This is a genomic window from Shewanella sp. AS1 (genome assembly GCF_021412565.1).
Lineage (GTDB): Bacteria > Pseudomonadota > Gammaproteobacteria > Enterobacterales > Shewanellaceae > Shewanella.
The window spans coordinates 56739-112811 of the sequence record NZ_JAKCLJ010000011.1 but is presented as its reverse complement, the minus strand read 5'-3'; the positions used below and the strand labels follow the sequence as shown (position 1 = coordinate 112811).

Genomic DNA, 56073 nt, shown 5'->3' with positions numbered 1-56073 from the left:
GAAACCATAGCATTGTGGCCCCACCTGATCCCATCCCGAACTCAGAAGTGAAACGCAATCGCGCCGATGGTAGTGTGGGGTCTCCCCATGTGAGAGTAGGTCATTTCCAGGCGCCTAATAAAGCAAATAGCCCTAGCCTAAAACGCTAGGGCTATTTGCTTTATACGCTCCGCGAAAGTGCTACTTCACATGCAGCCCACAGCCACTTCGTGGGTGGGCCCCTCAGCTTGCAGCACAGCTGCTGCGCGCTTCAAAGCCCTTGAATGCGTTGCATCCATAGCAGGACTTCTTCGCCCCCATGTGTTCGCTGCGCGAACCGAGTAGGTCATCGCCAAGCGCCACTTTGGTTTTCACTTTTTCGAAAAGTGAAGACAAAAAGTTAACTCGTAAGAGAGTCGATAATCCCCAGCACACTGTGTTGGGGATTTTTTCGTTTGGGCGTTTAAAACTAAATGACAAGCAATAGGGTGTTCAAATTCATTGTTAACATGGCCATTTTGCAAATTTAAACTCAGTCTAGGTTTATGCAGTCTAATGAAGATAAGATACAATGTTGTTTGTTTACTCGATTTATTTTCATGGACTTGATTATCAAACATTCACTTCTTCAATTTAATACTCTGGGTTTAAATGTCTATTGTGATCAATTGATCCAAGTTGGTGACGATGAAACTCTGATCCACGCCTGTTTAGAGGCATTTAAATCAAAGCAGCCTCTATTGTTGATAGGCGGTGGCAGCAACCTTGTGCTTACAGCTGATTTCGTTGGCAGAGCTGTGGTGATTGAGACTAAAGGCATAGAGGTGACCCATGATGAATCTCATTATCTTCTTTCTGTTGCGGCAGGTGAAAACTGGCATGGATTGGTCGAATATTGCCTTAAGCACAATATGCATGGTCTTGAGAATTTAGCATTAATTCCGGGCTGTGTCGGGGCGGCGCCTATTCAGAATATAGGTGCTTATGGCGCAGAACTGGCTCAGTTTTGTGAGTGGGTTGAATATCTTGACCTTGAGTCTGGTGAGATAAAGACGCTGAACAATGACGAGTGTGCCTTTGGTTATCGTGAGTCCATATTTAAAGGCGAGCTCAAGGATAAGGCAGTTATTCTTAGGGTTGGCTTAAGGCTGGCTAAGGCATGGCAGCCGAATCTAACTTATGGTCCTTTACAGCAGTTATCAGAGGATAACACATCAAAGGATAACAAAGAGGTGACCCCGCAAGCCGTGTTTGATTGTATCTGTGCTACTCGTGCAGAGAAGTTACCCGATCCTCAGATATTGGGCAATGTAGGCAGTTTCTTTAAGAATCCTGTGATCAGTGAAAAGGCATTTAAAGGGCTGCAAGCGACCTATGAGGATATTGTGGGTTATCGGTTGGCTGACTCTCAGGTGAAACTGGCTGCGGCCTGGCTTATCGATAAGGCGGGGCTAAAAGGCACGCATGTTGGCGCGGCATCGGTTCATCTTAAGCAGGCCTTGGTAATAGTGAACAATGGTGGCTGTAGTGGCGATGATGTTTGTCGTTTGGCCAGGTTAGTGATCGATAAGGTGTATCGGCAATTTGGTGTCAGCCTTGAGGTTGAGCCGAGAATTATCGGCGCGGATGCACAGAAGGATATACAAGATGCATGAACAGTGGACTCGCCGTCGGGCGATTATTGATTTGTTGGGCAAGGGTGGTTTTGTTTCTGGCGAGGATTTGGCTGGTGAGCTTGGAATTTCGCGCTCGGCGGTGAGTAAGCAAGTCGCGAATTTAGAAGAGTTTGGCGTTGATATCTACAGCGTGAAGGGCAAAGGTTATAAGTTAGCGACACCTGTCTCTTTAATCGATGAGAAGCGCCTGAAGGCCAATATTAAAAACCGCTGCTTCTATTTCGACGAAATTGCCAGTACTAACGGATTCTTGCTTAACCATATCGACGAACTCTCCAGTGGCGATATCTGTATCGCCGAATACCAGTCGGCAGGGCGCGGACGACGGGGGCGTACCTGGGTGTCGCCCTATGGTTGCCATCTCTATACATCTCTGTTTTGGCGTTTTTCTCAGGGCATGGCGCAGGCAATGGGGCTGAGCTTAGTTGTCGGCTGCTCGCTGGTGACTGTTTTAAGGCAGATGGGAGTCGATGGGATTGGGGTTAAATGGCCCAACGATATTTACCTCAATCATAAGAAGCTGGCAGGCATTTTGGTTGAGATGAGTGGCCAGGCTGACAGTGAGTGTAATCTGGTGATAGGGATAGGGATGAACCTGTCTATGTCAGCGTATCAGGCGCAGAAGATAGATCAACCCTGGAGCGATCTGTCTCAGTTGGATATTAATATCGATAAAACGCAATTGATGATTCATTTGCAGCTGCAGTTGGTGAAAGATTTAGAGTGTTTTCAACGAGATGGATTAAAAGCTTTTGCCGAACGCTGGCGAGACGCGGATCTGTTTTATGGCAAAGAGATCAAGCTGTTAATGGCCGATAATGTGATTGAAGGCGTCTGCTGCGGTGTCGATGAACAGGGCGCAATTTTACTCAAGCAAGGCGATAAGATTAATGCCTACGTGGGTGGTGAAATTTCGATGCGAGCCCTATAGGCGCGCATCGGAATCATATTATTTACGCATCAATACCTGATGCATCATATGATCTTGCCCTTTGCGCAAGATCAGGTGTGCCCGGTCGCGGGTGGGTAAAATATTCAAGTTCAGGTTCGGGCCGTTAATTGAATCCCAAATATTGCCGGCTATTTTGTTCGCCTCAGCATCATTCAGCGCTGAATAATGATGGAAGTAGGAGTTAGGATCGCTAAAGGCGCCACTTCGGAATTTTAAGAACCTCGAGATGTACCACTCCTTTAATAGCGATTCTTCGGCATCGACATAGATAGAGAAGTCGACAAAGTCGGAGACGAAAGGCTGCTGAATCGCCACATGGGTATCCTGTCCTGTTTGTAGCACATTCAATCCTTCGATGATCAGGATATCGGGCTGCTCTATGGCATGCTGAGTATCTGTCACCCGATCGTAGGTAATATGAGAGTAGATAGGTGCATGTACCAGACTCTCGCCAGCCTTTATCTTAGAGATAAACTCGACCAGCATCTTCATATCATAACTTTCAGGGAAGCCTTTACGTTGCAGCAAGCCGCGGCGCTTGAGTTCGGCTAATGGGTAAAGAAAACCATCTGTGGTGACTAAGTCGACTTTCGGGTGTTCCCGCCACTGCCTGAGCAATGCCTGCAGGATACGTGCTGTGGTACTTTTGCCTACCGCGACACTACCCGCAATGCTGATAATATAGGGGCGCTTTGGGGGCACGCGGCCGAGAAACTGATTGAGTACCAATCCGCGCTGCTGTTTTGCCTCGACAATCAGGTTTAGCAGGCGGCTGAGGGGCAGATAGATATCGGTAACTTCATCTAGGGAGATAGACTCGTTGATACCTCTGAGATCAGCAAGGTCTGACTCGCTCAAGGTCAAAGGGACAGATTTTCTGAGTTCAGCCCATTGTTGTCTTGCAAAAGCCAGATATAAAGCATTATGAATTTGATTAGTGACTTGCATGTTAATCTCCATTAGCAGACGCACAGTACACCATAGGCTCGGGGGGGACAACTGCTAAAGGTGTTTTACATACGGCAGAGAAGTCGTAAGGGAGTTTCTGCTGTAATAGTGAACGCTTAATCAATTTGGTGCCTGAAAAATCATCGCTCAAACAATTTTTTTGCAGATTTTTAAAATTAGCTATTGCACTTGTGCTCACGATTACCTAATATCCGCTACCGAAATGATGCGCCGGCATAGCTCAGTTGGTAGAGCAACTGACTTGTAATCAGTAGGTCCCGAGTTCGACTCTTGGTGCCGGCACCATTTTCTGGAGGGGTTCCCGAGTGGCCAAAGGGATCAGACTGTAAATCTGACGGCTCCGCCTTCGAAGGTTCGAATCCTTCTCCCTCCACCATTTTTCAAGGTAGTTAGGTAACCTTAGTTAGGTTGCGCGGATGTCGTATAATGGTATTACTCCAGCCTTCCAAGCTGATAACGCGGGTTCGATTCCCGCCATCCGCTCCAATTTTCGCTGATTGTGCCCGTATCCATGAGCATGCCCATACGGGCGCCGTTCTTGATAAACTGCCCTCAGCCCGCCTCACTGAATTCTCCTAATTATCTTAAATGAATCGATTCGATGACATATAGGCATCGGATTTTTTGTTGTATGTAGATTTCATCACCAAGTATCTCTTAATTGGGGCAATACCATGGCTAAAGAAAAATTTGAACGTAGCAAACCTCACGTAAACGTGGGCACCATCGGTCACGTTGACCATGGTAAAACAACTCTGACTGCAGCTATCTCTTCAGTATTATCGAAGACTTACGGCGGTGAAGCGAGAAACTTCGCACAGATCGATAACGCTCCAGAAGAGCGTGAGCGCGGTATTACCATTAATACTTCTCACATCGAATACGACACTCCATCACGTCACTACGCACACGTAGACTGCCCAGGCCACGCTGACTATGTTAAAAACATGATCACTGGTGCTGCACAGATGGACGGCGCTATCCTAGTAGTTGCTTCTACTGACGGTCCAATGCCACAGACTCGTGAGCACATCCTGCTTTCACGTCAGGTAGGTGTACCTTTCATCATCGTATTCATGAACAAGTGTGACATGGTAGATGACGAAGAGCTGTTAGAGCTAGTTGAGATGGAAGTTCGTGAACTTCTTTCTGAATACGACTTCCCAGGTGATGACCTACCAGTTATCCAAGGTTCTGCACTGAAAGCCCTAGAAGGCGACGCTCAGTGGGAAGCTAAGATCCTAGAACTAGCTGAAGCTCTAGATACTTACATTCCAGAGCCAGAGCGTGCTATCGACGGTGCATTCATTCTGCCAATCGAAGACGTATTCTCAATTTCAGGCCGTGGTACAGTAGTTACCGGTCGTGTTGAGCGCGGTATCGTACGTGTAGGTGACGAAGTAGAAATCGTTGGTATCAAAGACACTACTAAGACAACTTGTACTGGTGTTGAAATGTTCCGTAAGCTGCTTGACGAAGGTCGTGCAGGTGAGAACTGTGGTGTACTACTACGTGGTACTAAGCGTGATGAAGTTGAGCGTGGTCAAGTATTGGCTAAGCCTGGTTCAATCACTCCACACACTCAGTTTGAATCAGAAGTTTACGTACTGTCAAAAGAAGAAGGTGGTCGTCACACTCCATTCTTCAAAGGCTACCGTCCACAGTTCTACTTCCGTACAACTGACGTAACCGGTACTATCGAACTGCCAGAAGGCGTAGAGATGGTAATGCCAGGCGACAACATCAAGATGATCGTAACTCTGATCTGCCCAATCGCGATGGACGAAGGTTTACGCTTCGCTATCCGTGAAGGTGGCCGCACAGTAGGTGCAGGTGTTGTAGCTAAGATCATCGCTTAATCGCGAAGATATTAACGACACAGAAAAAGGCAGCTTAGGCTGCCTTTTTTGTTTGAGTGAAAAATTTGTGGCGATAATACCTTTATCGTGACCAATATTTACCGTGAACCTGGGTAGTTACCTTGCCAATTGTAGTGAATAAGAATACAATCTATGGCCGATTTTTGACCCTCTGAGCTGACTTTTGTTTGAGAAGTGGGTAAGCTCGGGCAATAAAGTGGAATGATCAAAGTCGTCTTTGTTTAGAAAAGAATTGAAAGTTGATCAGACTTAAGCTCAGGTCGTAGTGAGTAACGGAATTAACCGATGACAACAAATACTGAAAACCAGGGGAATTCTCTGGATATCGTTAAGTGGGGCCTAGTAGTTATTCTATTAGCCGCTGCTATTATTGCTAATCAAATGTATAGCGAAGCAAGCGTATTGGTTCGTGCTATAGGTGTCGTAGTGGCATTTGCAATAGCCGGCTTTATCGCGCTGCAAACGAATAAAGGCAAGCAAGCATTAACTTTTGCTCGTGAGTCGCATATCGAAGTCCGCAAAGTTGTTTGGCCTACACGCCAAGAAGCCTTGAATACTACTTTCATCGTTTTAGCGGCAACCGGTATTTTGGCATTAATCCTATGGGGGATGGATGCTGTATTACTGAGAATTGTTAACTTTATTACGGGCGTATAGGCATTTCCTATGACTGAAGCTAAAAAAAGATGGTATGTGGTTCAGGCCTTTTCGGGTTATGAAGGTCGTGTGTGCAAATCATTGCTTGAACACATCAAGATGCACGAGATGGAGCACTACTTTGGTGAAGTGCTAGTTCCTACCGAAGAAGTGGTAGAGATGCGTGCAGGTCAACGTCGGAAAAGCGAACGTAAGTTCTTCCCTGGCTATGTATTAGTCCAGATGGAGATGAACGATGAAAGCTGGCACTTAGTGAAGAGCATTCCACGTGTTATGGGCTTCATCGGTGGTACTTCAGATCGCCCAGCACCTATTTCTGATCGTGAAGCGGATGCGATTCTGCAGCGCCTGCAGGAAACTACAGCGTCTCCGACACATCGTGTGATGTTCGAGCCAGGTGAAGTTGTGCGTGTCACCGACGGTCCTTTTGCCGACTTCAACGGTACGGTTGAAGAGGTCGACTACGAGAAGAACCGCGTTAAAGTGTCTGTGATGATCTTCGGACGTTCGACTCCGGTAGAGCTCGACTTCAGTCAGATTGAAAAAACCTGATTAAATTAAGCACAAAAAAATTGGCAATGGGTGTGGATTATTTGTATAATCCGCACCCATTATTTTCGGGGAGCTAATCGGCATGTCGTCGCTAGCGTTTGTACCCAAACTTGAGGAAAATGTCTCATGGCAAAGAAAGTTGATGGTTACATCAAACTACAAGTAGCAGCCGGTGCTGCAAACCCGTCGCCACCAGTTGGTCCAGCATTGGGTCAAAAAGGTGTTAACATCATGGAATTCTGTAAAGCATTCAACGCTCGTACTGAAAAGTTCGAGAAAGGTATGCCAATTCCTGTTGTTATTACTGTTTATAGCGACCGTTCTTTCACTTTTGAAACTAAGACTCCACCTGCTTCATTCCTACTGCTTAAGGCAGCAGGTCTTAAGTCTGGTTCTGGCCGTCCTAACACTCAAAAAGTGGGAACCATCAAGCGTAGCGCTGTCCAGGAAATCGCTGAGACTAAAGCCGCTGATATGACTGGTGCTGACATTGAAGCGATGACTCGCTCAATCGAAGGTACTGCGCGTTCAATGGGTTTGGTAGTAGAGGATTAATATCATGGCAAAGCTAACTAAACGCGCGCGTCTGATCCGCGAAAAAGTAGAAGTAACTAAAAGCTACGACATCAACGAAGCTGTTGCACTACTAAAAGAACTCGCTACTGCTAAGTTCGTTGAGAGTGTTGATGTGGCGGTTAACCTAGGTGTTGACCCACGTAAATCTGACCAAAACGTTCGTGGTGCAACTGTGTTGCCACATGGTACAGGTCGTGAAGTACGTGTTGCTGTATTCACTCAAGGTGCCAACGCTGAAGCCGCTACTGAAGCTGGTGCTGAGCTTGTTGGTATGGACGATCTGGCTGCACAAATTAAAGCTGGTGAAATGAACTTTGACGTTGTTATCGCATCTCCAGATGCAATGCGCGTTGTTGGTCAGTTAGGTCAAATCTTAGGCCCACGTGGTCTGATGCCTAACCCTAAGACAGGTACTGTAACGCCAAACGTTGCTGAAGCTGTTAAGAACGCGAAAGCGGGTCAAGTTCGTTACCGCAACGACAAGAACGGTATTATCCACACTACTATCGGTAAAGTGGATTTCGAAACTGTTCAACTTAAAGAAAACCTCGATGCACTGTTAGGCGCGCTTATCAAAGCTAAGCCAGCTGCAGCGAAAGGCGTTTTCGTTAAGAAAGTAAGCATCTCTACCACTATGGGTGCAGGTGTTGCAGTAGATCAGAGCACTCTGAATCCTTCTGCTTAATTACGAGCAAGTTTTACAAGGTGGTCGGTTTAATTTATAATCCGTCCACCTTGTGGGTTGAGGACAGTTTTACGCAAGTTTAACTGTTCACGTCCAAGACCGTAGGTGCTAACCAACAGGTTAACTTAATTCCCTACGTAGACGGTGTCGGACCCCAGATAGATTTATTTCTGCCTGGATATTCGCGCCGTAAGTAACTAAATCAATTGATTTAGTATGGTAATTGCTAGGGATGTTCCCTAGATAGAATCCAGGAGTAAAGCCAATGGCATTAAGACTCGAAGACAAAAAAGCGATTGTTGCTGAAGTCAACGAAGCTGCCAAAGGTGCTTTATCTGCAGTTGTAGCCGATTCTCGCGGTGTGACTGTAGGTGATATGACCGGTCTTCGTAAAGCCGCTCGTGAAGCTGGTGTATACGTTAAAGTTGTACGTAACACTCTAGTTAAACGCGCTGTTGAAGGTACTGCTTTTGAGTGCCTAAGCGATACGTTTACAGGTCCTACTTTGATTGCATTTTCTAATGAGCACCCAGGTGCCGCTGCGCGTCTTCTTAAAGATTTCGCAAAAGCGCAACAGAATTTTGAAATCAAAGCAGCAGCCTTTGAAGGGGAATTTATCCCTGCAGACAACATTGATCGTTTAGCAAAACTACCAACATACGAAGAAGCACTGGCTCAGTTCATGATGACTCTGAAAGAAGCATCTGCTGGCAAGTTCGTTCGTACATTGGCCGCTCTACGCGATCAGAAAGAAGCTGCTTAATTTTACAAGCCGCTTAATTAAATTGAATTCAGTACAATTAGGAATTTTTTGTTATGTCTATCACTAAAGACCAAATCTTAGAAGCCCTTGCAGCTATGTCTGTAATGGAAGTTGTTGAACTAATCGAAGCAATGGAAGAGAAGTTCGGCGTTTCTGCCGCTGCTGCTGTTGTTTCTGGTGGCGGTGACGCTGGCGCTGCTGCTGAAGAGAAAACAGAATTCGACGTAATTCTTACTTCTCACGGCGACAACAAAGTTGCAGTAATTAAAGCTCTTCGTGGCGCTACAGGCCTAGGCCTGAAAGAAGCTAAAGGTATGGCTGAATCTGCTCCAGTAGCAGTTAAAGAAGCTATCTCTAAAGAAGAAGCTGAAGCACTGAAGAAAGAGCTTGAAGAAGCTGGTGCTCAAGTAGAGATCAAGTAAGTTATAATCTAACTTACAACTCTCCCGAGTCATCGGGTGGAGGGCTGGCGGTTTTTTAACCGTCGGCCTTTTTTGCGCTGTAAGCGTAGGCGATTTTTTATTCACCGTTTGTCGCCAGATTTCGCAGTTCCTAGCAGAGATTACTGGTTAGGTTCTTGCTTTCAACGGTGATGGGCAAACGTGCTGTTTCAACAGATTCGTTGATTCAGTCTTGGTCACATCTCGCAATCAGAGGAAACCCATGGTTTACTCCTATTCTGAAAAGAAGCGTATTCGCAAAGACTTTGGTAAGCGCCCACAAGTGTTGGACATCCCTTACCTGCTGTCAATCCAGTTGGACTCATTTAAGAAGTTCACCGATCAAGATCCTACAGGCGAGCGTGGTTTAGAAGCCGCTTTCCGTAGCGTTTTTCCCATCAAGAGCTTTTCTGGTAATTCAGAGCTGCAATATGTCAGCTATAAGCTAGGCGAGCCAGTTTTTGATGTGAAAGAGTGTCAAATTCGCGGTGTTACATACTCTGCGCCACTACGTGTTAAATTACGTATGGTTCTGTATGACCGTGAAGCTGCACCTGGCACAGTAAAAGATATTAAAGAACAAGAAGTCTACATGGGGGATATCCCTCTAATGACTGAGAACGGTACCTTTGTGATCAACGGTACTGAGCGTGTTATCGTTTCTCAGTTACATCGTAGCCCTGGTGTCTTCTTCGATCACGACCGTGGTAAAACCCACTCTTCTGGTAAGGTGCTGTATAACGCACGTATTATTCCTTACCGTGGTTCATGGTTAGATTTCGAATTCGATCCAAAAGATGCACTGTTTGTTCGTATTGACCGTCGTCGTAAATTAGCGGCGTCTATCATTCTACGTGCACTTGATTATTCGACCCAAGATATCCTTGATCTCTTTTTTGAGCGTGTTAAGTACAAGATCAAGAAAGATACTTTAGTGATGGAGCTTGTTGCAGACCGCCTGCGCGGTGAGACTGCAAGCTATGACATTAAAGATGCCGAAGGTACAGTGATAGTTGAGAAAGGTCGTCGCATTACTGCGCGTCACATTCGTCAACTTGAAAAGACCAATACCACTGAGCTTGAAGTACCAGTTGAGTACATTTCTGGCAAGATTGCTGCGCAAGATTATATCGACCCAGATACGGGCGAAGTCTTGTTATCTGCAAACGCAGAAATCAGCTTAGAAGATCTTGCCAAGCTATCTATGGCCGACATCAAAGAGATCGACACCCTGTTTATCAACGAGCTTGATCACGGTGCTTATATCTCTGACACACTGCGTATCGATTCAACCACTAACCGCTTAGAAGCGTTAGTTGAGATCTACCGCATGATGCGTCCTGGCGAGCCACCAACCAAAGATGCTGCAGAAGCCCTGTTCCAGAACCTGTTCTTCAGCGAAGAGCGTTATGACCTGTCTAAAGTGGGTCGTATGAAGTTCAACCGTCGTCTTGGTATCGATGATGACGAAGGCACTGGTATTCTGACCAAAGAAGATATCGTTGCAGTAATGCAAAACATCATCAAGATCCGTAACGGTAATGATGAGGTGGATGATATCGATCACTTGGGTAACCGTCGTATCCGTAGCGTCGGCGAGATGGCTGAGAACCAGTTCCGTGTCGGTCTAGTTCGTGTAGAACGTGCCGTACGTGAGCGTTTAAGCCTTGGCGATCTTAACGAGCTGATGCCACAAGACTTAATCAACGCTAAGCCAATTTCAGCTGCAGTGAAAGAGTTCTTCGGTTCGTCACAGCTGTCTCAGTTTATGGATCAGAATAACCCGCTGTCAGAAGTGACACACAAGCGTCGTATTTCGGCTCTTGGCCCAGGTGGTTTGACCCGTGAGCGTGCTGGCTTCGAAGTCCGTGACGTTCACCCAACTCACTATGGTCGTCTGTGTCCAATTGAGACCCCTGAAGGTCCAAACATTGGTCTGATCAACTCGCTATCGAGCTTTGCGCGCACTAACTCTTATGGTTTCCTCGAAACACCATACCGTAAGGTTGTTGATGGTGTGATCACTGACCAAGTCGATTACTTGTCAGCGATCGAAGAAGGCCGTTATGTGATCGCTCAGGCGAACATCGAAGTCGATGCCAATGGCCGTATGGTTGAAGAGCAGATCGCTTGTCGTCATAAGGGTGAATCTACCTTTATGCGCGCCGCTGACGTTCAATATATGGACGTATCTCCACAACAGATTATTTCTGTGGCAGCATCGCTGATTCCATTCCTTGAACACGATGACGCGAACCGTGCATTGATGGGTGCGAACATGCAACGTCAAGCGGTACCAACACTGCGCGCCGACAAGCCGCTAGTCGGTACAGGTATTGAGCGTACTCTGGCTGTTGATTCTGGCGTGGTTGTGGCTGCTAAGCGTGGCGGTTATGTTGACTATGTCGATGCCAGCCGCATCGTAGTTAAAGTAAATGAAGATGAGCTGACACCAGGCGAAGCCGGTATCGACATCTACAACCTGACTAAGTACACACGTTCTAACCAGAACACCTGTATCAACCAGCGTCCATGTTGCGCTGTGGGTGAGCCAGTGGTTCGTGGTGACGTATTGGCTGACGGCCCATCTACCGATTTAGGTGATTTGGCGCTTGGTCAAAACATGCGTATCGCCTTCATGCCTTGGAACGGTTACAACTTCGAAGACTCGATCTTAATCTCTGAGCGTGTTGCCCAGGAAGATCGTTTCACCACTATCCACATTCAGGAGCTGTCTTGTATCGCTCGTGATACTAAGCTGGGTAGCGAAGAGATCACCGCCGATATTCCAAACGTAGGTGAGTCTGCTCTGTCTAAGTTGGACGAGTCAGGTATCGTTTACATCGGCGCCGAAGTGAAGGGTGGCGACATCCTGGTTGGTAAAGTGACACCTAAGGGTGAAACACAGCTGACCCCTGAAGAGAAGCTGCTACGCGCTATCTTCGGTGAAAAAGCGTCTGATGTGAAAGACAGTTCTCTGCGTGTACCTAACTCAGTTAAAGGTACCATCATCGACGTTCAGGTATTTACCCGTGACGGCGTTGAGAAAGATAAGCGTGCAGTAGAAATTGAAGAGATGCACATCGCTCAGGCTAAGAAAGACCTGACCGAAGAGTTCAAGATCCTTGAAGAAGGTGTCTTTGGCCGTGCATTCAACCTACTGCTTGGTGCTGGTTTCAGCGAAGCTGAGCTTAATGCGCTGCCTCGTCCGCAACTGCTTGTACAAAGCATTGATGATGAAGCTAAGCAGACTGAGCTTGAGCAGTTAGCTGAACAGCATGAAGAGTTAAAAGCTGACTTTGATAAGAAGTTCGAGATCAAACGCCGTAAGATCACCCAGGGTGATGACTTAGCACCTGGTGTACTGAAGATTGTTAAGGTTTACCTGGCAGTTAAACGTACTATCCAGCCTGGTGATAAGATGGCGGGTCGTCATGGTAACAAGGGTGTGATCTCTAAGATCAACCCAATTGAAGATATGCCATACGACGAAAATGGTGACCCAGTGGATATCGTACTGAACCCTCTCGGCGTACCTTCTCGTATGAACATAGGTCAGGTTCTTGAAGTGCATTTAGGCGCTGCAGCGAAGGGCATTGGTGATCGTATCACAGCTATGCTTGAAGAACAGCGCGAACTTGCAGAACTTCGTAACTACATCAAGCAAGTTTATGAACTCGGTGAAGGCGTGCAGCAGCGTGTCGATATCGATTCATTTACCGATGAAGAAATTATTCGTCTTGCGAAGAACCTCAAAGGCGGTATTCCGACTGCGACCCCAGCGTTCGACGGTGCGAAAGAGAAAGAAATTAAGGAAATGCTAGAACTAGCAGGTCTGCCAACTTCTGGACAACGCACTCTGTTTGACGGTCGTACCGGTAACCAATTTGAACGTCCAGTAACCGTAGGTTACATGTACATGCTTAAACTTAACCACTTGGTTGACGATAAGATGCACGCGCGTTCAACAGGTTCTTACAGTCTTGTTACTCAGCAGCCATTGGGCGGTAAAGCTCAGTTTGGTGGTCAGCGTTTCGGTGAGATGGAAGTATGGGCACTTGAAGCTTATGGTGCCGCTTACACTCTACAAGAGATGCTAACTGTGAAGTCTGATGACGTTAACGGTCGTACCCAGATGTATAAGAACATCGTCGACGGTAACCATCAGATGCAGCCAGGTATGCCTGAGTCCTTCAACGTATTGTTGAAGGAGATCCGCTCACTCGGTATCAATATCGAGTTGGATCAAGAGTAAGACTAAGGCAGCCAAATTTGGCAATAAACGGTGCTCTGCGCGAGCGGGGCACCCGGTTTAACTCCTTCAGGAGAGAAACGTGAAAGACTTATTAAAGTTTCTGAAACAGCAAAGCAAGACTGAAGAATTTGAAGGTATCAAGATTGGCCTAGCGTCGCCAGATCTGATCCGTTCTTGGTCATTTGGTGAAGTTAAGAAGCCAGAAACCATCAACTACCGTACATTTAAGCCTGAGCGTGAAGGTTTGTTCTGTGCGCGTATTTTTGGTCCGGTAAAAGATTACGAATGTTTATGTGGCAAGTATAAGCGCCTTAAGCATCGTGGCGTGATCTGTGAAAAGTGTGGTGTAGAAGTTACCCAGACTAAAGTACGTCGTGAGCGTATGGGTCACATAGATCTAGCCAGCCCAGTTGCACACATTTGGTTCTTGAAATCATTGCCGTCCCGTATCGGTTTGATGCTGGATATGACTCTGCGTGATATCGAGCGCGTGCTTTACTTCGAATCATTCGTTGTGATCGAGCCTGGCATGACCAGTCTTGAGCGCGGCCAGATGCTGACCGAGGAAAACTACCTCGACGCACTGGAAGAATATGGTGATGAGTTTGAAGCTAAGATGGGTGCCGAAGCGGTACTTGAGTTACTTCGTGCTATCGATCTTGAGAAAGAGATCGAGATGATGCGTGAAGAGTTGCCATCTATCAACTCTGAAACTCGTCGCAAGAAGATCACTAAGCGTCTTAAGCTAATTGAGGCATTCTACACTTCAGGCAACAAGCCAGAGTGGATGATCCTCAAAGTGTTACCGGTTCTGCCACCCGATCTGCGTCCTCTAGTACCACTCGATGGCGGCCGCTTTGCGACTTCAGATCTGAACGACCTGTATCGCCGCGTGATCAACCGTAACAACCGTTTGAAGCGTCTATTAGACTTGGCTGCACCAGACATCATCGTGCGCAACGAAAAGCGTATGCTGCAAGAGTCTGTCGATGCACTATTAGATAACGGTCGTCGTGGTCGTGCTATTACCGGTTCTAACAAGCGCCCGCTGAAATCTTTGGCCGATATGATCAAAGGTAAGCAAGGTCGTTTCCGTCAGAACCTACTGGGTAAACGTGTTGACTACTCAGGCCGTTCGGTAATTACCGTAGGTCCGACTCTGCGTCTGCACCAGTGTGGTCTGCCTAAGAAGATGGCACTCGAACTGTTCAAGCCATTCATCTATGGCAAGCTGGAAGGTCGTGGTCTTGCTACCACAATCAAAGCAGCTAAGAAGATGGTTGAGCGTGAAGTTCCAGAAGTATGGGACGTTCTAGATGACGTGATCCGCGAACACCCTGTAATGCTTAACCGTGCACCAACGCTGCACAGATTGGGTATCCAGGCGTTCGAACCTGTACTGATTGAAGGTAAAGCGATCCAACTGCACCCATTGGTGTGTGCGGCCTATAACGCTGACTTCGACGGTGACCAGATGGCGGTACACGTGCCACTGACTTTAGAAGCTCAGTTAGAAGCACGTTCATTGATGATGTCTACCAACAACATCCTGTCACCTGCAAACGGTGAGCCGGTGATCACACCTTCTCAGGACGTTGTATTGGGCCTTTACTACACCAGCCGTGAGCGCGTAAATGGCCGCGGTGAAGGTATGGCATTTGAGTCTGTTGCAGAAGTTGAAAAAGCTTACCGCACAGGCGTTGCCGAGCTGCATGCGCGAGTTAAGGTGCGTATTACTGAGACCACTATCGGTGAAGATGGTGAGCAGACTCAATCACGTCGTATCGTAGATACAACCGTGGGTCGTGCCCTGTTATCTCAGGTTCTGCCAAAAGGCTTATCTTATGATTTGGTTAACCAAAACATGGGTAAGAAGCAGATCTCTAAGTTGCTGAACACCTGTTACCGTCAGTTGGGTCTGAAAGATACTGTTATCTTTGCTGACCAGTTGATGTACACAGGTTTCCACTTCGCAACCGTATCGGGCGCGTCTGTGGGTATCAACGACATGGTGATCCCAGATGAGAAGTACACGCTTGTTGCCGATGCAGAAGCCGAAGTACTTGAGATTCAGGAGCAGTTCCAGTCGGGTCTTGTTACCGCGGGTGAGCGCTACAACAAAGTTATCGATATCTGGGCAAGTGCGAACGAAAAAGTTTCTAAGGCGATGATGGATAACCTGTCTACTGAGACAGTGATTAACCGTGATGGCGAAGAAGAGACACAGGCTTCGTTCAACAGCATCTACATGATGGCCGACTCTGGCGCTCGTGGTAGTGCGGCGCAGATTCGTCAGCTAGCGGGTATGCGTGGTCTGATGGCTAAGCCAGATGGCTCGATCATCGAAACGCCAATTACCGCGAACTTCCGTGAAGGTCTGAACGTACTACAGTACTTCATCTCTACTCACGGTGCGCGTAAGGGTCTGGCGGATACCGCACTTAAGACAGCGAACTCTGGTTACTTGACTCGTCGTCTGGTTGACGTTGCCCAAGACTTAGTGGTTATCGAAGACGATTGTGGTACCCATGAAGGTCTCACCATGAAGCCACTTATCGAAGGTGGTGATGTGGTTGAGCCATTGCGTGAGCGTGTTCTCGGCCGTGTGGTTGCAGAAGATGTTTACTACCCTGGTACTGAAGAGATCCTTGCTCCTCGTAACACTCTGCTTGATGAAGCCTGGTGTGATAAGTTGGAAGAGAACTCAGTTGACGAAGTTATCGTTCGTTCAGTTATCACCTGTGACACTGACTTTGGTGTGTGTGCCGCCTGTTATGGTCGTGACCTTGCACGCGGTCACCTGATCAACCAAGGTGAAGCTATTGGTGTTGTAGCTGCTCAGTCAATCGGTGAGCCAGGTACACAGCTGACGATGCGTACCTTCCACATCGGTGGTGCTGCATCGAGAGCATCGGCAGAAAACAACGTTCAAGTTAAGAACGACGGTACTCTTAAGCTGCATAACGCTAAACACGTTACTAACAGCGAAGGTAAACTGGTTATCGTTTCTCGTTCGTCTGAGCTGGCGGTTATCGATGAGCTGGGTCGTGAGAAAGAGCGTTACAAGGTGCCATACGGTACTATCCTTGAGAAGCTGGAAGATGCCGCAGTTACTGCCGGTGAAATCATAGCTAACTGGGATCCGCATACTCACCCAATCGTTTCTGAGGTGGCTGGTAGTATCAAGTTCGTTGATATGATCGACGGTGTCACTATGACACGTCAAACCGATGAGCTGACGGGTCTGTCTTCAATCGTGGTACTGGATGTGGGTCAACGTCCATCTGCTGGTAAAGAGATGCGTCCAGCTATCCGTCTGGTCGATGCCGACGGTAACGATCTGATGATTCCTGGTACCGATGTGCCTGCGCAATACTTCTTGCCTGGCAAGGCGATCGTCAATAAAGACGATAACGCAGCAATCAACGTTGGTGACGCATTAGCACGTATTCCACAAGAATCGTCTAAGACTCGCGATATTACCGGTGGTCTGCCACGGGTAGCCGACTTGTTCGAAGCACGTAAGCCAAAAGAGCCTGCCATTCTGGCTGAGTACTCAGGTACTATCTCCTTTGGTAAAGAGACCAAAGGTAAGCGTCGTCTAGTGATCACGCCTGCCGATGGTGGTAAGCCATACGAAGAGATGATCCCTAAGTGGCGTAACCTGAACGTGTTCGAAGGTGAAAAAGTCGAACGTGGTGAAGTTATCGCTGACGGTCCAGAAGCGGCACACGATATTCTGCGTCTACGCGGTATTCACAAAGTGGCTAACTATATCGTTAACGAAGTCCAGGACGTATATCGTCTACAGGGCGTGAAGATTAACGATAAGCATATCGAAGTGATTATCCGTCAGATGCTGCGTAAGTGTGAGATCACTGAAGCGGGTGATAGTGAATTCCTGCCAGGTGAACAAGTTGAAGTGTCTCGCGTTAAGATCGCTAACCGCGAACTTGAAGCGCAAGGCAAACAACCTGCTCAGTTCGAACGCGAACTGCTGGGTATCACTAAGGCATCTTTGGCGACTGAGTCATTTATCTCAGCGGCATCGTTCCAGGAAACCACACGCGTATTGACCGAAGCTGCCGTAGGCGGTAAGAGCGATAAGCTGCGTGGCTTGAAAGAGAACGTGATCGTGGGTCGTCTGATCCCTGCCGGTACAGGTTATGCGTATCACATGAACCGTAACCAGGCTGGTGCGAAAGGACAGGTAGAAGAAGTACCTACTATCAGCGCTAGCGAAGCAGAGCAGAACCTTGCGGATCTGCTTAACCTTGCGGGAAGTGACGATTAATCGTGACCTAAAGGTTAGTTGATTGTAAAAAAAGGCACCTAGGGTGCCTTTTTTTTAGTTAAATAGGGTAAAAAGTTGGCTATTTCTTGACAGCGCAGCATTACCTTTCTAAAATTTCGCGTCCCACACCTGTGGGATATAGATTTTTCACACCTTACTGTTGAGTTTATCAACTGATTCGGAGCTATACATGGCAACTGTAAACCAGTTGGTACGTAAGCCTCGCGCGCCTAAAGTCGAAAAGACTAACGTGCCCGCGTTGAATGCGTGTCCACAAAAACGTGGTGTTTGTACTCGCGTATACACAACCACACCAAAAAAACCTAACTCTGCACTACGTAAAGTAGCTCGTGTGCGTCTAACTAACGGTTTCGAAGTAACTTCGTACATCGGCGGTGAAGGCCACAACCTGCAGGAACACAGCGTGATTCTTATTCGTGGTGGTCGTGTTAAAGACTTACCAGGTGTGCGTTATCACACTGTTCGTGGCGCATTAGACTGTGCTGGCGTGACTACACGTCGCCAAGGCCGTTCTAAGTACGGTGCTAAGCGTCCTAAGTCTTAACGATATCCGTTAAGTAAGGCCAAGCTAGAGATATATTGAGATTCCAGTTTTGGGGTCCCTGAAGCATACGGAGAAATTGTTATGCCAAGACGTCGCGTTGTAGGACAACGTAAAATCCTACCAGATCCAAAATTTCATAGTGAGTTGTTGGCTAAGTTCATCAACGTCATTATGCAGGACGGCAAAAAGTCGACTGCAGAAAAAATCATCTACAAGGCACTAGATGTTGTCGCTGAAAAGAAAGGCGAAGAGCACTTAGTTATCCTTGAAACTGCCCTGGAAAACGTACGCCCAAGTGTCGAGGTTAAATCTCGTCGCGTTGGTGGTTCTACTTACCAGGTACCATGTGAAGTTCGTCCAGTGCGTCGTAACGCACTAGCGATGCGCTGGTTAGTTGAAGCTGCGCGTAAGCGTGGTGAAAAATCTATGGCTCTACGTCTAGCAGGTGAAATGCTAGATGCTTCCGAAAATAAAGGAACTGCTGTTAAGAAGCGCGAAGACGTGCATCGTATGGCAGAAGCGAACAAAGCGTTCGCTCATTACCGCTGGTAATCTTTTGGTGCAGGCAATTGCCTGCACCACGTTTTACATGGCTAAGGTGTTTGCCTTAGTGAAAGAGGGATTTAATCGTGGCTCGTACAACTCCTATTGAGCGCTACCGTAATATCGGTATCTGTGCTCACGTTGACGCAGGCAAGACCACAACAACCGAACGAGTTTTGTTCTACACAGGTATGTCTCACAAGATAGGTGAGGTACATGATGGTGCAGCCACCATGGACTGGATGGAACAGGAGCAAGAGCGTGGTATTACTATCACGTCGGCGGCTACCACTACGTTCTGGCGCGGTATGGATGCACAATTTACTGAGCATCGTATCAATATCATCGACACCCCTGGCCACGTTGACTTCACTATTGAAGTTGAACGTTCGCTGCGCGTGCTTGATGGCGCGGTTGTGGTGTTCTGTGGTTCATCTGGTGTTGAACCTCAGTCCGAAACTGTATGGCGTCAAGCGGACAAGTATCATGTGCCGCGCATAGTGTTCGTCAATAAGATGGACCGCGCAGGGGCAGACTTTGACCGTGTCGTAGGACAGATACGTAAACGTCTGGGAGCCACTTGTGTACCGATTCAGATGAATATAGGTACAGAAGAAGAGTTTAAAGGTGTTATTGACCTGATCAAGATGAAAGCCATTAACTGGAATGAAGCTGATCAAGGTATGACTTTCACCTATGAAGATATTCCTGCAGAGCTGGCCGATAAGGCAGCTGAAATGCGTGAATATCTGGTTGAGTGTGCGGCAGAAGCCTCTGATGAACTGATGGACAAGTACCTCGAAGAGGGCGAGTTAACAGAAGCAGAGATCAAAGCAGCATTGCGTAAACGAACTCTGGCTAACGAGATCGTGCTAGCTACCTGTGGTTCTGCATTTAAGAACAAAGGTGTGCAAGCTGTACTCGATGCTGTTGTGGATTATCTACCATCGCCTGTCGAAGTTCCCGCTATTAAAGGGATCGATGACAAAGAGAATGAAGTTGAGCGTCCTGCGGACGATAACGCTCCTTTCTCTGCGCTGGCATTTAAGATAGCAACAGACCCATTCGTTGGAACTCTCACCTTTATGCGTGTTTATTCAGGCGTATTGGAAGCCGGTTCGGGCGTTTATAACTCAGTGAAACAGAAGCGTGAACGTATAGGTCGTATGGTGCAGATGCACGCAAACGACCGTAAAGAGATCAAAGAAGTGCGTGCCGGCGATATCGCCGCCGCCATTGGTCTGAAAGATGTCACAACAGGTGACACACTTTGCGATTCTGATCATAAGGTTATTCTCGAACGCATGGAGTTCCCTGAGCCCGTTATCACGATTGCTGTGGAACCAAGATCCCAGGCCGACCAAGATAAGATGGCGCTAGCATTGCAAAAACTGGCAATGGAAGACCCATCTTTCCGCGTTGAAACCAACGAAGAATCGGGTCAAACCCTGATCTCGGGAATGGGTGAGTTGCACTTAGACATTATTGTCGACCGTATGCGTCGCGAATTCAGTGTCGAGTGTAACGTAGGTAAACCTCAGGTTGCTTATCGTGAAACTATTCGCTCGAGTGTAGAAGCGGAAGGCAAATTTGTGCGTCAATCCGGTGGTCGAGGACAATTCGGTCATGTGTGGTTACGTCTGGAACCTCAAGAAGAAGGTTTCGGTTACGAATTTGTCAACGAGATTGTTGGTGGTGTAGTTCCAAGAGAATACATCCCTGCGGTAGACAAAGGGATTCAAGAACAGATGAAGAACGGCGTATTGGCTGGCTTCCCTGTGCTTGATGTAAAAGTCACTCTTTATGATGGCTCTTACCATGATGTCGACTCAAACGAAATGGCGTTTAAAGTTGCTGGCTCTATGGGCTTTAAGAAAGGGGCGCTCGAAGCGAGCCCTGTGTTACTCGAACCTTGTATGAAGGTAGAAGTGACCACTCCTGAAGACTACATGGGCGATGTAGTAGGCGACTTAAACAGACGTCGAGGTTTGATCGAAGGCATGGATGACGGTGTTGGCGGTGTTAAACTGGTTCACGCCGTAGTACCTTTGTCGGAAATGTTTGGGTACGCAACTGACCTACGTAGTGCCACTCAAGGCCGTGCTTCATACTCCATGGAGTTTTTGAAGTATGCAGATGCACCGCAGAACGTTGCAAAATCAGTTATAGAATCGCGCGGATAAGCGCAAAGTAGTCTATAACTCATATTGAATGCTATAACTCAGCGAGACTGAGTATTTCTGAAAAGAAAGGAATATAATCGTGGCTAAAGAAAAATTTGAACGTAGCAAACCCCACGTAAACGTGGGCACCATCGGTCACGTTGACCATGGTAAAACAACTCTGACTGCAGCTATCTCTTCAGTATTATCGAAGACTTACGGTGGTGAAGCGAGAAACTTCGCACAGATCGATAACGCTCCAGAAGAGCGTGAGCGCGGTATTACCATTAATACTTCTCACATCGAATACGATACGCCATCACGTCACTACGCACACGTAGACTGCCCAGGCCACGCTGACTATGTTAAAAACATGATCACTGGTGCTGCACAGATGGACGGCGCTATCCTAGTAGTTGCTTCTACTGACGGTCCAATGCCACAGACTCGTGAGCACATCCTGCTTTCACGTCAGGTAGGTGTACCTTTCATCATCGTATTCATGAACAAGTGTGACATGGTAGATGACGAAGAGCTGTTAGAGCTAGTTGAGATGGAAGTTCGTGAACTTCTTTCTGAATACGACTTCCCAGGTGATGACCTGCCAGTTATCCAAGGTTCTGCACTGAAAGCCCTAGAAGGCGACGCTCAGTGGGAAGCTAAGATCCTAGAACTAGCTGAAGCTCTAGATACTTACATTCCAGAGCCAGAGCGTGCTATCGACGGTGCATTCATTCTGCCAATCGAAGACGTATTCTCAATCTCAGGCCGTGGTACAGTAGTTACCGGTCGTGTTGAGCGCGGTATCGTACGTGTAGGTGACGAAGTAGAAATCGTTGGTATCAAAGACACTACTAAGACAACTTGTACTGGTGTTGAAATGTTCCGTAAGCTGCTTGACGAAGGTCGTGCAGGTGAGAACTGTGGTGTACTACTACGTGGTACTAAGCGTGATGAAGTTGAGCGTGGTCAAGTATTGGCTAAGCCTGGTTCAATCACTCCACACACTCAGTTCGAATCAGAAGTTTACGTACTGTCAAAAGAAGAAGGTGGTCGTCACACTCCATTCTTCAAAGGCTACCGTCCACAGTTCTACTTCCGTACAACTGACGTAACCGGTACTATCGAACTGCCAGAAGGCGTAGAGATGGTAATGCCAGGCGACAACATCAAGATGATCGTAACTCTGATCTGCCCAATCGCGATGGACGAAGGTTTACGTTTCGCTATCCGTGAGGGTGGCCGCACAGTAGGTGCAGGTGTTGTAGCTAAGATCATCGCTTAATCGCGAAGATTTTACGACACAGAAAAAGGCAGCTTAGGCTGCCTTTTTTATTAGCTGATTTTCAATGCTAGCTTTTAGTAAAACTAAGCGTATAATACTCGCCACTTTAGGAGTTGGCGGCCAACTGCCGTTAATTCATACAACGGGGTTGATCTCTAAATTGAGATCTGTATAATACCCCCTCGCCTTAACCATTAGGCGAAAGTTGTCGGTTCTTGAAGCCGACGTAAAATAATACAGCGACTCCGATTTGGAGTCGAACGGTTAAATCATCTCGCTCTGCTTTTCCACAAAGGAAGAAGCTAGAGGGTGATTTTTTATGTGTCCATTTTAGGAGCTCTGGTCAATGCAGAACCAAAGAATCCGTATCCGCTTGAAAGGATTTGATCATCGTTTGATCGATCAGTCTACAGCGGAAATCGTTGAAACTGCTAAGCGCACAGGCGCCCAGGTACGTGGTCCAATCCCACTGCCAACGCGCAAAGAGCGTTATACCGTTTTGATCTCTCCACACGTTAACAAAGATGCGCGTGATCAGTACGAACTTCGTACTCATAAGCGTCTTGTTGATATCGTAGAGCCGACTGAAAAGACTGTTGATGCACTTATGCGTCTTGATCTTGCGGCTGGTGTTGACGTTCAGATTAGCTTAGGTTAATTGAGATCCTTAGAAGAGGTTTGAGAGATGGCTATCGGTCTTATCGGTCGTAAAGTAGGTATGACTCGCATCTTCACTGAAGATGGTGCGTCAATACCTGTAACAGTAATTGAAATCGCAGCTAACCGCGTTGCTCAAGTGAAAACTTTAGAAACTGACGGTTACCGTGCACTTCAAGTTACTACTGGTACCAAAAAAGCTAATCGCATCACTAAACCAGAAGCAGGTCACTTTGCTAAGGCTGGCGTTGAAGCTGGTCGTGGTTTATGGGAAATGCGTTTGGCTGATGGTGAAGGCGAAGGCATTGAAGTTGGTGCCGAGCTTAATGTTGATATCTTCGCTGACGTAGCGAAAGTTGATGTTACTGGTCAATCAAAAGGTAAAGGCTTCCAAGGCGGTATTAAGCGTTGGAACTTCCGTACCCAAGATGCAACACACGGTAACTCATTGGCACATAGAGCTAACGGTTCTATCGGTCAAAACCAAACACCAGGTCGCGTTTTCAAAGGTAAGAAAATGTCTGGCCACATGGGTGCCGAGCGCGTTACTACTCAAAATCTAGACGTTGTACGTGTAGATGTTGAACGTAACCTGCTATTGGTTAAGGGTGCAGTTCCAGGCGCTACAAACGGCGACCTGATCATCAAGCCTGCCGTTAAAGCTTAAGGTCTGAGGAGATAGTAATGGAATTGGTATTGAAAGACGCACAGAGTGCTCTTGAAGTTTCCGAAACTACCTTCGGCCGTGACTTTAATGAAGCACTGGTTCATCAGGTAGTTGTAGCATACGCTGCAAACGCGCGTCAGGGCACTCGTGCTCAAAAGACTCGCGCAGAAGTAACTGGCTCTGGCAAAAAGCCATGGCGCCAAAAAGGTACTGGCCGTGCACGTGCTGGTACTGTTAAAGGCCCAATCTGGCGTGGCGGTGGCGTTTCTTTCGCTGCTAAAACACAAGATCACAGCCAAAAAGTTAACAAGAAGATGTACCGCGGCGCGCTGAAAAGCATTCTGTCCGAATTGGTACGTCAAGATCGCCTTGTTGTCGTTGAGTCATTCGGTGTTGACGCTCCTAAAACTAAAGAGCTGAAAACCAAATTGGCGGAAATGAACCTGGAAGACGTTTTAATTGTTACTCCAGAAATTGACGAGAACTTGTTCTTAGCTGCACGCAACCTATACAAAGTTGACGTACGTGACGTTGCTGGTATCGATCCAGTAAGTCTAATCGCGTTCAACAAAGTACTAGTTACTGCCGATGCTGTTAAGCAAATCGAGGAGATGCTGGGATGATAAGCGAAGAACGTTTGCTAAAAGTTATTCTAGCGCCACACATCTCTGAAAAGAGTACTGTATGCGCTGAAAATAACAACACGGTCGTTTTCCGTGTAGCTATCGATGCGACTAAAGCTGAAATCAAGGCTGCAGTAGCTAAGTTGTTCGAAGTTGAAGTTGATTCAGTTCGCACTCTAGTTAACAAAGGTAAAACTAAGCGTCACGGTGCCCGTACTGGCCGTCGTAGCGATTGGAAAAAAGCCTATGTGACTTTGGCTGCTGGTGCTGACATCGATTTCGTCGGCGCTGAGTAAGCAAAGGAGAATTATCATGGCAGTTATTAAGTGTAAGCCAACCTCTGCTGGGCGTCGCCACGTAGTTAAAGTGGTAAACAGCGATCTGCACAAGGGTAAACCTTTTGCTGGCCTGTTGGCGAAAAAATCTAAGAGTGGTGGCCGTAATAACACCGGTCGTATCACTGTTCGTCACGTAGGTGGTGGACACAAGCAGCATTACCGTCTAATCGACTTTAAACGCGATAAAGATGGTATCCCTGCAAAAGTTGAGCGTTTGGAATATGATCCAAACCGCACAGCTAACATCGCACTTGTTTTGTATGCTGATGGTGAGCGTCGTTACATCCTTGCTGCTAAAGGCATGCAAGCTGGTGATAAGATCCAGTCTGGTATCGATGCAGAAATCAAAGCGGGTAACGCTTTGCCATTACGCAACATCCCAGTAGGTAGTGTTGTACACGCAGTTGAAATGAAGCCTGGTAAAGGTGCTCAAATCGCTCGTTCAGCAGGTACTTATGTACAAGTTGTAGCTCGTGATGGCGCTTATGCAACTCTACGTCTTCGCTCTGGCGAAATGCGTAAAGTTCCAGTTGATTGCCGCGCGACTCTGGGTGAAGTTGGTAATGCCGAACACATGCTACGCCAGTTAGGTAAAGCAGGTGCTAAGCGCTGGAGAGGCGTACGCCCAACAGTTCGTGGTGTTGCAATGAACCCAGTAGACCATCCACATGGTGGTGGTGAAGGCCGTACTTCTGGTGGTCGTCATCCAGTAACTCCATGGGGTGTCCCAACTAAGGGTTATAAGACTCGTAGTAATAAACGCACCGACAAGTACATTGTACGTCGTCGTAACAAAAAGTAAGAGGATTCGCCATGCCACGTTCTCTCAAGAAAGGTCCATTCATTGACCTACACTTGCTGAAGAAGGTAGAGAAAGCGATGGAAGCGGGTGACAAGAAGCCTATCAAGACTTGGTCACGTCGCTCAATGATCATCCCTAACATGATTGGGTTGACCATCGCTGTCCATAATGGTCGTCAGCACGTACCTGTGTTCGTAACTGACGAAATGATCGGTCACAAGCTTGGTGAATTTTCACCAACTCGCACTTATCGCGGCCACGCTGCTGATAAGAAAGCGAAGAAGCGTTAATACGGGAGACTCAAGATGGAAGTTTTAGCTAAACATCGTTTTGCCCGTACGTCGCCTCAAAAGTGCCGTTTGGTTGCAGATCAAATTCGTGGACTGCCTGTTGCTAAGGCTCTCGAAATTTTGACTTTCAGCCCTAAGAAAGCAGCTGTACTTGTTAAAAAAGTACTTGATTCTGCTATCGCCAATGCTGAGCACAATGAAGGTGCTGACATTGACGAGCTGAAAGTTGGAAAAGTCTTTGTAGATGAAGGTCCAACTATGAAGCGTATCATGCCACGTGCTAAAGGCCGTGCTGATCGTATAATCAAGCGCACCAGCCACATTACTGTGGTTGTGTCAGATCGCTAGGAGTTAGCAATGGGACAGAAAGTACATCCTAATGGTATCCGTCTGGGTATCACTAAGCCTTGGATCTCGACTTGGTACGCTGATAAATCAGATTATGCCAATAACCTGAGCAGTGACTGGGAAGTGCGTAAGTTTCTAGAAAAGAAACTTAAGCAAGCTTCAGTTTCTAAGATCGTTATCGAGCGTCCAGCGAAGAGTGTTCGCGTTACTATTCACACTGCCCGTCCAGGTGTTGTGATTGGTAAGAAAGGTGAAGACGTTGAGAAGTTGCGCGACCAAGTTGCCAAGTTGACTGGTACTCCAGCTCAAATCAACATCGCTGAAATCCGTAAGCCTGAGCTAGATGCGAAGCTGGTTGCCGAAGGCATCGCTTCTCAGCTAGAGCGTCGTGTTATGTTCCGTCGTGCTATGAAGCGTGCGGTACAAAATGCAATGCGTCTTGGCGCTAAGGGTATTAAAGTTGAAGTGAGCGGCCGTCTAGGCGGTGCTGAGATTGCGCGTTCAGAGTGGTATCGTGAAGGTCGTGTGCCTCTACATACACTGCGTGCTGATATCGACTACTCTACTGCAGAAAGTCACACTCAATATGGTGTGATCGGCGTTAAAGTTTGGGTCTTCAAAGGTGAAGTTCTGGACGGCGTTGTACCTGCACTGGAAGAGCCGAAACAGCAGCCGAAGCGTAAGCCTCGCGGTAAATAGGAGAGCTGGCAATGCTGCAACCAAAACGAATGAAGTTTCGCAAAATGTTCAAAGGCCGTAACCGCGGTCTGGCGAACGGCACTGAAGTAAGCTTCGGTGAATTCGGTTTGAAAGCTGTTGGACGTGGTCGTCTAACTGCTCGCCAAATCGAATCAGCGCGTCGTGCTATGACACGTCACATTAAACGTCAAGGTCAAATTTGGATTCGTGTTTTCCCTGACAAGCCAATTACCTCTAAGCCTCTTGAAGTGCGTATGGGTAAAGGTAAGGGTAACGTTGAATACTGGGTTTGCCAGATCCAACCTGGTAAGGTTCTTTACGAGATGAATGGTGTTCCTGAAGCTCTAGCGCGTGAAGCGTTTACTTTAGCAGCTGCCAAGCTTCCAATTAAGACTACCTTCGTAACTAAGACGGTGATGTAATGAAAGCGAGCGAACTAACACAGAAGAGCGTTGAAGAATTGAACGCTGAACTGCTTGGTCTGCTGCGTGAGCAGTTTAATCTGCGTATGCAACACGCCACTGGTCAGTTGACTCAGACTCATCAGCTTAAAATCGTGCGTCGTAACATCGCGCGCGTTAAGACCATTATTACTTCTAAGGCGGGTGCATAATGACTGATAAAATCCGTACTTTGCAAGGTCGAGTAATTAGCGACAAGATGGACAAGTCTATCACTGTAGCTATTGAACGTAAGGTGAAACACCCTCTATATGGTAAGTTCATCAAGCGTACTACTAAGATCCATGCTCATGACGAAACAAATCAGTGTAATGCTGGCGATATCGTGACTATTCGCGAATGCCGTCCGCTGTCTAAGACTAAGTCTTGGACTCTGGTTGAAGTAGTAACAAAGGCTTAATTTTATTAAGCTTTTAAAAAACGGCTCCAGATGAGGGGCCGTTTTTATTTTTAATGCTATCTATTCTTTTTAGGTGGTGTTATACTTGCGCGCCATTTTGGACGTTAATTTAGTCTAAAATGGTTTAACTATGCCCAAAAATGGGATTTGTGAAGTAACGATAGCGGAGCACTTAAAATGATCCAAATGCAATCGACTCTAGAAGTCGCCTGTAACAGTGGCGCTCGTAGAGTTCAGTGTATTAAGGTCTTGGGTGGCTCTCATCGTCGTTATGCCGGTATCGGCGACGTCATCAAGGTTTCTGTTAAAGAAGCTATTCCTCGCGGTAAAGCGAAGAAAGGTGACGTGTATAACGCGGTGGTAGTCCGTACTAAGAAAGGCGTACGTCGTCCAGATGGTTCTGTCATTCGCTTCGATCGCAATGCAGCGGTTTTGCTTAACGCAAACCTTGCACCGATTGGTACTCGTATCTTTGGACCAGTGACGCGTGAACTGCGTACAGAACAATTTATGAAAATTGTTTCTCTGGCACCAGAAGTACTGTAAGGAGCTTCAAAATGGCAGCTAAAATCCGTCGTGAAGACGAAGTAATTGTACTAGCAGGTAAAGACAAGGGTAAACGCGGTAAAGTTTCTCAAGTTTTGCCAACTGGTAAGTTAATTGTAGAAGGCATCAATCTGATCAAGAAGCACCAGAAGCCTAACCCACAACTGGGTGTGACTGGTGGTATTGTTGAGAAAGAAGCACCGATACAAGCATCAAATGTAGCGATTTTCAACTCTGCCACTGGCAAAGCTGATCGCGTTGGTTTCCGATTTGAAGACGGCCAAAAGGTTCGTTTCTTTAAGTCGAACAGTGAACTCGTTAAGTAATTGGAGTAAACGATGGCGAAACTGCATGATAAATATAAAGAGACTGTTATCGCTGAGCTTTCTAAGAAGTTCGGTTATACCAGTGTCATGCAAGTCCCTCGGATTGAGAAAATCACCCTGAACATGGGTGTTGGCGAAGCTGTGGCAGATAAGAAAGTTATGGAGCACGCGCTTCGTGACATGACTGCTATTGCTGGTCAAAAGCCAGTTGTAACTGTTGCTCGTAAATCAGTTGCTGGTTTTAAAATCCGTGATGGCTACCCGATCGGCTGCAAGGTAACCCTACGTGGCGAACGTATGTGGGAATTCCTTGAGCGTTTAGTTGATATCGCAATCCCGCGTATCCGCGACTTCCGTGGTCTGAGCGCTAAGTCGTTCGACGGACGTGGTAACTACGCAATGGGTGTTCGTGAGCAAATCATCTTCCCGGAAATCGATTACGATAAAATCGATAAAATCCGCGGTATGGATATTGTGATCACGACTACTGCGAAGAATGACGAAGAAGGCCGTGCTTTATTAGACGCCTTTAACTTCCCATTCAAGAAATAAGGGTAGCGAAATGGCAAAAAGTTCAATGAAAGCACGTGAAGCAAAACGTGCAAAGCTCGTGGCTAAGTATGCTGAAAAGCGTCTAGCTCTTAAGGCTATCATTAGCAGTCCAACCACTTCTGATGAAGATCGTTGGGATGCAGTTCTTAAGCTGCAAGGTCTACCACGTGACTCAAGTTCTGCGCGTCAGCGTAATCGTTGTAGTCAAACTGGTCGCCCACATGGTTTCCTACGCAAGTTCGGCCTGAGCCGTATCAAACTGCGTGAAGCTACCATGCGTGGTGAAGTTCCTGGTCTGCGTAAGGCCAGCTGGTAATACTTGTCACGGAGTAAGCTAATATGAGCATGCAAGATCCAATTGCGGATATGTTAACTCGCATTCGTAACGGCCAAGCTGCTAACAAAGTATCAGTATCTATGCCTTCTGCTAAGCTGAAAGTTGCTATCGCACAGACGCTTAAAGAAGAAGGTTATATCACTGACTACGCCGTAGCAGGCGAAGCCAAGCCGGTTTTAGAAATCACGTTAAAGTATTTCCAAGGCCAACCAGTCGTTGAGACTATCCAGCGCGTAAGTCGTCCTGGTCTTCGTATTTACAAAGGTAAAAACGATCTACCAAAGGTGATGGGCGGTCTGGGTGTCGCAATCGTGTCCACTTCTAAAGGTTTGATGACTGATCGTGCCGCCCGCCAACAAGGCATGGGTGGAGAAGTTATCTGCTACGTAGCATAAGGAGCTAGCAATGTCTCGTGTCGCAAAAGCACCAGTCGCTATCCCTGCAGGCGTAGAAGTGACTTTAAACGAACAAACTATCACCGTTAAAGGTGCCAAAGGTAGTTTGACTCGAGTAATTAACGCTGAGGTTTCTGTTGTTGTTGAAAACAACGAAGTCAAGTGTTCTCCAGCTGAAGGCGCTTCAACTGCTGCGCAAGCTGGTACTGCTCGAGCTTTAATCAACAACATGGTTGTTGGTGTTAGCCAAGGTTTTGAAAGAAAACTGACTCTAGTTGGTGTTGGTTACCGTGCAAAAATTGCTGGTAACGGTATCGACTTGACTCTAGGTTTCTCACATCCTCTAGTACACCAGCTTCCTGACGGCGTAACTGCAGAGTGCCCATCACAAACTGAAATCGTACTGAAAGGTACCGATAAGCAGTTGATCGGCCAAGTTGCTGCAGAGATTCGTGGCTACCGTCCACCAGAGCCTTACAAAGGTAAAGGTGTTCGTTATGCTGATGAACAAGTACGCCGTAAAGAGGCTAAGAAGAAGTAGGTAACGCGATATGGATAAGAAAACATCTCGCTTACGCCGCGCGACTCGCGCCCGTAAGAAGATCCAAGAGCTGGGCGTTAACCGTCTGGTTGTACATCGTACACCACGTCATACTTACGCACAGGTTATTGATGCCAACGCGCAAGTTGTGGCGGCAGCTTCTACTGCTGAAAAAGCGGTATCAGAGCAGCTTAAATACACAGGTAACGTTGATGCAGCTAAAGCAGTAGGCAAAGCCATTGCTGAGCGTGCAATCGAGAAAGGCGTAACTGTAGTTGCATTCGATCGTTCCGGCTTTAAGTATCATGGTCGCGTTGCTGCTCTAGCAGACGCTGCTCGTGAAGCTGGCCTACAGTTCTAAGGAATGATTAAAAATGGCTAAATTTGAAGCTCAACAAAAAGACGATCTGCAAGAAAAATTAGTTGCAGTAAATCGTGTTTCTAAAGTAGTTAAAGGCGGACGTATCTTTAGCTTCACTGCACTAACTGTAGTGGGTGACGGTAACGGTAAAGTCGGCTATGGCTATGGTAAAGCGCGTGAAGTACCAGCAGCAATTCAAAAAGCAATGGAAAAGGCTCGCCGTAACATTGTTACTGTTGAAATTGTAAATGGTACTCTGCATCACCCTGTTAAGGGCCGTCACACTGGTTCACGTGTATACATGCAACCAGCGTCTGAAGGTACTGGTATTATTGCCGGTGGTGCGATGCGCGCCGTATTGGAAGTAGCAGGCGTTCATAACGTACTGTCAAAAGCATACGGTTCTACTAACCCGATCAACATCGTTCGCGCAACTGTAGATGCGTTGGTGCACATGAAGTCACCAGCTCAAATCGCAGCTAAGCGTGGCCTGAATGTTGATGAAATTCGAGGTTAAGCATCATGGCTACAAAAACTTTAAAAGTAACTCAGACTAAGAGTTCAATTGGACGTTTGCCTAAGCATCGTGCAACTTTGACTGGTCTAGGTCTACGCCGTATTAATCACACTGTTGAGCTGGAAGATACTCCAGCGGTACGCGGTATGATTAACAAGGTTTACTACATGGTTAAGGTGGAGGACTAATCAATGAAATTGAATACTCTATCTCCAGCAGCTGGTTCTAAATCAGCCGCTAAGCGTGTAGGTCGCGGTATCGGTTCTGGCCTAGGTAAGACTGCTGGTCGTGGTCACAAAGGTCAGAAGTCACGTTCAGGCGGCGGCGTTCGTGTCGGTTTCGAAGGTGGTCAAATGCCACTTAAGATCCGTCTACCGAAATTTGGTTTCACTTCGCGTAAAGCGTTAGTAACTGCCGAAATTCGTGTTAGCGAACTAGCTAAAGTTAACGGTGATGTTGTCGACTTAAATGCACTGAAAGATGCGAATCTCGTTACTCGCAACATACAGTTTGCTAAAGTCGTTCTTTCAGGTACCATTGAACGCCCAGTGACCGTAAAAGGTCTTAAGGTAACCAAAGGTGCTCGCGCAGCAATTGAAGCTGCCGGCGGAAAGATCGAGGAATAATACGTCGATGGCAAAACCAGGACTTGATTTAAAAAGCGCGAAAGGCGGGCTTTCTGAACTGAAAACACGCCTCCTGTTCGTGATTGGTGCGATTATCGTCTTTAGAGCCGGTTCGTTCGTACCAATTCCTGGTATTGACGCAGCTGTATTAGCAGAGCTGTTTAATCAGCAGAAGGGTACCATCTTAGGCATGTTCAACATGTTCTCTGGTGGCGCCCTTGAGCGTGCTTCTATCTTTGCATTAGGTATCATGCCGTACATTTCGGCATCGATTATCATGCAATTGTTGACTGTGGTGCATCCTGCACTTGCTGAACTGAAAAAGGAAGGCGAATCAGGACGTAAGAAGATCAGTCAATATACTCGATATGGCACTCTGGTCTTGGGTACATTCCAAGCGATCGGTATCGCAACCGGTTTACCCAATTTAGTTCCTGGCCTGGTGGTTAACTTAGGTCTTGGTTTCTATTTTGTTGCGGTAGTGAGTTTAGTTACAGGAACCATGTTCCTTATGTGGCTAGGTGAGCAGATCACCGAACGAGGCATAGGTAACGGTATCTCGATTCTTATTTTCGCAGGTATTGTTGCTGGCCTACCATCTGCTATCGGCCAAACGGCTGAGCAGGCGCGTCAAGGCGACTTGAACGTACTGGTATTATTGTTGATTGCAGTGATTGTATTCGCTGTGACCTATTTTGTAGTGTTTGTTGAGCGTGGACAGCGTCGTATCGTTGTTAACTATGCTAAGCGTCAGCAGGGCCGTAAGGTATTCGCTGCGCAAAGCACTCACTTACCACTTAAGGTCAACATGGCGGGTGTGATCCCACCAATTTTTGCGTCAAGCATCATTTTGTTCCCAGGCACACTGGCTCAGTGGTTTGGTCAAAATGAAGGGTTATCTTGGTTGAGTGATTTTTCACTCGCTGTTTCACCAGGACAACCGCTTTACTCATTATTGTATGCAGCAGCAATCATCTTCTTCTGTTTCTTTTACACTGCGTTGGTGTTTAACCCACGTGAAACAGCTGATAACTTGAAGAAGAGTGGTGCGTTTATTCCCGGGATCCGTCCTGGAGAACAGACTTCGCGTTATATAGATAAAGTAATGACCCGCCTGACTTTGGCCGGTGCTCTATATATTACCTTTATCTGTTTAATTCCGGAGTTCATGTTAATCACGTGGAAAGTACAGTTCTATTTTGGCGGTACTTCACTACTCATTATGGTAGTTGTGATCATGGACTTCATGGCTCAGGTTCAGACCCATATGATGTCTCATCAATATGAGTCTGTGATGAAGAAAGCTAACCTAGTAAACAAAGCGAATTTAGATCGCTTTGGACGCTAAGTAGCTTTACGGAGTGATGAAATGAAAGTTCGAGCTTCCGTGAAGAAGATCTGCCGTAACTGCAAGATCGTCAAGCGTAGCGGCGTTGTACGCGTTATCTGTGTTGAACCAAAACACAAACAGCGTCAAGGCTAAAAACTTTTGACCAGCTCAGGCCCCTGAGCTGGTCAAAATATTATTTGCAAAATTGTCATCTGTCGAGTATCCTACCGGGCTTTTCACAGATGGCCTTTAACTTATGAGGAGTGCATAGTGGCCCGTATCGCTGGCATTAACATTCCTGATCAAAAGCATACAGTCATTGCATTGACTGCAATCTATGGTATTGGACTGACTCGCGCACAACAAATCTGCGCAGCCACTTCAATTGCTGAAGATGCTAAGATCAAGGAATTGAGCGAAGCTCAAATAGACACACTACGCGAAGAAGTTGCTAAATACATTGTAGAAGGTGACTTGCGTCGTGAGATCTCTATGAACATCAAGCGTCTGATGGACCTTGGTTGTTATCGTGGTCTCCGCCACCGTCGTAGCCTGCCCCTTCGTGGGCAACGTACTAAGACCAATGCGCGTACGCGTAAAGGTCCACGTAAGCCAATCAGAAAGTAACGGGAAGGTACCAATATGGCTAAAGTTCCGTCACGTTCACCGCGCAAGCGTGTACGTAAACAGGTTGCTGATGGCATGGCTCATATCCATGCGTCTTTCAACAACACAATCATCACCATTACAGATCGTCAAGGTAATGCACTTTCTTGGGCAACTTCTGGTGGTTCAGGTTTCCGTGGTTCACGTAAATCTACCCCGTTTGCTGCACAGGTTGCTGCTGAGCGTGCAGGTGTTGCTGCTCAGGACTACGGTGTTAAAAACCTTGAAGTCTTCGTGAAGGGTCCAGGTCCAGGACGCGAGTCAGCTATTCGAGCGCTGAACGCAGTTGGTTATAAAATTACCAACATTACCGATGTGACGCCGATCCCTCATAATGGTTGTCGTCCTCCTAAGAAACGTCGCGTGTAACGCCGTTTTTAATAGGATAGTTGGAGAAAGAAAATGGCAAGATACTTGGGTCCAAAGCTCAAGCTCAGCCGCCGAGAAGGTACAGACCTTTTCTTAAAAAGCGGTGTGAGAGCAATTGATTCGAAGTGTAAGCTTGAAGCTGCACCTGGACAACACGGCGCTCGTAAGGCACGTTTGTCTGAGTACGGCGTTCAATTACGCGAAAAACAAAAAGTTCGTCGTACTTATGGTGTGCTTGAAAAGCAATTCCGTAACTACTACAAAGACGCTGCACGTCTAAAAGGTAACACTGGTGAAAACCTACTTACTCTTTTAGAGACTCGTTTAGATAACGTTGTATATCGTATGGGTTTTGGTGCTACTCGTGCTGAAGCACGTCAGCTAGTCAGCCACAAATCTATTATGGTTAACGGCCGCGTTGTTAACATTCCATCATTCAAAGTGTCTGCGAATGATGTAATTAGCGTTCGTGAGAAGTCTCAAAAGCAAGCCCGTATTAAAGCTGCTTTAGAAGTTGCGTCTCAACGCGAAAAGCCAACATGGGTTGAAGTAGATAGTGCTAAGATGGAAGGTGCTTTCAAGCGTATTCCAGAACGTAGTGATTTATCTGCGGAAATTAACGAACAGCTGATCGTCGAGCTTTACTCTAAGTAAGGCTAATAAACAAGAGAGGACACAATGCAGGGTTCTGTTACAGAATTTCTTAAACCGCGTCTCGTTGATATCGAGCAGGTTAACCCAACACGTGCCAAGGTTACACTCGAACCGCTTGAGCGTGGTTTTGGTCATACTTTAGGTAACGCGTTGCGTCGTATCCTATTGTCGTCTATGCCCGGCTGCGCGGTTACCGAAGTCGAGATTGATGGTGTACTGCACGAATACAGCAGCAAGGAAGGCGTACAAGAGGATATCCTAGAGATCTTGTTAAACCTTAAAGGTTTAGCAGTGGTCATCGAGGGTAAAGACGAGGCTATGCTTACTTTAAGCAAGTCAGGCACAGGCCCTGTTACCGCAGCTGATATCACGCACGATGGTGATGTTACTATTATGAATCCTGATCATGTTATCTGTCATCTGACCGGTAACAATGACATTAGCATGCGTATCCGTGTCGAACGTGGTCGTGGTTATGTTCCAGCTTCTGCTCGAGCACAAACCGAAGACGACGATCGTCCAATTGGTCGCTTACTAGTGGATTCATCTTTCTCACCCGTTGCGCGTATTGCTTATAATGTTGAAGCAGCACGTGTTGAACAACGTACTGACTTAGACAAACTCGTTATCGATATGACCACTAACGGTACTATCGATCCTGAGGAAGCAATTCGTCGTTCAGCGACAATTCTAGCCGAACAGCTAGATGCGTTTGTTGAATTACGCGATGTCACTGAGCCAGAGCAGAAAGAAGAGAAACCAGAGTTCGATCCAATTCTGTTGCGTCCTGTCGACGATCTAGAGCTAACTGTACGTTCGGCTAACTGTTTGAAAGCCGAAGCGATTCATTACATCGGAGATCTGGTACAGCGTACTGAGGTTGAGCTACTTAAAACGCCTAACTTGGGTAAGAAATCACTTACCGAAATTAAGGATGTGTTGGCTTCTCGCGGACTATCATTAGGTATGCGTCTAGAAAACTGGCCTCCAGCTAGTTTAGCAGACGACCTATAAGTCCTCGTTTGTACAGATTTAGGTAATAAGGATTAGGTCATGCGCCATCGTAAGAGTGGTCGTCAACTAAACCGTAACAGCAGTCATCGTCAAGCTATGTTCCGTAACATGGCGAGCTCTTTAGTCCGTCACGAAGTGATCAAGACTACTGTTGCTAAAGCGAAAGAACTGCGTCGCGTAGTTGAACCTCTAATAACACTTGCTAAGAGTGATAGCGTTGCAAACCGTCGTTTGGCGTTTGCTCGTACTCGCGACGCTGAAGTCGTAGGTAAGTTATTTAATGAATTGGGTCCACGCTACCAGGAACGTCCTGGTGGATATACCCGTATCCTTAAGTGCGGTCTACGTACTGGTGACAAAGCGCCAATGGCGTATATTGAACTAGTAGGTCGTCCAGAAACTGCAGTTGCTGTTGAAGAAGCTGCAGAATAACACTGGGATTCATTGTTAAAAAGCCGGGCGAATGTCCGGCTTTTTTATGTCCTTTTCCATTAATAGCTATTCCCGTCCTTCAAAATTCCCTGTCTATGGGGTCGCTCAATTCATTGTTTATCCGCTTTCAGACACTGTATTTTTTAGTGTCATCCGCTTATGTCTATCCCATGAAAATCCTTCTTGACTGGATTCATAGCGTTTGTGAGTGTAACTTTATGATTAAGAGCTTAATTTCACGCCGGGTAGGGCATTGATTATATTTAGGCGCTCTTTTTGGCCAAGAATGATGGCCAAGATACATGACCACGAGCGACAGCTTGATGCATCATTAATTATCGTTTTCGGGGATAAAATGAAACCAATCATGGATTACCTCAGGCTGTTACTCTTTATCTGTGGCGTCTTGATAGGAATTCAAGTACCTGCCTTTGTTGAGCAGTACGGCCAGAGTCTGGCGGCGCACACTAGCGAGGCTAAGATGGCGTTGGCCCAATTTCAGCGGGATGCGGATCGCTTCTTCGATGGCGATCTTGCCGCCTTGATCGCTCACTATAGACAAAACCCCGACAGCGTGATTAATGCCGGGGCGCAGAGCATCGAATCACTCCATGAACGTTATCAGCTGCTCGATGATGCTCTGCAACGCTTTAATCAGTCCAGCTACAGTGGCTTCCAGCAGTTGGCCTTTGCGCCTCTAGAAGATGTTCGTAGCGAGGTGTGGCAGCATTTTAGCCACAACATCATGCTAGATGGTCGCGCGATTGCTATAGGCTTAATCTTAGGCTTGTTGATATCAATATTTTGCGAGCTCTTGCTACGCGGGTGTGTTGGCCTTTATGCAGCTGGGTGTCGATTGCTGATGCCCAAAAAGGTAAAGTCATAGACTCGTATTCTATGCTTTAGTAACCCTGTTTTCTCTCAGTGTTTGTTTGTCCAAATAACGACTATGCTTGTCTCTATCTGTTAGATTTTCCTTTTTACCTTGCCTTCATATTTTATCCTAAGGAGCACCCATGATAGCTATCGGACAAAAATTACCCAGTGTTAACCTAAGCGAGCTTACGCCTGACGGTATGGTTAGCCATGATCTCAATACCTTGTTCGCCAATAAAAAAGTGGTGTTATTTGCGGTCCCCGGTGCATTTACGCCAACTTGCTCAGATGAGCATCTCCCTGGCTATGTCATTTTGGCGGATCAATTTAAGGCGAAAGGTGTGGATATTATCGCCTGCGTTTCGGTTAATGATGCCTTTGTGATGTCGGCCTGGGGTAAGGCGCAAAACGCAAGCGAGCTGATGATGTTAGCCGATGGCGATGGCAGTTTCAGCCGTGCACTGGGACTGGAGATGGATACAGGTAGTTTCGGTGGTGTTCGTTCGCAGCGTTATGCCATGGTGATCGACAATGGCGTGGTGACACTGCTTAATGTTGAAGAGCCTAAGAGTTTCGAGGTCAGCAAGGCCGACGTGGTACTGACCAGTATCTAAAAAGTTAAACTGAATTGGGTGGCGTTGATGTTTGAGTCTGGTGTGTTGCCCGCAGACTGGTTTTAATGTCGACGACCCCTTGTGCCACTTCACTGGCGATAGTTTGACTCTGTTTGACTGAGTGCCGTGCATGATGTTTTAATTCATCCATGGCGGCTGTGAGTTGATCCAGGTGCAGCCGTTGATTGTTGCTGTAATGAGCGCCTTTCTGAGCCGTTTCACTCATCAATTGCGCCTGCTGCTGTACGGTTTGGGTCACTTGCCAGACCGAATTTGCTCCCTGTGACTGTTTCATACAGGCATGCTCTATCCCTTTTACACTCTGTTCTAATGCTTCATTGGCCTGTGTTAGTTGTGCGAGTATGGTGACTATCTCGCTCAGAGACTCCTGAGTGCGTTTTGACAGGCCGCGTACTTCATCGGCGACTACGGCAAAGCCGCGCCCCTGTTCCCCGGCTCTGGCTGCCTCAATCGCGGCATTTAGGGCTAACAGGTTAGTCTGCTCGGCAATATTGGCAATCACATCGATTATGGTAGCGACATCTTTAACCGAGGTGTTCAGGCTGTTGAGCGAGTCATGGCAATGACTTACTGCACCTTGGGTGGCACTCGCCGCGTCCATTACGGCTTTGACCTCTTGCTGACTCGATAACATCTGTTCATATGTCTGCTGCGCATTCTGCTCTACTTGCTGCGATAACTCACAGACTTCACTGGCGATAGTGCGGGTTTGTTCGGCTTGGGTCTGGGCGTTATCGACAATATTGAGGGTTGTGCCTGTCTCTTGAGCGAGTTTCCCGATTCGATTCACGAGTTGACTGAGGGAGTTGGAGATGGTGCCAATCTTGACTCGCTGGGCTTCATCTTCCATCTCAAAGCGCTCGAGTAACTGATTAAAGTGCCCAGCGATCTGGCCAGTTTCACAGCGTCTATGTATGGTAAGACGCTGACGTTGATTCGACTGAGTTAGGCCGCCGAAGGCGATATTCAGGTGTTTAAGGGGGTTAACAACCAGACGCTGCTGTAACAGCAGATACCCTAAGGCAAACAGAGCCAGTAGAGATACGACACTGTAGATAAGTAGCTGAAGTTGCTGTTTCAGGTGTTGACCGCGAGCCTGCTGTGCCTGTCCCAGCATCAGCAGTTGCTGTTCTACCTTTGCTATGGCTGTCAGCATTGCCTCCTGTGCCTCACTGTTGGCGCGGAGCATCGCATAGGTATTGTTAAGCTCTTTGCCATAGCGATGACTCAGTGAGAGTAGCTCGCTGCGATCGCTCTCACCTAGCTCTATGGTTTCGGCGTCATCGTCGCCCAGAGCAAACTCGCCGGTAGCTTGAGTTCGATAACGACCTATCAGTGGCAACTTGTCTAATTGATCATGCCAGACCTGTAACTGCTCCAGCTCAGAGGTGAGTAGCGACTTTAGCTGCTGCTCTTTCTTGAGCAAATAGCTGTCGCTCAGTTGCGATAGCTGATATATCAAAGGCGGCAGAGCTTGGGTGAGCCTCAGATACTCCAGTGCCAGAGTGGGATTTTGTGCGATCCCTTCGCTGGCATAGTGCGCTAGGCGACTGTTATAGGAGAGCATCTCCCTCTCGGCATGGGCCAGCAGCTGTCTCGGGTTGCCAGCGAGTTTACCTGCGGCGCGGTAGAGACTATCCAGATCTTGGGTAAATTTTGCAATCTCTTGGGCCAGTGTCTGTGCATCTTGATGGGACAGATTCCGAATCTCCTGCTGAATGTTTTCCAGTTGCTGTTTGGCATCTTCGAGCTGGCTGGCATCGCCCGTGGTGAGATAAGCTTCCAGCTTTCTGCGGATCTCGACTAAGAAGTGCTGCTGCACTTGGTTAACCAGATGGGTCTCAGTTTCTATCTGAGAGCGTTTCTGCTCGCTCCAGACAGTGACTGTAGCTAACAGTGTGGCCAAAAGCAGCAGGGTGGCGGAAGCCCAAAGGGAGAGAGTCGAGATTTTCATAATCGGTGCCAATGTCATTTTGGCCTAGAATATGACTTAAATATGACAAATTGATGACGAGAGATTTAATTACAATATATTGAATTTCATAGTAAAGGCAGGCTGTTTTAGTGATAAATATCTGAACGCTTGAACTGCATATTACTCCAGCGGTAACCATACCATGGCGCATAGACCACCTTCGGCGCGATTAGTTAAAATCACTCTGCCCTGATGACGATCGACGATACGCTTGATAATTGCTAAACCAAGGCCTGAGCCCACGCTGCCACGGGCTATGTCGCCTTGGGTAAAGGGCTGGAATAGTTTCGGGATCTGTTCAACCGGGATCCCCGGGCCATTATCTTCGACACTGAACCCGACTCGTCTGCCATCGAAATGGGAGCGGATTAAGGTCCAGCCATTGCCGTAGCGGAAGGCGTTTTCAACCAAGTTAGTGATCACTCGCTTGATGGCAATCGACTGCATTGGCACTTCTGGGCAGGAAGAGAGTTCGAGAATAATATCACCCTCGCGGTTGGATTCAGCATGGGCCACCGCTTCGATTAACTCATTTATCTGTCCCGGCTCATGTATGGTTTCCTGATCCTGGCGGATATAGGCGATAAACTGGTTGATGATGGCATCCATATCCTCTATGTCGTGGGCTATGCCTTCTTTAAGATACTCATCCTCTTCTACCATCATCTCAGAGGCGAGGCGGATCCGAGTCAAAGGGGTGCGCAGATCGTGGGAGATCCCAGCCATAAGCAAAGCCCTGTCTTGCTCCAATTGCTGCATGCTATGAGACATCTGATTAAAGGCGTTGGTTACTTCTATGATCTCGGTCGAGCCACTGAGGGGCAGTGGCGGTGGATAATCGCCTCTTGAGACCGAGATAGCTGCCTTTTGCAGCCGTTTAAGCGGCTTATTCTGGTTGCGGGCAAACCACCATCCGCCAATCACACTCAAGGCGCCAATTACCATAAGATAAAGCGTCAGGGGCGAGAGGCCAAATTCATTAAAGCCAGTCAGCGGCACTTTAATCCAGATAGAAGGCGCTTGTGGCGGCCGGATCCAGATCTCAAACTCTTGTCCCTGTGCAATACGCACTTCGGCCTCGCCGCCTAAGTGTTCAGACATCTGCGCCGATAACAGGTTGTAATGGATTGCCCGATCGACCCCAGCTTCTCGCGCTTGCTTGAGGTTATAGACATGCATGCCATCATCACGCACCTTGGCATTAAGGGCATCGACCATAGTTAGGTGTTCACGGCCAATATCTACGCCATCGACAAACAGTATCTTCACCTGACGGGCGATAAGTTGATTGATCTGTTGGTAAGTCGGCTGAATAAAATAGACGGCAACCGAGAGATAGGAAACCAGTTGATTCACCAACAGCAAAGAGCCAATCAGCAGAACTGTTTGGCTAAATGCGCTGCGGGGGAGAAAGCGTTTGAACCATCTCATTAGATTATTGATTCAAGCGTGGCGATTAGCGCCGCGCTGCGCCGTCGGGTACGAATACGTAACCCAGACCCCACACGGTTTGTATATAGCGGGGATTGGCGGCATCCTTCTCGATGAGGCGGCGAAGCCTGGAAACCTGCACATCGATAGAGCGCTCCAGCGCGGAATAGTCTCGGCCGCGAGCTAGATTCATCAGCTTATCCCGAGATAGGGGTTCTCTTGGATGGCTGACGAGCACCTTAAGCACGGCAAACTCGCCGCTGGTCAGGGCGATAGCCTTATCGTTGTGGTGCATCTCTCTTGTCGCCAGATTGAGGGTAAACTCGCCGAAGCTGATCTCTTCCTCCTGCTGGGTTGGCGCGCCAGGTACCTCTGGGGTTTGTCGGCGCATTACCGCTTTGATGCGTGCCAGCAATTCGCGGGGATTAAAGGGTTTAGGCAGGTAATCGTCGGCGCCCAGCTCCAGGCCTATGATGCGATCGACCTCATCGCCTTTAGCCGTCAGCATTACGATGGGAATGCTGTTGCCATTTTGGCGTAAACGGCGGCAGATGGATAATCCATCTTCGCCGGGCAGCATCAGGTCGAGCACGATAAGATGAAAATTTTCCCGTTCGAGCAATCTATCCATCTGCTCAGCATTTGCGGCACTTCTAACCTGATAACCTTGTTCCAACAGGTAACGCTCTAGTAAGGCCCTTAGCCGCATATCATCGTCGACGACCAGAATTTTAGAGGTTTCTTGTCCCATGCTTGTATCCTTAAACTTCAGAATCTATGGCTGATAGCGCGCATTCAAATTCCTGATATTTATTATTAATCTTAGGCGCCTGTTTAATATAGCTGTTTTGCCAATTAAAACACCAGACAGAATTATCATGCCAGATTTGAGTGTAGCCTGATTTGCCACAGAGTTGATTTTTTAATTCATTGAAATAAAGATAAATTTTACTTTTTCATCCCTTGTAGGGGAAAGTGTAACTAAATTAAATGAAGCGAGTTTGTTCATTGCAATTCGCTTGGGTGAATTTTGCTTGTCTCAGCGCTTGCCAGCAGAATTAGTCCCTAGGTATTATCGGCCGATAGTTTGCGCCAAGTAAGATGAGTTCCAAGATGCAGAGTAATAATAGTGACACCAAAGCCATGCTGATCACCCGAGAGGGCTGGCTTGCGCTCGACAGAGAGCTTAAATATTTGTGGAAAGAGTATCGTCCTGAAATAACTAAAAAAGTTCAGGAGGCTGCCGCCCAGGGCGACCGAAGTGAGAACGCTGATTACACTTACAACAAACGTTTGTTAAGGCAGATAGACAGCCGGGTGCGCTATCTGGTCAAAAGGGTCGAGGATCTGAAAATTGTCGACTACTCTCCCCAGCAGGAGGGTAAAGTATTTTTCGGCGCCTGGGTGGAGCTGGAAAATGAGGCCGGTGAGATAGTGCGTTATCGCATAGTCGGTAAGGATGAGCTAGACACTAAGCTGGGCTATATCACTATCGATTCGCCCATGGCCAGGGCGCTTATCGGTAAGCAGGTGGACGATGAGGTGGTGGTGAAGACGCCCGTCGGTAAGAAGGAGTGGTACGTCAATAGGATCCAGTATAAGGCGTTTGACGACTAGAAACTGCCTTACTGTTTTAAGCCCTGGTGTAAGCCTGGGCTAACGGGTTTTATCAAGCTTATCCAATTTAATAGCTTGATAATTCAGTTGATATTGGATTAGCAAACCCTGTGTAACGATATCTTGTCACAGTCGGGTTAATCCTGTGTTGCCCTGCGCGTAAGTCCTTGATGATCTCGATCAAGGCAGGTCGATTTCACTCCCCCTAGGCTACAGACATGTCTGGACAACCCGAGAGTTAAACGTGTCTGTATCTATTGAATCTAATTTTGGCGCTGAGTATGCCGCCCATCTGCCGCTGCTTGGGGATAGCATTGCCCAGTTGCTTGCCTTCTTTGGTGTGAAACGTGTTTATGGGGTCGGGGGAGATTTTGTCGCTAACCTGATTAACGCCTTGGATAAACAGCTGGCGGTCTTGCCCTCCAGTAACGAGATGCATGCCGGTTTCAGTGCCTGTGCCCAGGCTGAGTTGAACCCGCTTGGGGTCTGTATGACCACCTATACAGTCGGCAGCTTACCTTGTACTTCGGCGGCAGCATTGGCGCGCACCGAAGGCCTGCCCGTGGTGTTTATCTCGGGAGCGCCCGGCGAGGCGGAGATCAACAGCCAGGCGCTGCACCACTCTGTGCATCCCCATACAGCCTGGCATACAGATCTGGATGCGGCGCTCAATGCCTTTAAGGCGTTGGGGGTGCGCGCCGAGCGTCTACAGGGGCAGCGTCACAGCGGTCAGCCCAATGTGGCTGCCGAACAGTTTTTGCAGCTGCTCATTCACGCCTATGTGAATCGCCAGCCCGTTTATATCGAAGTGCCACGGGATCTCATCTATCAGCCAACCCAGGCGCTGAGTCTGCCAACTTGCCCAAGTGAGCTCAGGCCTCAGGCGCTTAACCTGAGCGGCGCCGAGCTGATCGCCAGCCAGATCCGCACTCAGCTGATACAGGCCAAAGCGCCGCTGGTTTTCCTCGGTGAGAAACTCAGGCTCAATGCACCTCTGCTGCAAAAGATCCTCACCTTCTGCGAGCAAAATGCGCTGCCCTATGCCACCACCTGGTTTGGTAAGGGGATGCTGGATGAGTCAAAGCCTCTGTGTCTTGGCAGTTATAACGGTGTATTCAGCCGTTTGCCCCATCAAGAATATATCGAATCGGCGGCCGACTATGTGCTGGAGCTGGGCACGGCTATCTTCCCTTCGGACACCAACAACGCGTTCAGCAGCCAGACCCATGCCATAGATAATCACGGCAACAAAACAATGCTCAAGGGCACGGCTCAGTGGGAGACAGATATTGCCGCTGTGATTAACTTACTCAGTGAGCAGATTATTAGGGATACTCAGGTGAATTTAAGCGCCGAGACTGAAGTAGAGATCAGGGCCGAGAGCGGAGCGGAATATAAGCCTGAGTTAGCAGGCCATTGTGATGCCGAGCTGGGCTATCATCATCTGGCGTCCTGTATTAACGCCGCACAGCAGGCCAGTGAGCGCCCCTTCATCTTTGTGCCCGAGGTGGGAAATTCGCTGTTTGCAAGCTTCGAGCTGACCACATTGGGCAGCGATATTGGTCGCAGCTATCTGGCGAACCCTTGGTACGCGGCCATGGGCACCAGCTTGCCCTATGCCAGAGCCGTGGCGGATCAGCTTAATGAGCAGGACAGCAAGCAGCCTGTGGTAGTGCTCACTGGCGATGGTGGCTTTAATTTCCAGGCCAATGAGTTGATCAACCTGCAAAAGCAGGGAGCCAACCTAGTGATCGTCTATATGCGCAACAACATCTTCCATCTGGGTAAGGCCGGTGATGCGCCCATCTACGCCTGCAATCACCAAGGCTTCGATCCTAAGTTGTTGATTCAGGCCTATGGTGGTCGAGGGCATCTGTGCTACCACAATGGCGAGTTTATCGATACCCTGTGTGATTGTGTTGCTAGCGGTGGCCTGCACCTTATCGAGGTGCCAGCATCTTTGGATGAGTCTTGCCAGAGTGATACCACACGCAAGCTCAATTGCTACATAGGTTATCGTAACGGTCAGGCCGAGGCGACGCGCCTTTGGCAGGAGCTATGCGAAAAACGCGGCTAAACTGAGAGACGTGTCGGCTAATTTCCCCGCCATTGGTGCGGGGGCGGCAGATAGAGCGTACAACTTGGCGCGGTGCTGTGTTATCTTTGGCGGCACTTAACTCTTTATTTGGGCACGACCTAATCTATGCAAAATATTGCACAAATCATCGCTCAGGAACTCAATGTTCGCGAGCAGCAAGTGACGGCGACCATTAGCCTGTTAGATGAAGGCGCGACCGTTCCTTTCGTGGCGCGTTACCGTAAAGAGGTGACAGGCGGCCTGGACGATACTCAGCTTCGCACCTTACACAGCCGTCTGGCGTATCTTAGGGATCTGAACGACAGGCGCAAGGTGATCCTTTCCAGCATAGAGGCTCAGGGTAAGTTAACCCCCACATTGGCAGCCGCAATTGAGCAGGCCGACAGCAAGACACGTTTAGAAGATCTCTATCTTCCTTTTAAGCCTAAGCGCCGCACCAAAGGGCAGATAGCCATAGAGGCGGGGATCGAACCCTTAGCCGAGCAGTTATTGCAGGAGAGACAGGCGGATATTCAGCGGCTGGCCAGCCAATATCTCAATGATGACGCCGGATTTAATGACACTGCCGCCGTGCTCGATGGCGCGCGTTTTATCCTGATGGAACGCTTTGCCGAAGATGCCGAACTGCTGCAGAAAGTGCGCCGCCATCTCAATGACAATGCTGTGCTTGAGAGCCGTCTTGTGAAAGGCAAAGAGCAGGAGGGCACCAAATTCCGTGATTATTTCGAATATAGCGAGAAGCTGACCCAAATCCCCTCGCATCGCGCCTTGGCCTTGTTGCGTGGCCGCAACGAGGGTGTTCTGAGCCTGAGCATGAATGCCGACCCCCAAGCCGAAGCTAAACAGGGCAGCTACTGCGAAGTGATTATCAGCGACCACTTTAACCTCAAGCTGAGCGACAGCGCTGTGGATCAGTGGCTCAAGCTGGTGGTGACCTCTACCTGGCGCATTAAGATCGCGTTGCAGATGGAGACAGAATTTATCAGCAAGCTGCGTGAGCGCGCCGAGAGCGAGGCGATCAATGTGTTTGCCCGTAATCTGGGCGATCTGTTGATGGCGGCACCCGCCGGTGCCAAGTGCACCTTAGGACTGGATCCGGGTCTGCGTACCGGGGTGAAGGTCGCCATAGTCAACAACACAGGTAAGCTGGTGGCCCACTCGACCATCTTCCCCCATGCGCCGCAGAATCAGTGGGAGAAGTCTCTGCGTACCCTGTCGAATCTGGTGAAGATGCACAAGGTCGAGCTGATCGCCATAGGTAACGGCACTGCGTCCCGCGAGACAGATAAACTGGCGGGCGAGCTTATCGCCTCTCTTAAAGCGGAAGTGCCTGGGCTGACCAAGATCATGGTGAGCGAGGCGGGCGCCTCTGTCTATTCCGCCTCCGAGCTGGCGGCAGAGGAGTTTCCCGATCTGGATGTGTCCATCCGCGGCGCCGTCTCCATCGCCCGTCGTTTGCAGGATCCGCTGGCGGAGCTAGTGAAGATAGAGCCTAAGTCCATCGGCGTCGGCCAGTATCAACACGATGTGAGTCAGAGCCAGCTGTCACAGTCCTTAGAAGCCGTGGTGGAAGATTGCGTGAACCGGGTCGGTGTGGATCTCAATATGGCCTCTGCGCCGCTGCTTTCTCAGGTGGCGGGATTGAACAAGACTTTGGCGCGTAATATCGTCGATTATCGCGACGAGCACGGTCAGTTCAGCAATCGTAAGCAGTTGCTTAAGGTTGCGCGTCTCGGCCCCAAGGCGTTCGAGCAAGCGGCCGGATTCTTGCGTATCGCCGGCGGCGACAATCCGCTGGATGCCAGTGCCGTGCATCCAGAAGCATACAGCCTGGTCGAAACCATAGCCAAAACTCAGCAGCAGGCCCTCGATAGTCTGATAGGCAACAGCGAGTTGCTTAAGCAGCTAGACGCCAGTGCCTTTGTAACATCGGAGTTCGGCCTGCCGACCATCAACGATATCTTGAGTGAGCTGGATAAGCCGGGACGGGATCCTCGCGGTGAGTTTAAGACTGCGGTATTCAAGGAGGGGGTCGAGCAGGTAAAAGATCTCAAACCTGAGATGATCTTAGAAGGCGTGGTGACCAATGTGACCAACTTCGGCGCCTTCGTGGATGTGGGCGTACATCAGGACGGTCTGGTGCATATCTCATCCTTAACCGACAAATTTGTCAGCGATCCTCATACCGTGGTCAAGGCCGGTGATGTAGTGAAGGTGAAGGTGATGGAAGTGGATGTGGAGCGCAAGCGGATCAGCCTGAGCATGCGTCTCGATGAGAAGGCGTCATCGAACTCGACTCCAACCCGCCAGGCTGCTGGCAAGCCTCAGGGCGCAGACAAGGGACGTTCGGCGAACGCCTTTAATAAAAAGCCGAAAGCCCCCGCCAATGCCGCCATGGGTAACGCCTTTGCCGATGCTTTCGCTAAGTTGAAAAAATAGGGCTAAAAAATAACGCGAAATAGTAAAACAGGCTCTTAACCGACTTAAGCCGAGGCCCCAGGTCTCGGCTTTTTACATTCATGTAACCATCTCTGTTTGCTTCACATTTCTAAAACTTACTTCGCCAATCTGTATCCATGCGGCGGTTAACAGGGTAATCTTCGCGCCTGCTCAAAAAAGAAGCAGTTTTACAGAGGTTAGCTTAGGAAAAACATGGGTACAGCTTTATCAACTTTGGTCGCCTGGGCGGGTTCAAAACTCAGATCATCTAAAACCGGTATCTTAGGTGCCATCTGCTGTTTTGCGTTGATTGCCATAGCGATCACCACCTTAAGCCGGATCGGTTTAGGCCTGTGGCAGTTGGAGCGCGTATCGGCGGTCGATGGCTGGTCACATCTACTGTTTCAGGGGCTCAGAGTCGATCTGGCCACGGTATGCTGGATATGGGGTGTCGCGGCGCTCGGCAGCGTGATCTTCAGTGGCGACCATGCTATCGGCCGAGGCTGGAAAATGGTGCTGCGCGTCTGGTTGACCCTAGGGCTTTATCTGCTGGTGTTTCTGGAGATCTCGACGCCCTCATTTATTCAAGAATACGGTCTTAGACCCAACCGCCTCTATATCGAATACCTTATCTATCCGAAAGAAGTGCTGTCTATGTTGTGGGCCGGGCGTAAGCTCGAGCTGCTGTTTGGCCTAGTGATTGGTGGCCTGACGCTTTGGGGCGGCTGGAAATTAACCGGTGCTTTGCTGCGTAATATAAGGTATCCCAAGTGGAATTGGCGCCCGGTTATCGCCTTGCTGGTGATAGTCGCGACTTTTGCCGGGGCGCGCTCCAGTCTGGGTCACAGACCGCTGAATCCGGCTATGGTGGCCTTTGCCGATGATCCTCTGGTCAATTCACTGGTGATTAACTCGACCTATTCGCTGTTTTTTGCCATCAGTCAGATGGAAAGTGAGGACAGTGCCGCTAAGGTCTATGGCAAGCTGGATAAGCAGCTGGTGATAGACACCATACGTAAGGAGAGTGGTCGTCCACTGAGTGCCTTCGAGTCTGATAATCTGCCCAGTGTGACCTATAATCGCGCCAGTTATCAGGGCAAGCCGAAGAACCTGGTGATTTTATTGCAGGAAAGCCTGGGCGCCCGCTTTGTCGGCAGCTTAGGCGGCCTGCCGCTGACTCCGAATATCGATAAGCTGGCCGAGCAGGGCTGGCTGTTTGAAAACCTCTATGCCACAGGTACCCGCTCTGTGCGCGGTATCGAAGCGGTAACTACTGGCTTTACGCCAACACCGGCTCGCTCCGTGGTTAAGCTGGGTAAGAGCCAGACTAACTTCTTTACCATAGCCGAGCTGCTAAAGCGTCATGGCTATGAGACACAGTTTATCTATGGTGGCGAGAGCCATTTCGACAATATGAAGAGCTTCTTCCTCGGTAATGGATTTAGCGATATCGTCGATGAGAAAGATTATCAGAACCCCACTTTTATCGGTTCCTGGGGCGTGTCGGATGAAGATCTGCTTGAACGTGCTCATCAGGAGTTCGAGCAACTGCATAAAGAGGGTAAACCCTTTTTTAGTCTGGTATTTAGCTCCAGCAATCACGATCCGTTCGAGTTTCCTGACGATCGTATCGAGCTCTATGAGCAGCCGAAACAGAGCCGCAATAACGCGGCCAAGTATGCCGACTATGCCATTGGTGAGTTCTTCAAGATGGCAAAAAGTTCAGACTATTGGAAAGATACTGTGTTTTTGGTTGTCGCCGATCATGACAGTCGCGTCGGCGGCGCCGATCTGGTGCCCATCTCACGTTTTCGTATTCCCGGCCTGATTTTAGGTGATGGGGTTGCTGCGAGCAGAGATAGCCGAGTCGTCAGTCAAATCGATATGGCGCCAACCTTGTTGTCCTTAATCGGGATCTCAGACAGCTATCCTATGCTGGGGCGGGATTTGACTCAGGCGCCTCAGGATTGGCCAGGCCGTGCCCTGATGCAATACGACAAGAATATGGCTTATATGCGGGGCAAGGATGTGGTTATTCTGCAGCCGGATCGTGAGCCAACGGGGTTCGAATATGACTTTAGTAACGGCAATATGGTGCATAAAGATCAGAGCGCCGAGATGAAGCAGACGGCCCTTTCCTGGGCGCTATGGGGCAGCATGGCCTATCAGCAGCACCTGTATCAGTTCCCTAAACAGGGCGATAAGTCTTAAATTATGGTTAGCAGTGCAGACTCATCCTTAGGGTGGGTCTGGGTCTGATAAAAGCGGGTGATGTGGGCTGAAACGCTGTCGTAGAAGCTGGCAGGCTGTTTGGAAGTCTCGTCCTTGTCATCTTGCTGCTTTTGCTGGGCGGCGTGAGAATGCCCAGGCTGTATGACTCGAATATCCTGGCGTTTGAGCGCAGGTTTAAAAAATGCTGAATAGCCGTTGGCACTCTGCTGTTTTTTCTGTTCCTGCTGCCCGCCTTGCTGCTGATTTCCCTGTCCCTTGGTATGCACTTTCTCGTGGCGTTTTGCCTGGATATCGGCCTGTTCGGCTGTGCGTTCATGCTGTGGATTAAAGGCGCGTTCTTCGTTGCTCTTAGCCAGTTGTGGTGCGGGAATGATAGGCGGGCGCTGCTGGTTTTCTACCCGCACAGATTCCGTCGCGGCGTTGGTCGTCGCGAGGGGAACTTGAGGGTAGTTGGTCACCACTAGCATGCTATTCACTCCTTGATTAATGCTTAAAGAATAAACAAAAAATTCAACAAGTAAAAGCGTAAGTTTTGCCTATCTGGCGCAAAACGGCGTCGTTCTTAACAACGCTCGTTTAAGTCCCTCAGCCAACCTAAGAGTGCTTCACAAAAAGGCGTGGTGTGGGAGATAAAGGGCGCATGGGACGCCTTTAGAAACATAGTATCTTGGATCTGCCCATCGGCCTGAGGCAGCAGTGGTGGCACCCGGCGGGAGACCAAACCATCGAGACGTCCCCACAGTCTCAGCCAGGGCAGCTTAAGAGTGTCGAGCTCGGGGCGCAGATCCACATGCTGCAGCATGGCTAACCCCTGTTTGAGGGCATTGCTGTCGGGAAGCGGCCTGGCCATCACCAACTCTCTGAGCTGCTTAATATCCTGCTTGGCACTCTCGCTTCCCATGGCCTGTATCGCGAGAAAACGCTCTACCATCTTAGGCAGATTTTGCTCAAGGTCGGTGGCAAATTGTGTTAGCACTTGCGGCGCGATTCCCGGCCAGCTCTCTGATTCTCGCGCCATAAAACAGGGGGAGGAGGCTATGGTCACCAGTGCTTTTACCCGACCTGGGAAACGCAGCGCGGTGCGACTGGCGATCAATCCCCCCAGAGACCAGCCAATCCAGATGGCGCTTTCTGGCACCTGATGAACAATGGTCTCTACCCAATCGTCTATATCGCCCTTAATGGCCGGGCTGTGGCCGAATCCGGGCAGATCCACATAGTGAACACAGTAGCCCTGCAGCGCGTCGTGCAGTGGGGTAAATACCGCGCTGTTGACGCCCCAGCCATGGAGCATGACGATTGGGGTGCCTTGGCCTATAGTTTCAATATGCAGGGATAGCTGACTCACTCAAAATGCCTCTACTCGAACGCTGGAAATTCCTTTCTGCCAGACAGGCCTTCAACTGGAGGCGCTTGTTTGGCTGGCTCGGCGCTAGTCTACCTAATCGTTGTTTGATGTGCCATCAGACTCTGCGTTCTGGCGGTAGTGGCATCTGTGAGACCTGCCTGGGCGCGAGTCTCTATCATAGGCCAAGCTGTCTGGGATGCGGGCGCCCTTTGGTGATGCAGACCCGCTATTGCGGAAGCTGCATGGTGAAGCCTCCCTTAGCCGTGGTGGCGCCGGGGAGTTATCATCAGGGAATAGGCGAACATGTGGCGGCCATCAAGTATCAGGGGCAACTGGCGGCCTTGGATTGTCTCTGTGATGCCTTAGTGGCGCGGATAGAGGCGCTGGAGGCTTTGGGGCTTACCCAGTGGCCTCAGGCAATTGTGGCTGTGCCTTTGCACCCAAATCGACTCAGGCAGAGAGGCTTTAATCAAGCCTGGCTGATAGCTAAGGTACTGAGCGACAAACTCAAGCTGCCGCTACTTGAGCACGCGGTGATCCGCAGCGTCGATACCCGTCCTCAGGAGGGGTTAACCGGGCGTCAGCGGCGGCGCAATTTGGCCGATGCCTTCAAACTACAGCAGGATATTGAGTATCAGCGCATCGCCATAGTGGATGATGTCGTGACGACAGGCACTACGGTAAACACCATAGCCAAGCTGTTTGAGGCGCGTTATATCCAAGTTCAGGTCTGGTGTCTGGCAAGGGCCGAAGCGCCGGGATTGTCAGATTAACCTGTTTTCACAATCAAAAAACGCCCTCAATCGGGCGTTTTTTGGGCTAAATCCCTGGGCTTATTAATCCTCTCGGGTGTATTTATCCATGATCACGGCGCAGGCGGCATCGCCTGTAATGTTAAGGGCGGTTCGAATCATGTCAAAGACCCTATCCAGAGCAAACAGCAGCGGCAAACCATCGATGGGAATACCCGCGGCCAGCAGCACAGCGACCACAAGGAAGGAGGGGCCGGGAACGCCGGCCTGACCAATTGCGCCTAAAGTGGAGGTGAAGATGATAGCCGCATAGGTGGCAATGCCGAGATCTATGTTGTACATCTGGGCGAAGAAGATGGCCACCAGGCCGTAATAGATGGCATTACCGCTCATGTTGATGGTGGCGCCTAGGGGTAGCACGAAGGAGGCTGTGGGTTTAGAGACTTTCAGCTCCTCTTCACAGGTCTCCATGGTCACAGGCAGGGTCGCCATAGATGATGCCGTCGAGAGTGCCATCACCTGAGGCTTCTTCATCTTGCTGATGAACTCCCTTGCGCTGGTGCGGGAGAAAAAGTGCACCAGCAGGGGGAAGAATACAAAGCCAAACAGTAAGATGGCGAATACAAACACGATAAAGAGTTTGAGCACCACTTCTAAGGCATCGAATCCGAAGGTACCCACCGAGTCTGCCATCAGGCCAAATACGCCGATAGGGGCGATAATCATCACGCAGTTAATCATCCACACGAAGGCGTCGATTATGGTGTTGAGCGCCGCTACGATAGGCTTGGCGCCATCTCCTTTTACCTTAGTGAGCGCGATACCGAAGAAGATGCTGAACACTAAGATCTGCAATATGTTGCCACCGGTTAATGATTCAAACACATTGGTGGGGATCATGCCGATAAAGGTATCCATTACGCCGGGTAGGGTACCTTGCTCTTCTGTCACTTGCATCAAATCACCGCTAGCATGATTGGTGAAGTCTATGCCATTACCGGGCTGAAATAGGTTACCTAACACCAGAGCCAGAACAACGGCGACACCCGAGGTCAAGATGAAGAAACTAAAGGTGCCTATGCCGACTTTACCGGCCTTGGGGCTGTCGCCCAGACTCGCGGCGCCGGCGATAATAGAGACAAGCACCAGGGGGATAACTAGCATCTTAATCAGATGGATAAAGAGGGTGCCTAAGGGAGCAAAAACAGTGGCATCTTCACCCATGATGAATCCAACGGCGGCGCCGATGATCATGGCGATAACAACCTGCACCCCTATGTTGCGCATCAGTTTATTGGTTTTGTTCGTCACAGCGACCTCGTGTTATCAGCAGGCAATGGCTTAGGGCCTGAATAATAGGACAGTAAGAGTTACACCGGCTGACAGCTTTGGAGCGACATTAGCGCCTGTTAGGCAATGGCGGAACTCAGATTCATCAGTTTGTTATTAAAGCCTTATGTTCAGCATAAAACAATAAGTTACGCGGCATTTAGTCGTATGTTTTTGATATTGCCTTGAGAAAAGGCTTGCGGCTGGGGGAGCATTTGATGGAGAGAGTGTTAGCCAGAGAGCCGAAAGGCTCCCTGACTAAGGTGAGGCTCAGTGATGATTAAATCTGAGGGCCTGCCTGCTTGATTGCATCTGACACCTGATATTTTGCGAAGTTATCCGCAAAGGCTTGTGCTAGCTGATGGGCATATTTGTCATATTCTGCTTTGTCTTCCCAGGTATTAACCGGGTTAAGCAGATTCGTGTCGACACCAGATACCTGCATAGGAATATCGAGGTTAAGCTTGTCGATATGCACTGTTTCTACCTGCTTGAGTTCGCCACTGACGATGGCGTCGATGATCGCTCTGGTAGTAGGAATGTCGAAACGCTTACCTACGCCGTGAGGACCGCCAGTCCAGCCAGTGTTAACCAGGTAAACCTGGCTGTCGAATGCTTCGATACGCTTCATCAACAGCTCGGCATACACGCCCGCAGGACGTGGGAAGAAAGGTGCGCCGAAACAGGTTGAGAAGGTCGATTGAATTGCCGAAGTCGAGCCGATCTCGGTTGAACCCACTTTAGCTGTATAACCAGAAAGGAAATGGTAGGCTGCTTGCTCTTTACTTAGCTTGGAGACAGGAGGTAATACCCCTGAAACATCACAGGTCAGGAACACAACTGCATGGGGCTCAGCACCGCGGTTGTCCAGTTTACGCTGGGCGATATGTTCCAGCGGATAGGCGGCGCGGCTGTTTTCTGTCAGGCTGGTGTTGCTGTAGTCAGGTACGCGCTGCTCATCTAAGGTGACGTTTTCCAATACTGTACCAAAACGAATAGCATCCCAGATCACTGGCTCATTCTTCTGGCTTAGATCGATACACTTGGCGTAGCAGCCGCCTTCGATATTGAATACGCCGCCTTCGGCCCAACCATGCTCATCATCGCCGATAAGGAAACGCTTAGGATCCGCAGACAGTGTCGTTTTACCTGTACCTGATAGGCCGAAGAACAGCGTGGTATCGCCATCTTTACCCACGTTTGCCGAGCAGTGCATTGGCAGTACGTCTTTGACTGGCAACAGGAAGTTCTGCACAGAGAACATAGATTTTTTCATCTCACCGGCATATTTCAGACCCGCGAGCAGGACTTTACGATCGGCGAAGTTGATGATCACAACTGCATCAGAATGGGTGCCATCACGCTCAGGTTCACAGACGAAGCCAGGTGCGTTGAGGATCTGCCAAACGGGTTTGTTTGCAGCATTAAACTCCTCGGGCACGATAAACAGGTTACGGGCAAAGAGTTGATGCCAGGCGGTTTGGGTGGTGACTTGTAGGGGTTGGTAATGGTCGGGGTCGGCGCCCACTTCCAGTTCAGATACAAAGGTTTCTTTATCGGAAAGGTATTCAGTCACTCGTTGCCAGAGGGCGTTAAATGCACTCATCTCGAATGGCTGGTTAACTGCGCCCCATTCGATATCTTGCTCCGAACTGGCTTCCTTAACAATAAAGCGATCTTTAGGTGAGCGTCCGGTACGTTCGCCAGTTTTAGCAACTAGCGCGCCATTGGCAGTCAGTTCACCTTCGCCACGGGCCAGAGCCATTTCAACCAGTTGTGCCGTTGTCAGGTTTTTATGGACTCGCTGAGCTCCATCTAACATCTGTGAGATCTCCATCATATAGGTCATTTTAAGTGCCGGTCTGTGCCAGCTTTTTTGCTGCTATTCGCTGCAGGTGTCTGAGTGTAACTTAAGGGGGGATGTCAGTGCGAGGCAAGAATGCATAATGTGTGAATAAAAAAGGGTCAAAGTGAATGACTTTGACCCTTTTAGTGTGATAACTGTTAGATTTTATTGCTGAATATCGGTCGCTGCGGCATTTTTGAACAGGGCTTCGATATCGATAGAGTCGAAGCTGTAGTTGCTGTTGCAGTACTCACAGCCCATCTCTATTTTACCTTGTTCTGCTAAGATAGCGTCCAGCTCCGACTTGGCAATAGTGCGTAGTGCCTGGGCGCTGCGCTCACGAGAGCAGGTGCAGCGGAAGGTAACAGGAATGGGGTCGAACAGGCGTACCGCTTCTTGGTGGTAGAGGCGGTGCAGCACTTCGGTCGCTTCCAGTTCAAACAACTCTTCGGCTTTAATTGTGCTGGTGAGCTGTTCCAGATGCTCATAGGCCTCATTATGTTTGCTCTCACCCGGCAGCACCTGAAGTAGCATACCGGCGGCCTGTTTGCCGTTGGCGAATAGGCGAATTGTGGTGGGCAGTTGCTCCGATTGCGCAAAGTATTGCTCTAAACAACCAGCGAGAGTGGGTTGCTCTAGGGCGACCACGCCCTGATAACGCTCGCCATTGCTCGGGGTTAAGGTGATCACCATGTGGCCTTTACCCATCAACTGAGACAGGTCGGCATCGTCGCTGATATTGCCTTGCCAGCGTGAGACACCACGCAGCTGTTGCTGATTATTGCCGTTGATCACCGCCAGAGAAACCGGGCCATCACCCTGAACCTGGACGCTGATATCGCCATCGAGTTTCAGTGTGGCGGTCAGCAGTGAAGTGGCAGCCATCAGCTCGCCCAACAGATTTTGAATGGCTATCGGGTAAGTGTGAGCCGATAACATCTCTTGATAACTTGCTTCTAACTGCACTGTCTGGCCACGAACGTCGGCATCATCGAACAGATAACGGTTTAATATATCTTTACTCATCTTACTCTCACGGTTAACTGGCTTTAAAGCGTATTAGTTGACGACGCTGTTTTTTGTCCGGCTTGGTATCCGGCGCTGGATTATTGAGCATATTTAAGCGTCTTGCCTCGGCATAGGTTGCTCGTTTGGCTATGCTTTCGGATGTTTCTTCATATAAGGTTTGGGCGATAACCGCCTTTTGGCGATGTTCTGATAACTTTTTGATCACGACCTCTTTCTCATCATGACCCTGACGCAGGCGGATAACTGCATCGATTTCTGCAATTTTGCTCGATTTTGTCCTTT

Annotated in this window: 60 protein-coding genes, 3 tRNA genes and 1 rRNA gene (1 of these 64 cut by a window edge); 54 read left to right on the top strand and 10 right to left on the bottom strand. The window is 48.6% G+C overall.

The genetic code is table 11. From position 1 onward, the window contains the following. The 3 genes from rrf to birA form a co-directional block, all read left to right on the top strand. Positions 1-112, top strand: a 5S ribosomal RNA gene (rrf, locus tag LZP69_RS13650); the annotation flags it as partial. 466 nt (positions 113-578) lie between these two features. After that, a complete protein-coding gene (murB, locus tag LZP69_RS13645; protein WP_442800687.1) occupies positions 579-1634 on the top strand; it encodes a UDP-N-acetylmuramate dehydrogenase in 1056 nt (351 codons plus the stop codon). After that, on the top strand, positions 1627-2586 hold the full coding sequence (gene birA, locus LZP69_RS13640; protein WP_234201273.1) for a bifunctional biotin--[acetyl-CoA-carboxylase] ligase/biotin operon repressor BirA: 960 nt from the start codon (positions 1627-1629) through the stop codon (positions 2584-2586). The genes murB and birA overlap by 8 nt, the downstream gene beginning before the upstream one ends. Before the next feature lie 18 nt (positions 2587-2604). Here the strand turns inward: birA and coaA are convergent, their stop codons facing one another. Continuing rightward, a complete protein-coding gene (gene coaA, locus LZP69_RS13635) occupies positions 2605-3555 on the bottom strand; it encodes a type I pantothenate kinase (RefSeq protein ID WP_234201272.1) in 951 nt (316 codons plus the stop codon). 230 nt (positions 3556-3785) lie between these two features. On the opposite strand from coaA, the gene LZP69_RS13630 reads away from it, so the two are divergent. From LZP69_RS13630 to LZP69_RS13405, 46 genes are all read left to right on the top strand, one after another. After that, a tRNA-Thr gene (locus tag LZP69_RS13630) sits at positions 3786-3861 on the top strand. Positions 3862-3867: 6 nt separating this feature from the next. Next, positions 3868-3952, top strand: a tRNA-Tyr gene (locus LZP69_RS13625). 36 nt (positions 3953-3988) lie between these two features. After that, positions 3989-4062 (top strand) — tRNA-Gly (locus tag LZP69_RS13620). Between the two features lie 188 nt (positions 4063-4250). Further along, on the top strand, positions 4251-5435 hold the full coding sequence (gene tuf, locus LZP69_RS13615; RefSeq protein ID WP_234201261.1) for an elongation factor Tu: 1185 nt from the start codon (positions 4251-4253) through the stop codon (positions 5433-5435). Between the two features lie 306 nt (positions 5436-5741). Continuing rightward, the gene (gene secE, locus LZP69_RS13610) at positions 5742-6113 is read left to right on the top strand and encodes a preprotein translocase subunit SecE (RefSeq protein ID WP_234201271.1); all 372 of its coding nucleotides are present in this window, start codon (positions 5742-5744) and stop codon (positions 6111-6113) included. 9 nt (positions 6114-6122) lie between these two features. Beyond that, a complete protein-coding gene (nusG, locus tag LZP69_RS13605; protein ID WP_234201270.1) occupies positions 6123-6665 on the top strand; it encodes a transcription termination/antitermination protein NusG in 543 nt (180 codons plus the stop codon). A 126-nt stretch (positions 6666-6791) separates the two neighbouring features. Then, a complete protein-coding gene (gene rplK / locus LZP69_RS13600) occupies positions 6792-7220 on the top strand; it encodes a 50S ribosomal protein L11 (RefSeq protein WP_234201269.1) in 429 nt (142 codons plus the stop codon). Positions 7221-7224: 4 nt separating this feature from the next. Then, complete coding sequence (gene rplA / locus LZP69_RS13595) at positions 7225-7926, top strand: 50S ribosomal protein L1 (protein WP_234201268.1); 702 nt, start codon at positions 7225-7227, stop codon at positions 7924-7926. Positions 7927-8191: 265 nt separating this feature from the next. Next, positions 8192-8689 carry a 50S ribosomal protein L10 gene (gene rplJ / locus LZP69_RS13590; protein ID WP_234201267.1) on the top strand — a complete coding sequence of 166 codons (498 nt, stop codon included), beginning with the start codon at positions 8192-8194 and terminating at the stop codon, positions 8687-8689. Between the two features lie 53 nt (positions 8690-8742). Continuing rightward, a complete protein-coding gene (gene rplL / locus LZP69_RS13585) occupies positions 8743-9111 on the top strand; it encodes a 50S ribosomal protein L7/L12 (RefSeq protein WP_234201266.1) in 369 nt (122 codons plus the stop codon). A 241-nt stretch (positions 9112-9352) separates the two neighbouring features. Further along, positions 9353-13384 (top strand): DNA-directed RNA polymerase subunit beta, encoded by a 4032-nt coding sequence (gene rpoB, locus LZP69_RS13580; protein WP_234201265.1) that lies wholly within the window; start codon positions 9353-9355, stop codon positions 13382-13384. A 79-nt stretch (positions 13385-13463) separates the two neighbouring features. Beyond that, complete coding sequence (gene rpoC, locus LZP69_RS13575) at positions 13464-17678, top strand: DNA-directed RNA polymerase subunit beta' (protein ID WP_234201264.1); 4215 nt, start codon at positions 13464-13466, stop codon at positions 17676-17678. A 190-nt stretch (positions 17679-17868) separates the two neighbouring features. Further along, complete coding sequence (gene rpsL / locus LZP69_RS13570) at positions 17869-18243, top strand: 30S ribosomal protein S12 (RefSeq protein WP_025823559.1); 375 nt, start codon at positions 17869-17871, stop codon at positions 18241-18243. An 81-nt stretch (positions 18244-18324) separates the two neighbouring features. Beyond that, the gene (gene rpsG / locus LZP69_RS13565) at positions 18325-18795 is read left to right on the top strand and encodes a 30S ribosomal protein S7 (protein WP_234201263.1); all 471 of its coding nucleotides are present in this window, start codon (positions 18325-18327) and stop codon (positions 18793-18795) included. Between the two features lie 77 nt (positions 18796-18872). Further along, positions 18873-20969: an elongation factor G gene (gene fusA / locus LZP69_RS13560; RefSeq protein ID WP_234201262.1), complete on the top strand. Its 2097-nt coding sequence runs from the start codon at positions 18873-18875 to the stop codon at positions 20967-20969. A 79-nt stretch (positions 20970-21048) separates the two neighbouring features. Next, positions 21049-22233, top strand: coding sequence for an elongation factor Tu (tuf, locus tag LZP69_RS13555; protein WP_234201261.1), 1185 nt, complete (start codon positions 21049-21051; stop codon positions 22231-22233). A gap of 346 nt (positions 22234-22579) precedes the next feature. Continuing rightward, complete coding sequence (gene rpsJ, locus LZP69_RS13550; RefSeq protein ID WP_011070616.1) at positions 22580-22891, top strand: 30S ribosomal protein S10; 312 nt, start codon at positions 22580-22582, stop codon at positions 22889-22891. A gap of 27 nt (positions 22892-22918) precedes the next feature. Then, on the top strand, positions 22919-23557 hold the full coding sequence (rplC, locus tag LZP69_RS13545) for a 50S ribosomal protein L3 (RefSeq protein WP_234201260.1): 639 nt from the start codon (positions 22919-22921) through the stop codon (positions 23555-23557). A 17-nt stretch (positions 23558-23574) separates the two neighbouring features. Then, positions 23575-24180: a 50S ribosomal protein L4 gene (gene rplD, locus LZP69_RS13540; protein WP_234201259.1), complete on the top strand. Its 606-nt coding sequence runs from the start codon at positions 23575-23577 to the stop codon at positions 24178-24180. Continuing rightward, positions 24177-24476: a 50S ribosomal protein L23 gene (gene rplW, locus LZP69_RS13535; RefSeq protein WP_028774664.1), complete on the top strand. Its 300-nt coding sequence runs from the start codon at positions 24177-24179 to the stop codon at positions 24474-24476. The genes rplD and rplW overlap by 4 nt, the downstream gene beginning before the upstream one ends. 16 nt (positions 24477-24492) lie before the next feature. Then, complete coding sequence (gene rplB, locus LZP69_RS13530) at positions 24493-25320, top strand: 50S ribosomal protein L2 (RefSeq protein WP_234201258.1); 828 nt, start codon at positions 24493-24495, stop codon at positions 25318-25320. A gap of 11 nt (positions 25321-25331) precedes the next feature. Continuing rightward, complete coding sequence (rpsS, locus tag LZP69_RS13525; protein WP_006083596.1) at positions 25332-25610, top strand: 30S ribosomal protein S19; 279 nt, start codon at positions 25332-25334, stop codon at positions 25608-25610. A 15-nt stretch (positions 25611-25625) separates the two neighbouring features. After that, positions 25626-25958, top strand: a complete 333-nt coding sequence (rplV, locus tag LZP69_RS13520; protein WP_011863971.1) for a 50S ribosomal protein L22 — start codon at positions 25626-25628, stop codon at positions 25956-25958. 9 nt (positions 25959-25967) lie between these two features. Next, entirely contained in the window at positions 25968-26657 is a 690-nt protein-coding gene (gene rpsC, locus LZP69_RS13515; protein WP_234201257.1) for a 30S ribosomal protein S3, read from the top strand. Between the two features lie 11 nt (positions 26658-26668). After that, entirely contained in the window at positions 26669-27079 is a 411-nt protein-coding gene (gene rplP, locus LZP69_RS13510; RefSeq protein WP_028764677.1) for a 50S ribosomal protein L16, read from the top strand. Then, positions 27079-27270 (top strand): 50S ribosomal protein L29, encoded by a 192-nt coding sequence (gene rpmC, locus LZP69_RS13505; protein ID WP_011863974.1) that lies wholly within the window; start codon positions 27079-27081, stop codon positions 27268-27270. The genes rplP and rpmC overlap by 1 nt, the downstream gene beginning before the upstream one ends. Then, positions 27270-27518 (top strand): 30S ribosomal protein S17, encoded by a 249-nt coding sequence (rpsQ, locus tag LZP69_RS13500; protein ID WP_234201256.1) that lies wholly within the window; start codon positions 27270-27272, stop codon positions 27516-27518. Before rpmC ends, rpsQ begins: the two co-directional genes overlap by 1 nt. A 177-nt stretch (positions 27519-27695) precedes the next feature. Continuing rightward, positions 27696-28064 carry a 50S ribosomal protein L14 gene (gene rplN / locus LZP69_RS13495; RefSeq protein ID WP_011863976.1) on the top strand — a complete coding sequence of 123 codons (369 nt, stop codon included), beginning with the start codon at positions 27696-27698 and terminating at the stop codon, positions 28062-28064. A gap of 11 nt (positions 28065-28075) precedes the next feature. Further along, positions 28076-28390 (top strand): 50S ribosomal protein L24, encoded by a 315-nt coding sequence (rplX, locus tag LZP69_RS13490; protein ID WP_234201255.1) that lies wholly within the window; start codon positions 28076-28078, stop codon positions 28388-28390. A gap of 12 nt (positions 28391-28402) precedes the next feature. After that, positions 28403-28942 (top strand): 50S ribosomal protein L5, encoded by a 540-nt coding sequence (gene rplE, locus LZP69_RS13485; RefSeq protein ID WP_011863978.1) that lies wholly within the window; start codon positions 28403-28405, stop codon positions 28940-28942. 10 nt (positions 28943-28952) lie between these two features. Further along, on the top strand, positions 28953-29258 hold the full coding sequence (gene rpsN / locus LZP69_RS13480; RefSeq protein ID WP_234201254.1) for a 30S ribosomal protein S14: 306 nt from the start codon (positions 28953-28955) through the stop codon (positions 29256-29258). 23 nt (positions 29259-29281) lie between these two features. Beyond that, on the top strand, positions 29282-29674 hold the full coding sequence (gene rpsH / locus LZP69_RS13475; protein WP_041510735.1) for a 30S ribosomal protein S8: 393 nt from the start codon (positions 29282-29284) through the stop codon (positions 29672-29674). A gap of 10 nt (positions 29675-29684) precedes the next feature. Further along, the gene (gene rplF, locus LZP69_RS13470) at positions 29685-30215 is read left to right on the top strand and encodes a 50S ribosomal protein L6 (RefSeq protein WP_234201253.1); all 531 of its coding nucleotides are present in this window, start codon (positions 29685-29687) and stop codon (positions 30213-30215) included. Positions 30216-30225: 10 nt separating this feature from the next. Further along, on the top strand, positions 30226-30576 hold the full coding sequence (gene rplR, locus LZP69_RS13465; protein WP_234201252.1) for a 50S ribosomal protein L18: 351 nt from the start codon (positions 30226-30228) through the stop codon (positions 30574-30576). A 13-nt stretch (positions 30577-30589) separates the two neighbouring features. Next, the gene (rpsE, locus tag LZP69_RS13460) at positions 30590-31093 is read left to right on the top strand and encodes a 30S ribosomal protein S5 (RefSeq protein WP_234201251.1); all 504 of its coding nucleotides are present in this window, start codon (positions 30590-30592) and stop codon (positions 31091-31093) included. 5 nt (positions 31094-31098) lie between these two features. Next, positions 31099-31281, top strand: coding sequence for a 50S ribosomal protein L30 (rpmD, locus tag LZP69_RS13455; protein WP_011863984.1), 183 nt, complete (start codon positions 31099-31101; stop codon positions 31279-31281). Positions 31282-31284: 3 nt separating this feature from the next. Further along, positions 31285-31719 (top strand): 50S ribosomal protein L15, encoded by a 435-nt coding sequence (gene rplO / locus LZP69_RS13450; protein WP_234201250.1) that lies wholly within the window; start codon positions 31285-31287, stop codon positions 31717-31719. Positions 31720-31726: 7 nt separating this feature from the next. Further along, on the top strand, positions 31727-33067 hold the full coding sequence (gene secY, locus LZP69_RS13445; RefSeq protein ID WP_234201249.1) for a preprotein translocase subunit SecY: 1341 nt from the start codon (positions 31727-31729) through the stop codon (positions 33065-33067). Between the two features lie 21 nt (positions 33068-33088). Continuing rightward, the gene (gene rpmJ, locus LZP69_RS13440) at positions 33089-33202 is read left to right on the top strand and encodes a 50S ribosomal protein L36 (RefSeq protein WP_006083579.1); all 114 of its coding nucleotides are present in this window, start codon (positions 33089-33091) and stop codon (positions 33200-33202) included. Between the two features lie 117 nt (positions 33203-33319). Continuing rightward, a complete protein-coding gene (rpsM, locus tag LZP69_RS13435; RefSeq protein WP_011863987.1) occupies positions 33320-33676 on the top strand; it encodes a 30S ribosomal protein S13 in 357 nt (118 codons plus the stop codon). A 15-nt stretch (positions 33677-33691) separates the two neighbouring features. Next, positions 33692-34084 (top strand): 30S ribosomal protein S11, encoded by a 393-nt coding sequence (rpsK, locus tag LZP69_RS13430; protein WP_234201248.1) that lies wholly within the window; start codon positions 33692-33694, stop codon positions 34082-34084. A 33-nt stretch (positions 34085-34117) separates the two neighbouring features. Then, a complete protein-coding gene (gene rpsD, locus LZP69_RS13425; RefSeq protein ID WP_234201247.1) occupies positions 34118-34738 on the top strand; it encodes a 30S ribosomal protein S4 in 621 nt (206 codons plus the stop codon). A gap of 24 nt (positions 34739-34762) precedes the next feature. Beyond that, positions 34763-35752 carry a DNA-directed RNA polymerase subunit alpha gene (locus LZP69_RS13420; RefSeq protein ID WP_234201246.1) on the top strand — a complete coding sequence of 330 codons (990 nt, stop codon included), beginning with the start codon at positions 34763-34765 and terminating at the stop codon, positions 35750-35752. 39 nt (positions 35753-35791) lie between these two features. Then, entirely contained in the window at positions 35792-36184 is a 393-nt protein-coding gene (gene rplQ, locus LZP69_RS13415; protein WP_234201245.1) for a 50S ribosomal protein L17, read from the top strand. 355 nt (positions 36185-36539) lie between these two features. Beyond that, on the top strand, positions 36540-37070 hold the full coding sequence (locus tag LZP69_RS13410) for a DUF2937 family protein (RefSeq protein WP_234201244.1): 531 nt from the start codon (positions 36540-36542) through the stop codon (positions 37068-37070). 130 nt (positions 37071-37200) lie between these two features. Continuing rightward, positions 37201-37674 carry a peroxiredoxin gene (locus LZP69_RS13405; protein ID WP_234201243.1) on the top strand — a complete coding sequence of 158 codons (474 nt, stop codon included), beginning with the start codon at positions 37201-37203 and terminating at the stop codon, positions 37672-37674. 4 nt (positions 37675-37678) lie between these two features. Here LZP69_RS13405 and LZP69_RS13400 read toward each other — a convergent pair whose 3' ends face one another. The 3 genes from LZP69_RS13400 to ompR form a co-directional block, all read right to left on the bottom strand. Next, on the bottom strand, positions 37679-39649 hold the full coding sequence (locus LZP69_RS13400; protein WP_234201242.1) for a methyl-accepting chemotaxis protein: 1971 nt from the start codon (positions 39647-39649) through the stop codon (positions 37679-37681). Between the two features lie 141 nt (positions 39650-39790). Beyond that, the gene (gene envZ, locus LZP69_RS13395; RefSeq protein WP_234201241.1) at positions 39791-41101 is read right to left on the bottom strand and encodes a two-component system sensor histidine kinase EnvZ; all 1311 of its coding nucleotides are present in this window, start codon (positions 41099-41101) and stop codon (positions 39791-39793) included. A gap of 25 nt (positions 41102-41126) precedes the next feature. After that, a complete protein-coding gene (gene ompR / locus LZP69_RS13390; protein WP_234201240.1) occupies positions 41127-41852 on the bottom strand; it encodes an osmolarity response regulator transcription factor OmpR in 726 nt (241 codons plus the stop codon). Between the two features lie 362 nt (positions 41853-42214). Here ompR and greB point away from each other — a divergent pair, with 362 nt between their 5' ends. The 4 genes from greB (at position 42215) to LZP69_RS13370 (ending at position 49466) form a co-directional block, all read left to right on the top strand. Then, positions 42215-42718: a transcription elongation factor GreB gene (greB, locus tag LZP69_RS13385; RefSeq protein WP_234201239.1), complete on the top strand. Its 504-nt coding sequence runs from the start codon at positions 42215-42217 to the stop codon at positions 42716-42718. A 244-nt stretch (positions 42719-42962) separates the two neighbouring features. Continuing rightward, the gene (locus LZP69_RS13380; RefSeq protein WP_234201238.1) at positions 42963-44795 is read left to right on the top strand and encodes a thiamine pyrophosphate-binding protein; all 1833 of its coding nucleotides are present in this window, start codon (positions 42963-42965) and stop codon (positions 44793-44795) included. 126 nt (positions 44796-44921) lie between these two features. Next, the gene (locus LZP69_RS13375) at positions 44922-47255 is read left to right on the top strand and encodes a Tex family protein (RefSeq protein ID WP_234201237.1); all 2334 of its coding nucleotides are present in this window, start codon (positions 44922-44924) and stop codon (positions 47253-47255) included. Between the two features lie 213 nt (positions 47256-47468). After that, a complete protein-coding gene (locus LZP69_RS13370; protein WP_234201236.1) occupies positions 47469-49466 on the top strand; it encodes an LTA synthase family protein in 1998 nt (665 codons plus the stop codon). Here LZP69_RS13370 and LZP69_RS13365 read toward each other — a convergent pair. Both LZP69_RS13365 and bioH read right to left on the bottom strand, forming a co-directional pair. Next, positions 49463-49954: a hypothetical protein gene (locus tag LZP69_RS13365; protein ID WP_234201235.1), complete on the bottom strand. Its 492-nt coding sequence runs from the start codon at positions 49952-49954 to the stop codon at positions 49463-49465. The two genes, LZP69_RS13370 and LZP69_RS13365, sit on opposite strands and share 4 nt — an antisense overlap. Positions 49955-50049: 95 nt before the next feature. Beyond that, positions 50050-50835, bottom strand: a complete 786-nt coding sequence (gene bioH / locus LZP69_RS13360) for a pimeloyl-ACP methyl ester esterase BioH (RefSeq protein ID WP_326490270.1) — start codon at positions 50833-50835, stop codon at positions 50050-50052. 5 nt (positions 50836-50840) lie between these two features. Here bioH and LZP69_RS13355 point away from each other — a divergent pair, with 5 nt between their 5' ends. Beyond that, complete coding sequence (locus LZP69_RS13355; RefSeq protein ID WP_234201234.1) at positions 50841-51608, top strand: ComF family protein; 768 nt, start codon at positions 50841-50843, stop codon at positions 51606-51608. Positions 51609-51671: 63 nt separating this feature from the next. Here the strand turns inward: LZP69_RS13355 and LZP69_RS13350 are convergent, their stop codons facing one another. From LZP69_RS13350 to hslR, 4 genes are all read right to left on the bottom strand, one after another. Continuing rightward, positions 51672-52874: a dicarboxylate/amino acid:cation symporter gene (locus LZP69_RS13350; RefSeq protein ID WP_234201277.1), complete on the bottom strand. Its 1203-nt coding sequence runs from the start codon at positions 52872-52874 to the stop codon at positions 51672-51674. A gap of 322 nt (positions 52875-53196) precedes the next feature. Then, positions 53197-54753, bottom strand: coding sequence for a phosphoenolpyruvate carboxykinase (locus LZP69_RS13345; protein ID WP_267962107.1), 1557 nt, complete (start codon positions 54751-54753; stop codon positions 53197-53199). A 174-nt stretch (positions 54754-54927) separates the two neighbouring features. Next, entirely contained in the window at positions 54928-55788 is an 861-nt protein-coding gene (hslO, locus tag LZP69_RS13340) for an Hsp33 family molecular chaperone HslO (protein ID WP_234201233.1), read from the bottom strand. A gap of 13 nt (positions 55789-55801) precedes the next feature. After that, positions 55802-56073 carry the 3' portion of a ribosome-associated heat shock protein Hsp15 gene (gene hslR, locus LZP69_RS13335; RefSeq protein ID WP_234201232.1) on the bottom strand. It continues 121 nt past the right edge of the window, so the window shows 272 of its 393 coding nt (coding positions 122-393); its start codon lies off the right edge, out of view; its stop codon occupies positions 55802-55804.

Excerpts from the sequence above, each read along its gene's own strand:
- murB (WP_442800687.1), top strand. The coding sequence starts at position 579 with ATGGACTTGATTATCAAACATTCACTTCTTCAATTTAATACTCTGGGT.
- birA (WP_234201273.1), top strand. The coding sequence starts at position 1,627 with ATGCATGAACAGTGGACTCGCCGTCGGGCGATTATTGATTTGTTGGGC.
- coaA (WP_234201272.1), bottom strand. The coding sequence starts at position 3,555 with ATGCAAGTCACTAATCAAATTCATAATGCTTTATATCTGGCTTTTGCA.
- tuf (WP_234201261.1), top strand. The coding sequence starts at position 4,251 with ATGGCTAAAGAAAAATTTGAACGTAGCAAACCTCACGTAAACGTGGGC.
- secE (WP_234201271.1), top strand. The coding sequence starts at position 5,742 with ATGACAACAAATACTGAAAACCAGGGGAATTCTCTGGATATCGTTAAG.
- nusG (WP_234201270.1), top strand. The coding sequence starts at position 6,123 with ATGACTGAAGCTAAAAAAAGATGGTATGTGGTTCAGGCCTTTTCGGGT.
- rplK (WP_234201269.1), top strand. The coding sequence starts at position 6,792 with ATGGCAAAGAAAGTTGATGGTTACATCAAACTACAAGTAGCAGCCGGT.
- rplA (WP_234201268.1), top strand. The coding sequence starts at position 7,225 with ATGGCAAAGCTAACTAAACGCGCGCGTCTGATCCGCGAAAAAGTAGAA.
- rplJ (WP_234201267.1), top strand. The coding sequence starts at position 8,192 with ATGGCATTAAGACTCGAAGACAAAAAAGCGATTGTTGCTGAAGTCAAC.
- rplL (WP_234201266.1), top strand. The coding sequence starts at position 8,743 with ATGTCTATCACTAAAGACCAAATCTTAGAAGCCCTTGCAGCTATGTCT.
- rpoB (WP_234201265.1), top strand. The coding sequence starts at position 9,353 with ATGGTTTACTCCTATTCTGAAAAGAAGCGTATTCGCAAAGACTTTGGT.
- rpsL (WP_025823559.1), top strand. The coding sequence starts at position 17,869 with ATGGCAACTGTAAACCAGTTGGTACGTAAGCCTCGCGCGCCTAAAGTC.
- rpsG (WP_234201263.1), top strand. The coding sequence starts at position 18,325 with ATGCCAAGACGTCGCGTTGTAGGACAACGTAAAATCCTACCAGATCCA.
- rpsJ (WP_011070616.1), top strand. The coding sequence starts at position 22,580 with ATGCAGAACCAAAGAATCCGTATCCGCTTGAAAGGATTTGATCATCGT.
- rplC (WP_234201260.1), top strand. The coding sequence starts at position 22,919 with ATGGCTATCGGTCTTATCGGTCGTAAAGTAGGTATGACTCGCATCTTC.
- rplD (WP_234201259.1), top strand. The coding sequence starts at position 23,575 with ATGGAATTGGTATTGAAAGACGCACAGAGTGCTCTTGAAGTTTCCGAA.
- rplW (WP_028774664.1), top strand. The coding sequence starts at position 24,177 with ATGATAAGCGAAGAACGTTTGCTAAAAGTTATTCTAGCGCCACACATC.
- rplB (WP_234201258.1), top strand. The coding sequence starts at position 24,493 with ATGGCAGTTATTAAGTGTAAGCCAACCTCTGCTGGGCGTCGCCACGTA.
- rpsS (WP_006083596.1), top strand. The coding sequence starts at position 25,332 with ATGCCACGTTCTCTCAAGAAAGGTCCATTCATTGACCTACACTTGCTG.
- rplV (WP_011863971.1), top strand. The coding sequence starts at position 25,626 with ATGGAAGTTTTAGCTAAACATCGTTTTGCCCGTACGTCGCCTCAAAAG.
- rpsC (WP_234201257.1), top strand. The coding sequence starts at position 25,968 with ATGGGACAGAAAGTACATCCTAATGGTATCCGTCTGGGTATCACTAAG.
- rplP (WP_028764677.1), top strand. The coding sequence starts at position 26,669 with ATGCTGCAACCAAAACGAATGAAGTTTCGCAAAATGTTCAAAGGCCGT.
- rpmC (WP_011863974.1), top strand. The coding sequence starts at position 27,079 with ATGAAAGCGAGCGAACTAACACAGAAGAGCGTTGAAGAATTGAACGCT.
- rpsQ (WP_234201256.1), top strand. The coding sequence starts at position 27,270 with ATGACTGATAAAATCCGTACTTTGCAAGGTCGAGTAATTAGCGACAAG.
- rplN (WP_011863976.1), top strand. The coding sequence starts at position 27,696 with ATGATCCAAATGCAATCGACTCTAGAAGTCGCCTGTAACAGTGGCGCT.
- rplX (WP_234201255.1), top strand. The coding sequence starts at position 28,076 with ATGGCAGCTAAAATCCGTCGTGAAGACGAAGTAATTGTACTAGCAGGT.
- rplE (WP_011863978.1), top strand. The coding sequence starts at position 28,403 with ATGGCGAAACTGCATGATAAATATAAAGAGACTGTTATCGCTGAGCTT.
- rpsN (WP_234201254.1), top strand. The coding sequence starts at position 28,953 with ATGGCAAAAAGTTCAATGAAAGCACGTGAAGCAAAACGTGCAAAGCTC.
- rpsH (WP_041510735.1), top strand. The coding sequence starts at position 29,282 with ATGAGCATGCAAGATCCAATTGCGGATATGTTAACTCGCATTCGTAAC.
- rplF (WP_234201253.1), top strand. The coding sequence starts at position 29,685 with ATGTCTCGTGTCGCAAAAGCACCAGTCGCTATCCCTGCAGGCGTAGAA.
- rplR (WP_234201252.1), top strand. The coding sequence starts at position 30,226 with ATGGATAAGAAAACATCTCGCTTACGCCGCGCGACTCGCGCCCGTAAG.
- rpsE (WP_234201251.1), top strand. The coding sequence starts at position 30,590 with ATGGCTAAATTTGAAGCTCAACAAAAAGACGATCTGCAAGAAAAATTA.
- rpmD (WP_011863984.1), top strand. The coding sequence starts at position 31,099 with ATGGCTACAAAAACTTTAAAAGTAACTCAGACTAAGAGTTCAATTGGA.
- rplO (WP_234201250.1), top strand. The coding sequence starts at position 31,285 with ATGAAATTGAATACTCTATCTCCAGCAGCTGGTTCTAAATCAGCCGCT.
- secY (WP_234201249.1), top strand. The coding sequence starts at position 31,727 with ATGGCAAAACCAGGACTTGATTTAAAAAGCGCGAAAGGCGGGCTTTCT.
- rpmJ (WP_006083579.1), top strand. The coding sequence starts at position 33,089 with ATGAAAGTTCGAGCTTCCGTGAAGAAGATCTGCCGTAACTGCAAGATC.
- rpsK (WP_234201248.1), top strand. The coding sequence starts at position 33,692 with ATGGCTAAAGTTCCGTCACGTTCACCGCGCAAGCGTGTACGTAAACAG.
- rpsD (WP_234201247.1), top strand. The coding sequence starts at position 34,118 with ATGGCAAGATACTTGGGTCCAAAGCTCAAGCTCAGCCGCCGAGAAGGT.
- LZP69_RS13420 (WP_234201246.1), top strand. The coding sequence starts at position 34,763 with ATGCAGGGTTCTGTTACAGAATTTCTTAAACCGCGTCTCGTTGATATC.
- rplQ (WP_234201245.1), top strand. The coding sequence starts at position 35,792 with ATGCGCCATCGTAAGAGTGGTCGTCAACTAAACCGTAACAGCAGTCAT.
- LZP69_RS13410 (WP_234201244.1), top strand. The coding sequence starts at position 36,540 with ATGAAACCAATCATGGATTACCTCAGGCTGTTACTCTTTATCTGTGGC.
- LZP69_RS13405 (WP_234201243.1), top strand. The coding sequence starts at position 37,201 with ATGATAGCTATCGGACAAAAATTACCCAGTGTTAACCTAAGCGAGCTT.
- LZP69_RS13400 (WP_234201242.1), bottom strand. The coding sequence starts at position 39,649 with ATGAAAATCTCGACTCTCTCCCTTTGGGCTTCCGCCACCCTGCTGCTT.
- envZ (WP_234201241.1), bottom strand. The coding sequence starts at position 41,101 with ATGAGATGGTTCAAACGCTTTCTCCCCCGCAGCGCATTTAGCCAAACA.
- ompR (WP_234201240.1), bottom strand. The coding sequence starts at position 41,852 with ATGGGACAAGAAACCTCTAAAATTCTGGTCGTCGACGATGATATGCGG.
- greB (WP_234201239.1), top strand. The coding sequence starts at position 42,215 with ATGCAGAGTAATAATAGTGACACCAAAGCCATGCTGATCACCCGAGAG.
- LZP69_RS13375 (WP_234201237.1), top strand. The coding sequence starts at position 44,922 with ATGCAAAATATTGCACAAATCATCGCTCAGGAACTCAATGTTCGCGAG.
- LZP69_RS13370 (WP_234201236.1), top strand. The coding sequence starts at position 47,469 with ATGGGTACAGCTTTATCAACTTTGGTCGCCTGGGCGGGTTCAAAACTC.
- LZP69_RS13365 (WP_234201235.1), bottom strand. The coding sequence starts at position 49,954 with ATGCTAGTGGTGACCAACTACCCTCAAGTTCCCCTCGCGACGACCAAC.
- LZP69_RS13355 (WP_234201234.1), top strand. The coding sequence starts at position 50,841 with ATGCCTCTACTCGAACGCTGGAAATTCCTTTCTGCCAGACAGGCCTTC.
- LZP69_RS13350 (WP_234201277.1), bottom strand. The coding sequence starts at position 52,874 with ATGCGCAACATAGGGGTGCAGGTTGTTATCGCCATGATCATCGGCGCC.
- LZP69_RS13345 (WP_267962107.1), bottom strand. The coding sequence starts at position 54,753 with ATGGAGATCTCACAGATGTTAGATGGAGCTCAGCGAGTCCATAAAAAC.
- hslO (WP_234201233.1), bottom strand. The coding sequence starts at position 55,788 with ATGAGTAAAGATATATTAAACCGTTATCTGTTCGATGATGCCGACGTT.